This window comes from Micromonospora sp. NBC_01740, from assembly GCF_035920365.1.
Classification (GTDB): Bacteria; Actinomycetota; Actinomycetes; order Mycobacteriales; family Micromonosporaceae; genus Micromonospora; species Micromonospora reichwaldensis.
On record NZ_CP109150.1, the window covers coordinates 6683641 to 6741106 of the forward strand.

Below are 57466 nucleotides of genomic sequence, written 5' to 3' on the forward strand. Positions count from 1 at the left end.
GTGAGCCTGGCTCAGCCGGCCGCGAGCCGGTCCAGCGCCACGAGCGTCTCCTCCGGGCCGAGGGCCGCGTCCAGCAGCCAGCCGGTGAGCTGCTCGTAGCGGTCCACGTCGGCGGCCGTCACCAGCCGCACGTCGGTGGTCAGCGCCTCCAGCATCACGGTGCGCGGGTCGGCCGGGTCGGGGAACGAGTAGCAGGAGTACGGCGTGAGCGGCTGCGCCCCGCCCCGCGCGGCGACGCCCCGGGGCAGCAGCCGGATCGTCACGTGCGGCAGGGTGGCCAGCTCGACCAGGTGCCCCACCTGCTCCCGCCACACCTGTGGCGGGGTGTCGCCGGCGTCGCAGGCCGCCTCGGCGAGCAGCGCCGTGTAGCGGGGCGGGTCCGTCCGCCGCAGCACCTCGTGGCGCAGCCCCCGGGCGCGCACGTCGGCCTCCACGTCGAGGGCCGGGTCGAGCAGCCGGCCGGCAGCGATCCGCAGCCGGGCGTACGCCGGGGTCTGGAGCAGCCCCGGCACGACGGCGGGCTGCCAGTCCACGATGCTCGCCGCGCCCGCCTCCAGTTCGGCGTAGGTGCGCTGCCGCTCGCCCATCTCCCCCAGCGCCTTCCACCAGCCCCGGCTGGTCGCGGCGTCGCGGGCGATGACGATGAGCGCGTCGCGCTGCGGCGGCGGCACCTCGTAGACGTCGAGCAGGTCGAGCACGTCGGCCAGGTCCGGCCGGCTCTGCCCCAGCTCGATGCGGGACAGCTTCGAGGTGGAGGCCCAACCCAGCCGGTCGCAGACCTGTTCCAGGGTCAGCGCCTCCCGCCGGCGCAGCTGACGCAACTCGGCGCCCAACCGGGCGCGACGAATGACCGGACTCGTTGGCAACGGCATCCCCAGCCTCCCCACCGAGGGAGAGTAGGGCAGGACGATCACTCAGCGCAATAGCTTGCTCGCGTACCGCAATCAGAGGCCAGGTCGTCGTGGGTCGGCCCGCCCCGCCGACCGGGTCAGGCGGGGCCCGGGCCGCTCACTTCACCCCGGCGGCGTCCATGCCGCGCAGCTCCTTCTTGAGGTCGGCGACCTCGTCGCGGATCCGGGCGGCCAGCTCGAACTGGAGCTCCCGGGCCGCGGCCAGCATCTGGTCGCTGAGCTCCTGGATGAGCTGGGCCAGCTCGGCCCGGGCCATCCCCTCCCGCGCGGGCCCGGCGCCGCCGGTACGGGCGCGGCTGCGGGTCTCCTTGACCGGCGCCTTGCCCCGGGAGAGCTGCCGTACGGCTCCGCCGACGCGGCTGTTCTCGGTGTCCTCCGCCTCGCGGTAGATGTCGTCGAGAATGTCGTGGATCTTCTTGCGCAGCGGCTCGGGACTGATGCCGTGCGCCTCGTTGTGCGCGATCTGCTTGTCCCGCCGCCGGTTGGTCTCCCCGATTGCCTCGGCCATCGACGGAGTGATCTTGTCGGCGTACATGTGCACCTGACCGGAGACGTTGCGCGCCGCCCGGCCGATGGTCTGGATCAACGACCGGCCGCTGCGCAGGAAGCCCTCCTTGTCGGCGTCGAGGATGGCGACCAGCGACACCTCCGGCAGGTCGAGACCCTCCCGGAGCAGGTTGATGCCGACCAGCACGTCGTAGTCGCCCTTGCGCAGCTCCCGCAGCAGCTCCACGCGGCGCAGCGTGTCGACCTCGGAGTGCAGGTAGCGCACCCGGATGCCGTTCTCCAGGAGGTAGTCGGACAGGTCCTCGGCCATCTTCTTGGTCAGCGTGGTGACCAGCACCCGCTCGTCGCGCTCGGTGCGCAGCTTGATCTCGTGCATGAGGTCGTCGATCTGGCCCTTGGTGGGCTTGACCACTACCTCCGGGTCGATCAGACCGGTGGGCCGGATCACCTGCTCGACGAACTCGCCCTGCGCCTGCTCCAGCTCCCACGGGCCCGGCGTCGCCGAGAGGAAGACCATCTGGCCCACCCGCTCCAGGAACTCGTCGAAGCGCAGCGGCCGGTTGTCGGCGGCGCTGGGCAGCCGGAAGCCGTGGTCGATCAGCATCCGCTTGCGGGACGCGTCGCCCTCGTACATGCCGCCGATCTGCGGGATGGTCACGTGCGACTCGTCGACGACCGTCAGGAAGTCGTCGGGGAAGTAGTCGAGCAGGCAGTGCGGCGGACTGCCCGGCAGCCGGCCGTCCATGTGCATCGAGTAGTTCTCGATGCCGGAGCAGAACCCGACCTGGCGCATCATCTCGATGTCGTAGGTGGTGCGCATCCGCAGCCGCTGCGCCTCCAGCAGCTTGCCCTGCCGCTCCAGCTCGGCCAGCCGATCGGCCAGCTCGGCCTCGATGTCGCGGATCGCCCGCTCCATCCGCTCCGGCCCGGCCGCGTAGTGGGTGGCCGGGAAGATCACCAGCCCGTCGACCTCCTTGACCACGTCGCCGGTGAGCGGGTTGAGGTAGTAGAGCTTCTCCACCTCGTCGCCGAAGAGCTCGATCCGCACGGCCAGCTCCTCGTAGGCCGGGATGATCTCCAGCGTGTCGCCGCGGACCCGGAAGGTGCCCCGGTTGAAGGCCATGTCGTTGCGCGTGTACTGGATGTCGACCAGCCGGCGCAGCAGCTGGTCACGGTCCAGCTCCTGCCCGACCGCGACCCGCACCGCGCGGTCGAGGTATTCCTCCGGGGTGCCCAGCCCGTAGATCGCCGAGACGGTGGCCACCACGATCACGTCACGGCGGGTGAGCAGCGACATGGTCGCCGAGTGCCGCAGCCGCTCGACCTCCTCGTTGATCGAGGAGTCCTTCTCGATGTAGGTGTCGGTCTGCGGGATGTAGGCCTCGGGCTGGTAGTAGTCGTAGTAGGAGACGAAGTATTCGACCGCGTTGTGCGGCAGCAGCTCGCTGAACTCCTTGGCCAGCTGCGCGCAGAGCGTCTTGTTGGGCGCCAGCACCAGCGTGGGCCGCTGCACCCGCTCGATCAGCCACGCGGTGGTGGCGCTCTTGCCGGTGCCGGTCGCGCCGAGCAGCACGGTGTTGCGGTCGCCGCGTCGGACCCGACGCTCCAGGTCGTCGATGGCCGCCGGCTGGTCGCCGGCCGGCTGGAACTCGCTGATGACCTGGAAGCGGCCGTCGAGCCGGGGAATGTCGAGCGCCATGACCCCAACGGTACGCCGGGGGTCCGACACCGCGGCGCGACTACGCCCGGTCCGTGATCGGCTTCGATATTCGCATTGTGTGGCGCATCTCACCGGACTACGCTCTCCACGTAGGCCGCTCGCGGCGGCCGACCGGGCAGGTGGCCAGGCCGTCACGGCCGGCCCGCCCCCGGCACAGGGGTCGCAGCACCCGGCACTCCCGGCGTGCGCACCCGACGTGGTCGCGCGTGAGGCGCTGACCGGCCGCCGCGAGCGCCCCTGCTCGTCACCCCACGGGGGTGAATCCCGTTCAACCTCCCGTGGAGACCTCCGCCGCCCGTTCCGGCCCGCCTGACCCGCCGCAGGGCCCGCCGACGCACGACGACGCGCACACCGGCGGCATCCCACGGGTGGTGACCGGCCGCCGGCGCACCGTCCTGCTGGTGCTCGCGGCCGTGGCCGTGCTCTCCGCCGCCGCGCTGGTCGTGGGGCTGGCGAGCTGGGCGCCAGAGGAGCCGGAGCAGCCGAGGGCGCTGACGGGCGACGAGCGCGAGCGACTGGCCGCGATGCGGGTCACCAACTACCGGGACCTGCGGGCCGGGGTACGCGTGACCGCGGGCACCGGCGCGGCGCGTACCGAACTGGTCGGCTGGGTCGACTGGTCCCGGCCGCTGGTCTACCTCGACGTCGGCGGGCCCGGCGCGGGCGCCGAGCGCGGGCTGCTCCAGGCCACCCCGACGGTGGTCCTGCTGCGCCCCGACCCGACGGCGGTGCCGACCCCCGCGCCGCCCCCGCTGGTGCCGCCGGCGGACCGCTGGCGGCTGCACGACCCGCCCGCCGGGCAGGGGCTGGCCGCCGTGCTCGACCTGCTCTTCCGCCTCGCCTCCGACCGCCCGGAGCCGCCGGCCGACGCCACGCGCCGGATCGGTGGGGCCACGGTCGGGGCCACCCCGGTCGACATCCTCCAGGCACCGCCGCCCGACCCCGGCGTCCCGCCCCCGGACCGGCTCCCCCGCTACTGGCTCGACCACGACGCGCGGCTGCACCGGCTGGAGACCGGGCTGGCCGGCGTCGGCCCGGTGACCGTGCAGCTGAACCGGACCGACCGGCCCACGCTGCGGCCGGTCGACGCCCTCGGCGGCCGTCCCGGGCAGCCCCGCGCCCTCACCGCCGTCGAGCGGGGCCGGCTGGACCGGTTGCCCGCCCGGCTGCGCGCCCGTGGCGGCGCCGCCGTGACCCTGACCGCGCCCGTCGCCGCCGCCACGAACCTGCGCGGAGCCGGCTGGGTGAGCTGGAGCGGGCGGGTTGCGTACCTCACCGTCGCCGACCTCGGCGTGCCGGAGCGCCGGACGCTGCTGCGCGTCGACGGCGCCGGCGTGCGCCGGGCGGAGGTGCCGGCCGCGACGGTCCCGGGCACCGTGGAATCGCCCGGCCGGCCGCCGCTGCCGCCGCCCGCCCGGGGCTGGGGGGCCGACCCGCGGCGCGCGGGCGACCTGGGCCTGCTGCTCGACGCCGCGCTGCGGGCCGCCCGGTCGCCCGGCGGGCGGGGCGCCGCCCTGCGGGTGCGCGGCGACACCGTCGCCGGGAAGACCGTCGACGTGGTCGAGCTGCGCACGTCCCGAGGGCTGCTGCGCTACTGGATCGACCGGTCCGGCGCGCTGCGCCGCCTGGAGCTGCGCACCCGCACCGGCGCCTGGGCCCAGCTCGACCTGACCCCCACCACGGTGCCCCGGCTCGTCCCACCGCCCCGGCCCCCGGCCGGGGGCCGCTGACCGGTCAGGGACGCCAGCCGGTCTGCGCCGCCCACTGCTCGGCGCGCAGGTGCTCCTCGTCGAACCACGGGTCCTTCGCGGTGGTCCAGGCGGCGCTGTCCGGGGCGGAGGCCGCCAGCTCCCGCTTCAGCGCCAGATAGGCCGACCGCTGGTCCGGGTCGGCACGCAGGTGGTCGCGCATCAGCAGCGCGTACCGCCAGCCGGGCGCGTTGGCCGGGCGGACGTGCAGGTGCACGGGGCGGCCTGGGTCGGCGCTGCCGTGCAGCCGCTTCTCCCACCGGCCGCTGCCGGGCGGGCGGGGGTCGTCCCACCACTCGCCGGGCAGGCGCGGGAAGCCCGCCTCCGCGAGCCGTTCGGCCAGCGGTCCGTCCGCGTCGGCGAGGGTCGGGACGGTGAGCTGGATGTCGATCACGTCCCTGGCGGCGAGCCCCGGGACCGCGGTCGAGCCGATGTGGTCGATACGCAGGTCGGCGGGGGCGAGCGCGTGCCGGATCCGGGCGGCCAGCCGCGCGTACTGCTGCGGCCAGGTCGGGTCGGCCTCCATCAGGACGACGTGCTCCGAGGGGGCCGCCCGCCGCTCGCGCAGGTTCGCCTCGTAGGGCCGCAGCCGCTCGCGCCACAGCGCGTCGACGGCCGCGTGCAGGTCGTCGAGGCTGCCGTCGTTGGTCAGCAGCACGTCCGCCGCGCCCCGCCGCCGGGCGTCGTCGGCCTGCGCGGCGATCCGCCGCTCGGCCTCCGCCCGGTCCATCCCCCGGTCGCGGGCCAGCCGCGCCAACCGGGTGGCCACCTCCGTCTGCACCACGACCACCAGGTGGTACGTGGGCGCGAGCCCCACCTCCACCAGCAGCGGCACGTCGTTGACCACGATCGCGTCGGGTGCCGCCGCGGCGGCCAGTTCGGCGGCCCGGGCCCGTACGCGGGGATGGGTGATCGCCTCCAGCCGGCGGCGCGCCGTCTCGTCGGCGAACACCAGCGCGCCCAGCGCCGCCCGGTCGAGGGCGCCCTCGGCGTCGAGGATCCGCTCGGAGAAGGCCGCGACGATCTCGGCCAGCCCTTCCGTGCCCGGCGCGACCACCTCCCGGGCCACCCGGTCGGAGTCGATCAGCACCGCGCCGCACTCGGTCAGTCGCCTCGCCACGGCGCTCTTGCCGGACCCGATTCCTCCGGTCAGTCCCACCTTCAGCACGACGTCAGTCAACCGGATCACCACCGCGCTGCCGGCACCGGGGGCACCCCGGACCGGTCCCTCTGGAGCCGTATCCTAGTACTAGGATAGGCGCGTGGAGTTGACCACCGCCGAGCTGACCGTGCTAGGCCTGCTCATCGAACGACCCCGGCACGGCTACGGCCTGGAGCAGGTGATCGCGCGACGCGGCATCCGTCAGTGGTCCGACGTCGGGTTCTCCTCGATCTACTACCTGCTCGCCAAGCTGGACAAGCGCGGCCTGGTCCACGTTCCCGAGGCTCCCGCCGCCCCGAAGTCCCGCCACGTGTTCCACGCCACCGCCGAGGGCCGGGCGGCCGCGGCGCGCACCGCGCTGGCGCTCATCGAGCAACCGCAGCCGGTCCGGCACCCGCTTCTCGTCGGCATCGCCAACCTGCCCCTGCTCTCCGACCGGGAGTACGCGCAGGCGCTGCGCACCCGGCTGGCGGGGGTCGAGGCCCGCATCGAGTCGCTCCGGTCGGCGCAGCAGGCGCAGGCCCCCCTCCCGCACCCGGCGCGGGAGGTCTTCTCGTACTCGCTGAGCCTCCTGGAGGCGGAAAGGCAGTGGCTCGCCGCCCGAGCCCAGGTGCCTGATGACTGACAAGACCGACTTCAAGAAGACGCTCGACGCCTATCAGGCCGGGCGCGGCCAGTTCCGGATCGTGGACGTGCCCGACACGCGGTACCTCATGGTCGACGGCCACGGCGACCCGAACGGCGCACCGGCGTTCACCGGTGCCATCGAGGCCCTCTACCCGGTGGCCTACAAGCTGAAGTTCGCCAGCAGGCGAGACCTCGGCCGGGACTACGTCGTCCCGCCCCTGGAGGGCCTGTGGTGGGCCGAGGACATGGACTCGTTCACCGCCCGGCGCGACAAGGCGCGGTGGGACTGGACGCTGATGATCATGGTGCCGGACTGGATCGGCCAGGACCTGTTCACCGCCGCCGTCGAGCAGGCCGGGGCCAGGAACCGCCCGTCACGTCTCGACGACGTCCGCCTGGCGACACTGTCCGAGGGGCGGTGCGTGCAGACGCTGCACGTCGGTTCCTTCGACGACGAGGCCGAGGTGCTGGCGCGGTTGCACGGTGAGTTCGTCCCGGGCAACGGGCTGCGGATGGTGGGCAGACACCACGAGATCTACCTCAGCGACTTCCGCCGGGTCGCGCCCGAGCGGCAACGCACCATCCTGAGGCAACCGGTCGCCGCCGCATCGGGTGCGTAGGGCGGCGAGGGCGCGGCGGTGGCGGGCGACGGCGGGCGGCTGCGGAAAGACGGGAGCCCCGCCCCCGGCGATCTCGCGATCGCGGGGACGGGGCCCGTCGTCGTTCAGCGGGTCACTTGCCGCCGGCGAGCTTCTCCCGCAGAGCGGCGAGCGCCTCGTCGGTGGCCAGGGTGCCGGCCGGCTCCTCGGCCTGACGGCTCGGGGCCGCGCTGGTCGAGGTGGTGGTGCCACCACCGGTGACGGGCGGGGCCGGGTTGGCAGCCGCCTCGGCGTCGGCGGCCCGGGAGGTCTGCACCTGCTTGGTGTGGGCCTCCCAGCGCTGACGCGCCTCGGCGTACTGGTTCTCCCAGGTCTCGCGCTGCTTGTCGTACCCCTCGAGCCACTCGCCCGTCTCCGGGTCGAAGCCCTCCGGGTAGATGTAGTTGCCCTCGGTGTCGTACGTCGCGGCCATGCCGTAGAGGGTCGGGTCGAAGTGCTCCTCGCCCTCGACGAAGCCCTCGTTGGCCTGCTTGAGCGACAGCGAGATCCGGCGGCGCTCCAGGTCGATGTCGATGACCTTGACCATGACCTCGGAGCCGACCTGGACGACCTGCTCCGGGATCTCCACGTGGCGCTCGGCCAGCTCGGAGATGTGGACCAGGCCCTCGATGCCGTCGTCCACCCGGACGAAGGCGCCGAACGGCACCAGCTTGGTGACCTTACCCGGCACGATCTGCTGGATCGCGTGGGTGCGGGCGAACTGACGCCACGGGTCCTCCTGCGTCGCCTTCAGCGACAGCGAGACCCGCTCGCGGTCCAGGTCGACGTCCAGGACCTCGACCTCGACCTCCTGGCCCACCTCGACGACCTCGGACGGGTGGTCGATGTGCTTCCAGGACAGCTCGGAGACGTGCACGAGGCCGTCCACGCCGCCCAGGTCGACGAACGCGCCGAAGTTGACGATCGAGGACACGACGCCCTTGCGGACCTGGCCCTTCTGCAGCTTGTTGAGGAACTCGGTGCGCACCTCGGACTGCGTCTGCTCCAGCCAGGCCCGGCGGGACAGGACCACGTTGTTGCGGTTCTTGTCCAGCTCGATGATCTTGGCTTCGAGCTCGCGCCCGACGTACGGCTGCAGGTCGCGCACCCGACGCATCTCGACCAGGGAGGCGGGCAGGAAGCCCCGCAGCCCGATGTCGAGGATGAGGCCGCCCTTGACCACCTCGATGACCGAGCCGCGGACGACCCCGTCCTCGTCCTTGATCTTCTCGATGGTGCCCCAGGCCCGCTCGTACTGCGCCCGCTTCTTGGAGAGGATCAGACGACCCTCCTTGTCCTCCTTCTGGAGGACCAGGGCCTCGATGTGGTCACCAACCGAAACGACCTCGGCCGGGTCCACGTCGTGCTTGATCGACAACTCCCGAGAGGGGATGACACCCTCGGTCTTGTAGCCGATGTCGAGCAGGACCTCGTCCCGATCGACCTTGACGACGGTGCCTTCGACAATGTCGCCGTCGTTGAAGTACTTGATGGTCTCGTCGATCGCGGCGAGGAAAGCCTCCTCGGAACCGAGATCGTCGTGGGTGACCCGGGTGGCGCTCGAGGGGGCCTCGATGCTGCTCGTCATGTGGGCGGTTGCTCCGGTCGGATGGTGTGTCACAGCAGGCTGGTGTGTCGCGGTGACCTGTTCGCGCCAGCGGATCCGTCGCCGGGCACACCGAAAGATCATCGCGTGAGATCATGGATGTGGCTCCGCCAGTGGTCCCGGAGACCGCGCACCTGCTCCCTGCCGAGGCACACGATCCGCGAGCGCATCATCTAGCCTACCCGCTGCATTACCACAGCGTGCAAGCCCTCCCGTCCTCTCGCCGCCTCGTCAGCTGCGAAAGCGGAGATATCGGCAGGAAGGCGCCGCAGGTGTCGCGTCCGTCACAGGGGCATCACCGGTGAACGGTAGCGCCGGGCGCCGTACCCCGCACTCCGGGGGTCGCCCGGCGCACGGCGCGCGCGGGGCTAGCGTGGGCGGGTGGATGACGACAGCCGGGTGACCCGGCGCCGGGTCGGCAACGCCGAGGCCCGCCGGGCGAACCGCCGCTGGTGGGACGCCGACGCCGACGACTACCAGGCCGAGCACGGCCGTTTCCTCGGTGACCTGGACTTCGTCTGGTGTCCGGAGGGCGTGCGGGAGGCCGACGTACGGCTGCTGGGCGACCTGGCCGGCCGGCGGGTGCTGGAACTCGGCAGCGGGGCCGCCGCCGCCGCGCGGTGGCTCGCCACCCAGGGGGCCCGGCCGGTCGCCCTGGACCTCTCCGCCGGCATGCTGCGGCACGCCGCGCTGGCGGCCGGACGCACCGGCGTACGCGTGCCGCTGGTGCAGGCCGACGCGCTGGCGCTGCCCTTCGCCGACGCCGCGTTCGACACCGCCTGCACGGCGTTCGGGGCGGTCCCGTTCGTGGCCGACTCGGCGGCGGTCATGCGCGAGGTGTTCCGGGTGCTGCGCCCCGGCGGCCGGTGGGTGTTCTCGGTGACCCACCCGATGCGGTGGATCTTCCTCGACGACCCCGGCGAGGGCGGGCTGACCGCCGTGCACTCGTACTTCGACCGCTCCCCCTACGTGGAGCAGGACGAGGCCGGTGACGCCACCTACGTCGAGCAGCACCGCACGCTCGGCGACCGGATCCGCGAGCTCGTGGGCGCCGGGTTCCGCCTGCTCGACCTCGTGGAACCGGAGTGGCCCGAGGGGCACGAGGGGATCTGGGGGCAGTGGAGCCCGCTGCGCGGCCGCCTCTTCCCCGGCACCGCCATCTTCGTCGCGCAGAAGCCCGCCGGCTGACCGGCACGCGCCCCGCCCGGAGCGCGCCCGGCCGGGGCCGTCGTTTCGGGGCATCGACGCCGGGTACCCGCGTCGCATGGCCGAGCAGAGCGAGTTCCGCAGCGGTGACCACGTCTCCTGGGCCAGCCACAGCGGCCGGGCGTACGGCGTGGTCAAGGAGAAGATCACCGAACGGACGCACGTACGCGGGCACGCCGTGAACGCGTCGCCGGACGACCCGCAGTACCGGATCCGCAACGACGACTCGGGGCGGGACGTCGCACACCGTCCGGAGGTGCTGCGCCATGAGCAGGGCTGACGAGGGCCGGGACACCTACCGGGAGTTCACCGAGGCGGTGAACATGAAGCCGGCCGAGCTGTCGACGTGGCTGGAGACCGACGAGTCGAAGCAGGTCGGCTGGCACAAGGGTGGGCGCTCCGGCGGCGGCGAGTCGGTCGGGCACGAGTCGGGCCGCAAGATCATCGAGCTGCTGCGGCGCAAGCGTGCCGAGCTCTCCGAGGGCGACTACCGGCACATGCGCAAGGTCGTCGGCTACGTCCGCCGGCACATGGCGCAGCGCCCCTCCGGCGACGTCCGCGACACGAAGTGGCGCTGGTCCCTGATGAACTGGGGCCACGACCCACTGAAGCGCTGAGCCCGTCCGCTTGACCCTGCCACTGACGGCAGGGTCCGACGATCCGCACCATGAGTCGAGCGCAACGCAGGATCGTCGTCGTCACCGGTGCGGGCACCGGGATCGGGCGGGCCACGGCCCGTGAGTTCAGCGCCCAGGGGGCGTACGTCGTCGCGGTGGGACGACGGGCCGCGCCACTGGCGGAGACCGCCGCCGGCCACCCCGGCATCGAACCGCTGGTCGCCGACGTCACCGCTCCCGGCGCCGCGGAGCTGATCGTCGGCACCGCCACGCAGCGGCACGGCCGCCTCGACGTGCTGGTCAACAACGCGGGCGTGGCCGGCGGCGGTCCGCTCGGTTCGCTCGCCCCCGAGACCGTCGAGCGACACCTGGCGACGAACCTGGTGGCGCCGCTCCTGCTCACCCAGGCGGCGGTGCCGGCGCTGACCGACAGCCGGGGCGTCGTCGTCAACGTCACCACGTCGGTCGGGTCGCGGGCCTGGCCGGGCAGCTCGCTGTACGCGGCCGGGAAGTCCGCCCTGGACTCGCTGACCCGCAGCTGGGCGGTGGAGCTCGCGCCGTCCGGGATCAGGGTGGTGGCGGTGGCGCCCGGCGCCGTCGACACCCCGATCGGCGCGCACCAGAGGCTGACGCCGCAGCAGCAGGCCGACGTCCGCCGCTGGCAGGTGGAGCGGACGCCGCTGGGACGCATCGGGCGTCCCGAGGAGGTGGCGTGGGCGATCCTGCGCCTCGCCGACCCGGCGGCCGGCTTCGTCACCGGCGTCGTACTGCCGGTCGACGGTGGCGCCGTGATCGCGTGACGGCGTCGCCCGCCGCACTGGTAGAACGGTGCCCGGAGGTACGGACCATGCTGATCGGCGAGCTGGCGGAGGCCACCGGCACCACCCCACGCGCGCTGCGGCACTACGAGCGGCACGGGCTGCTCGACTCCCGGCGGGCCCACAACGGCTACCGGATCTACGACGAGCGGTCGGTGGGCCGCGTGCGCAACATCCGTCACCTGCTGGCCGCCGGCCTGACGCTGGACGACGTGCGGACGTTCCTGCCCTGCCTGGACGGGGACGTGGCCGCCGCCCCGCCCGCGCCGGCCGGTGTCCGGGTCGCCCTGGACCGCCTCGCGGTGCTCGACGCCCGCATCGCGGCGCAGACGGCGGCACGCGACCGGCTGGCGGCGGCCCTGCGCGCGGCGGGCACGGCCGTCCCAGAAGTCTGACGACGACGCGGACCCGCCGCCCCTGCCCCGACCCACGGCCGTCCCGCACCGTTCGACGGCGGCGCGGGTCCTGCCGCCCTCCCCGGGCAGGGCCCGTGCCGGCGCGCGGCGGGCGGCGCCCGTCAGTGGTCGGCGCTGTTCCAGTCCCGGCCCTCGCCGACGGAGACCTCCAGCGGCACCGACAGCGGGTGCGCCCCGCCCATCTCCCGCCGCACCAGCGCCTCCAGGGTCTCCCGTTCGCCCGGGGCGACCTCGAAGACCAGCTCGTCGTGCACCTGGAGCAGCATCCGCGAGCGCAGGCCCGCCTCGCGCAGCGCCGTGTCGACGTGCAGCATGGCGACCTTGATGATGTCGGCCGCCGAACCCTGGATGGGAGCGTTGAGCGCCATCCGCTCCGCCATCTCCCGGCGCTGCCGGTTGTCGCTGACCAGGTCGGGCAGGTAGCGGCGGCGGCCCAGGATGGTGGAGGTGTAACCGTCGTGCCGGGCGCGGGCGACGACCTCCTGGAGGTAGTCGCGCACGCCCCCGAAACCGGCGAAGTAGTTCTCCATCAGCCCGCGCGCCTCCTCGGCGGTGATCCCGAGCTGCTGGGAGAGGCCGAACGCGCTCAGCCCGTACGCCAGGCCGTAGTTCATTGCCTTGATCTTGCGCCGCTGGTCGGCGGTGACCTCGCCGACCGGCACCTCGAAGACCGACGAGGCGGTGGCGGCGTGGAAGTCGGCACCGGAGTTGAACGCCTCGATGAGCGCGTCGTCCGACGACAGGTGCGCCATGATCCGCATCTCGATCTGGCTGTAGTCGGCGGTGAGCAGGCAGTCGTAGCCCTCCCCCACCACGAAGGCGCGCCGGATGCGGCGGCCCTCCTCGGTGCGGATCGGGATGTTCTGCAGGTTGGGCTCGGTCGAGGAGAGCCGCCCCGTGGCCGCCACCGTCTGGTTGAACGTGGTGTGGATGCGGCCGTCGTCGGAGACCGACTTGAGCAGCCCGTCGACGGTCGTCTTGAGCTTCGCCACGTCCCGGTGGCGCAGCAGGTGGGCCAGCACCGGGTGCGGGTTCTGCGCGTGCAGCCACTGGAGGGCGTCGGCGTCGGTGGTGTAGCCGGTCTTGATCTTCTTGGTCTTGGGCAGGCCCAGCTCGCCGAAGAGGATCTCCTGCAACTGCTTCGGCGAGCCGAGGTTGAACTCCCGGCCGACCGACTCGTAGGCCCCCTGGGCGGCGGCCTTCACCTCGGCGGCGAAGTGCGCCTCCAACTCGGAGAGATAGTGCGTGTCGGCGGCGATGCCGGTGCGTTCCATGTCGGCGAGCACCCGCATCAGCGGCAGCTCCACCCCGGCCATCAGCCGCGCCGACTGCTCGCCGTCGCGGGACAGCTCGGCGTCGATCGCGTCGGCCAGGTCGAGGGTGGCGCGGGCCTGGAGCATGAGGTTCTGCTCCGCCTCGCCGTCGTTGCCGAGCCCCTCCAGGGTGAGCTGGCCGGTCTCCGGGGCGTCGACCCGCAGCTCGCGGTGCAGGTAGCGCAGGGCCAGGTCGGTCAGGTCGTAGGAGCGCTGGTCGGGGCGGGCCAGGTAGGCCGCGATCTGGGTGTCGCGGAGGATGCCCTCCAGGTGCCAGCCGTGCGCGGCGAACGCCAGCACCGCCGGCTTGCTGTCGTGCAGCACCTTGGGCCGCCCGGCGTCGGCCAGCCAGGCCGCCAGGGCCGCCTCGTCGGTCGGCTCCAGGGTGGCGGGATCGCACCAGGCCGCCGCACCGCCGGCGGTGGCCAGCGCCAGCCCGGTCACCGAGGCGGTGTGCCGACGGTTGGGACCCGTGTCGAGCTTCGCCGCCACGCCCACCGGGGTGTCGGCCGGCGCGTGCGTCTCCAGCCACCCGGCGAGCGCCCCGGGCTCGGTGAGCACCTCGCCGGTCAGGTCGAACCCGGACTCGGCCTCCGGCTCCACCGCCTCCAGGTACTGGTAGAGCCGGTCGCGCAGGATGCGGAACTCGAGGGTGTCGAAGACCTGGTGGACGGCCTCGCGGTCCCACCCCTCCCACCGCGCGTCCTCGGGGCGCAGCGGCAGTTCCAGGTCGGAGACGAGACAGTTGATCTCGTAGTTGCGGATCACGTCGGCGAGCCGCTCGCGCAGGCTGTCGCCGGCCTTTCCCTTGATCTCGTCGGCCCGCGCGACGACCCCGTCGACCCCGCCGTACGTGTTGATCCACTTCGCGGCGGTCTTCGGCCCGACCCCGGGCACGCCGGGCAGGTTGTCGCTGGTCTCGCCGACCAGGGCGGCCAGGTCGCGGTAGCGCTCCGGGGGGACGCCGTACTTCGCCTCGATCGCCGCCGGGTCCATCCGGGCCAGGTCCGAGACGCCCTTGCGCGGGTAGAGCACCGTGATCTGGTCGCCGACGAGCTGGAACGCGTCCCGGTCGCCGCTGCTGATCAGGACCGACATGCCCTGGTCGCGGGCCTGGCAGGCGAGGGTGGCGATGATGTCGTCGGCCTCGAAGCCCTCCTTCTCCACCACCGGGATGCGCAGCGCCGCGAGGACCTCCTTGACCAGGCTCACCTGGCCCTTGAAGTCGGTCGGGGTCTCGCTGCGGCCGGCCTTGTACTCCGCGTACTTCTCGGTGCGGAAAGAGCGGCGGGAGACGTCGAAGGCGACCACGATGTGCGTCGGCTGCTCGTCGCGCAGCACGTTGATCAGCATGGACGTGAAGCCGTAGACCGCGTTGGTCGGCTGCCCCGTCGTGGTGGAGAAGTTCTCCACCGGCAGGGCGAAGAACGCCCGGTATGCCATGGAATGTCCGTCGACGAGAAGCAGGCGCGGCGTCGTAGCTGTCACGGCAGCGACTCTAGCCGCCCGCCCCGACACTCCGGGACACCGGCACGGACGCCGGCGCGGCCCGAGGCGGACACCGGCACGGACGCCGGCACGGCCCGGGGTGGGCCGCGCCGGCGTACCGCTCAGAGCACCTTGGCCAGGAACGCCTTCGTCCGGTCGTGCCGGGGGTTGGCGATCACCTCGCGGGGCACGCCGGACTCGACCACGACGCCGCCGTCCATGAAGACCAGCGAGTCGCCGACCTCGCGGGCGAAGCCGATCTCGTGGGTCACCACGATCATCGTCATGCCGTCGCGCGCCAGGTCCTTCATCACGTCGAGCACCTCGCCGACCAGCTCCGGGTCGAGCGCGCTGGTGGGCTCGTCGAAGAGCATCAGCTTCGGCTGCATCGCCAGCGCCCGGGCGATCGCCACCCGCTGCTGCTGGCCGCCGGAGAGCTGGCTCGGGTAGTTGCCGAGCTTGTCGCCCAGCCCCACCCGCTCCAGCAGCGCGGCGGCCCGGTCCCGGGCGGTGGCCTTCTTCTCGCGGCCCACCTGCACCGGCGCCTCGGCGACGTTCTCCAGGGCGGTCATGTGCGGGAAGAGGTTGAACCGCTGGAACACCATGCCGATCGCGCGGCGCTGGGCGGCGACGTCCTTCTCCCGCATCTCGTGCAGCTTGCCGCCGCGCTCGCGGTAGCCGATCAGGTCGCCGTCCACCCAGATGCGGCCGGCGTTGATCTTCTCCAGGTGGTTGATGCAGCGCAGGAACGTCGACTTGCCGGAGCCGGAGGGGCCCAGCAGGCAGCACACCTCGCCGCTGCGGACCTCCAGGTCGATGCCCTTGAGCACCTCGATCGCCCCGAACGACTTGTGCACCTGCTCGGCCCGGACCATCGGCCCGGACTCCACCGCCAGTCCGCCGGTCTGCGCCGGCACCGTCAGCTCGGTCATGCGCCGTCCGCCTTCCCGGTCGTGCCGCCGCTCTCCGCCGCGATCCCCCGCAGCTTGGTCTTCGCCCGCGCGCTGCGCCCGACGCCCTTGGAGAAGTGCCGCTCCAGGTAGTACTGCCCGACCAGCAGCACGCTGGTCAGCAGCAGGTACCAGATGGTCGCCGCCACCAGCATCGGGACGACCTGGTAGGTACGGCTGCTCACGGCCCTGAGCTGGAAGAACAGCTCCATGGAGACCGGCACGAAGGCGACCAGCGAGGTGTCCTTGAGCATGGCGATGGTCTCGTTGCCGGTCGGCGGGACGATCACCCGCATGGCCTGCGGCAGCACGATCCGGCGCAGGATCTGCCCCCGGCGCAGGCCGAGCGCCTGCGCGGCCTCCGTCTGCCCCTCGTCGACCGACTGGATGCCGGCCCGGACGATCTCCGCCATGTAGGCGGCCTCGGAGAGGCCCAGCGCCAGCATGCCGGCCACGAACCCGGTGAGGATGTCCACCGCCGAGAAGCCGAACAGCCGCGCCTCGAAGTCGTCGACCCCGAACAGGGCGCCGATCTGCCGGTCGAAGGGCAGGCCGAACTCGATGCGCGCCCAGAGGATGCCCAGGTTCCCGAAGAGGATCGCCAGCACCAGCCGGGGCACCGCCCGGAAGAACCAGGTGTACGCCCACGCGACGCCGCGCAGGATCGGGTTCTCCGACAGCCGCATGATGGCGATGACGACGCCCAGCCCGATGCCGATCAGCATGGCGGTCACCAGCAGCGCGAGGCTGCCGCGCACCCCCTCCATGATCGGCGGGCGGAACATCTCGTCGACCATGAACGACCAGTTGAACGCCTTGTTCGTCACCAGCAGGTGCACGAACATGGCCACCAGCACCCCGATCACGGCGACGGCGACCCACCGCCCGGGATGCCGCACGGGCACGGCGCGGATGGGTTCCGGCCGTGCCCGTTCGGGTGTGTCAGTCTCGACAGACATCGTCAGCTGGTCGGGTTCAGCGCCGGGGTCGTGATGGCGCCGCCCTCGACGCCCCACTTCTTCAGCGCGCCCTCGTACGAGCCGTCGGCGATGACCGCCGCGACGGCCTCCTTCAGCACCTCGGCGAACGCGGCCTGGTCCTTCTTCACCGCGTAGCCGTACGGGGCCGACTCGTAGATGTCGCCGAGCAGTTCCAGCTGGCCGTTGCTCTGCTTCACCGCGTACGCACCGACCGGGGAGTCGGCCAGCATGGCGTCGTCCTTGCCGCTGACCACGGCGGCGGTGGCGTCGCTCTGCGCCTGGTACTGGTCGATGGTGATGGCCGGCTTGCCGGCGTCGGTGCACTTCTTCGACCGGGCGGTGATGTCGTCGAGCTGCACGGTGCCGACCTGCACGGCGATCTTCTTGCCGCAGGCGTTCTCGGTGTCGACCTTGGCCGGGTTGCCGGCCTTGGTCGCCCACTGGGTGCCGGCCGAGTAGTAGCTGACCATGTTGACGGTCTTCATCCGGTCGGCGTTGATGGTGAACGAGGAGACGCCGACCTCGTACTTGCCCGAGTCGACGCCCGGCAGGATCGCGTCGAACGGCGCCGACTCGTACTCGGCCTTCAGGCCGAGCTTCTGCGCGACCGCGTTGAACAGCTCGATGTCGAAGCCGACGACCGTCTTGCCGTCGGCGTCGAGGAACTCCGCCGGGGCGTACGTCGAGTCGGTGCCGACCTTGATCACGCCGTCGGCCTTGATGGCGTCGGGCACCTTCGCGGCCAGCGCCGAGTCGGCGGCGGCGGTGACGCTGGGGCCGGCGCCGGGCTGCTCGGTGCTCTCCTTCTCGCCGCAGCCGGCCAGCGAGAGGGCGAGCAGGGCGGCGCCGGTGACGCCGAGGGCGGCCCGGCGGCCACCACTGATGCGGAACATGGGGTACTCCTTGCGATGAGGGGTGACGGCCGGTCAGGCCACGCCGAGGTAGGCCTCTTTGACCGCCGGGTCGTGCAGCAGCTCGGCGCCGGTGCCGCTCTTGACGATCCGGCCGGTCTCCAGCACGTACGCCCGGTGGGCCCGGGCCAGCGCCTGCTGGGCGTTCTGCTCGACCAGCAGGACGGTGGTGCCCTGTTGGTTGATCTCGACGATGATGTCGAAGATCTGCTGGATCAGCATCGGTGCCAGACCCATCGAGGGCTCGTCGAGCAGCAGCAGCTTCGGCCGGCTCATCAGCGCCCGCCCGACGGCCAGCATCTGCTGCTCGCCGCCGGAGAGGGTGCCGCCCTGCTGCCTGCGCCGCTCGGCCAGGCGCGGGAAGAGCCCCAGCACCCGGTCGAGGTCCTGGGCGATGCCGGCCCGGTCGCGCCGGGTGTACGCGCCCATGTCGAGGTTCTCCAGCACCGTCATGCCTGGGAAGATCCCGCGGCCCTCGGGCGCCTGGCACAGCCCCCGCCGGACCCGCAGGTCCGCCCGGAGCTTGGTGATGTCCTCACCGTCGAACCGGATGCTGCCGCTGGCGACCGGCCGGATCCCGGAGATCGCCCGCATCGTGGTCGACTTGCCGGCGCCGTTGGCGCCGATCAGGGCGACGATCTCGCCCTCGTCCACCGTCAGGCTGATGCCGTGCAGCGCCTGGATCCGCCCGTAGAGCAGGCTCACATCGTCGATCTCAAGCAGCATCGTCCGGCACCCCCAGGTACGCCGCGATCACCTTCGGGTTCTCCCGCACCTCGGCGGGCAGCCCCTCGGCGATCTTCTTTCCGAACTCCAGCACCACGATCCGGTCGGTGACCCCCATGACCAGGCGCATGTCGTGCTCGATGAGCAGCACGGTCACGCCGGTGTCCCGGATCTGCCGGATGAGCTGGAGCAGTTCCTCCTTCTCCGCCGGGTTGAAGCCGGCGGCCGGCTCGTCCAGGCAGAGCAGCACCGGGTCGGTGGCCAGCGCGCGGGCGATCTCCAGCCGCCGCTGCTCGCCGTAGGAGAGGTTGCGGGCGAACTCGTGCATCCGCTTGCGGATGCCGACGAACTCCAGCAGGCGCTCGGCCTTCTCCCGGCTCGCGCGCTCCTCCTTCCAGTACCGCGGCAGGCGGAACAGCGCGGAGATGACGCTCGTCTTGTTGTGCGCGTCCGCGCCCACCAGGACGTTCTCCAGCGCCGTCATCTCCGGGAAGAGGCGGATGTTCTGGAACGTCCGCGCCATGCCCATCTTGGTGATCTGGTGCCGCTTCTTGCCGCTGACCTTCTGGCCGCGGAACCGGATCTGCCCCTCGGTGGGCTGGTAGATGCCGGTCATGGCGTTGAAGCAGGTGGTCTTGCCGGCGCCGTTCGGGCCGATCAGACCGAGGATCTCGCCCTTGTAGAGGGTGAAGTCCACCTCGTTCAGGGCGACCACGCCGCCGAAGCGCAGCGTGACCTTGTCGACCTCCAGCAGCGGCTCCCGGGTGGGCACCGCCTCCACGGCCGGCGCGCCGGCCTGCGCCGGAACGACCGGCGTCTGCTCGGTGTCACTCACCGACGGTCACCTCCTTGCGACGATCCTTGAACTCCGCCGCACGTCGTCGGTTGGGGATCAGACCCTCCGGCCGGAAGATCATCATGACCACCAGCACCAGGCCGAAGAACAGGAACCGGTACTCGTACAGCTCGACGCCCAGCAGCTCGATGCCACGGAACCGCTCGATCATGTACGCCACCAGGCCACCGCCGACGATCGCGCCGACGATGTTGCCCGAGCCGCCGAAGATGACCGCGGCCAGGATGATGATCGAGTTCAGCAGCTCGAAGTTCTGCGAGTTGACGAAGTTCTGCTTGCCCGCGAAGAGCGCGCCGGCGAGGCCCGCGATCGCGGCGCCCGCGGCGAACGCCCACAGCTTGAACTTGAACGTCGGCACGCCCATGAGCTGCGCCGCGTCCTCGTCCTCCCGGATGGAGATCCAGGCGCGCCCGACCCGGCTGTGGGTCAGGTTCCGCACCCCGATGACCACCAGGATGATCAGCGTGAGCACCAGCCAGTAGTACGGCCGTGCGTCGAGCACGCCGAAGACCGGCTTGCCGTCGGCGAACTCGCCCGGCGGGTGCGGGATCTGGTTGAAGCCCCGCTGCCCCCGGAGGAACTCCGAGCTGACCGCGCCGATGCGGATCATCTCGGCGAAGCCGAGCGTCACCAGCGCCAGGTAGTCGCCGCGCAGCCGCAGGGTCGGCGTACCGAGCATCACGCCGGAGACCATCGTCAGGGCGATCGCCACCGGCACCGCCAGCAGCCACGGCCAGAGCGTCTTGAGGTTGCTGCTCGGCGAGGTCAGCACCGCCACGGTGTACGCGCCCACGGCGAAGAAGCCGAAGTAGCCGAGGTCGAGCAGGCCGGCGAAGCCGACCACGATGTTCAGACCGACGGCCAGCAGCACGTAGATCGAGACGGTGAACATCACCTGGGTGAAGTTCGCACCGGGGGTCGGGATCGGCCCGAGGTACTGGTAGAACTCCTTGTTCGGCAGCGCGTAGAAGAACACGATCACCGCGGCCAGCAGCGCCCAGCGCACCCAGCGCGGCGCCCCGCGCCACCGTTCCCCGGCCGCCTCGCGGCCGGAGCGCACCTTCTCCAGAACGGTCGTCATGCCCGTGCCCTCCCCAGCGACTCACCCAGCAGACCGGTCGGCCGGAACATCAGCAGCACCACCAGCAGCGCGAACGCGGCGAAGTCCTTCCACTCGCTGCCGAACAGACCGGAGGCGTAGTTCTCGATCAAGCCCAACAGCAGGCCGCCGAGCAGCGCGCCGCGCAGGTTGCCGATGCCGCCGAGCACCGCGGCGGTGAATGCCTTCAGGCCGAGCAGGAAGCCGACGCTGTAGGTGAGGGTCTGGATCCGTACGTCGTAGAGCAGACCGGCGACGCCGGCCATGCTGCCGCCGGCGATGAAGACGATCAGGATGATCCGGTCCTTGTTCACGCCCATCAGCGCGGCGGTGTTGGCGTCCTGGGCGACCGCCCGGATGCCGCGACCGACCCGGCTGCGGTTGATGAACAGGTCCAGCCCGATCATCATCACCAGCGCGGCGCCGAGGGTGAGCAGCTGCACCCCATCGATCGGCACGCCGAAGATGTGGAAGAGCGGATCCTGGCTGACCAGGATCGGGGCGCCCTCCGGGCGACGGCGGGTCCAGATGCCGAACGCCTCGGAGATGGCGATCGAGGCGCCGATCGCGGTGATCAGGAAGGCCAGCGGCGGCGCGTTGCGCTTACGCAGCGGCCGGTACGCCACCCGCTCGATCACGGTGGCCGTGCCGGCGGAGGCGATCGCCGCGACGATCATCGCCACCAGCAGGTAGAACATGATCGACCCGATGCCGCTGACCTGCGAGTTCTGGTCGAGCCCGAAGCCGTTCCAGGTCCAGATCGCCGCGAACGCGCCGGCGATGAAGACCTCGGAGTGGGCGAAGTTGATGAGTCTCAACACGCCGTAGACCAGCGTGTAGCCGAGTGCGACCAGGGCGTAGATCGCACCCTGCGTCAGGCCGGTCGTCGTGTATGTCCCGAAGTTGGAGAACAGGTCGTCGAAGTTCAATGAAGGGACGCTCCATCAGGGTCTGGAGAGAAAAGTGGGGCGCGGCCGGGAGCACAGCTCCCGGCCGCGCCCGCGATCACCACTCAATCGCCGTTGCAGCGACCGACGTCAGGACTTGGGGATCTCCTGGTCCGGAACGACCTTGCCGTCCTTGACCTTGAAGGCCCAGACCTTGACCTGCGCCGGGTCGAGCTCGCCGCCCTCGACGAACTTGTAGCTCGCCGCGACGCCCTCGCCGCTGTAGCCCTTCACGAACTCCAGCAGGCCCTCACGGCTGGTCTTGCCCGCCTTGATGCCGGCCAGCAGGATGTTCGCCGCGTCGTAGGCCGTGTCGCTGTAGGTGCCCGGGTCGGTGCCGTTGAGCGCCTTGTACTCCTCGATGAAGGTGCCACGCGCCTCAGCGGCCGGCTGGCACGGGCAGGTGAGGATGGTGCCCTCGGCCGCCGCCGCACCCGCGGAGGTGATGTACGCGGCGTCGTTCACGCCGTCGCCGGCGATCAGCGGAGCGGTGACCCCGGCAGCGGTGAGCTGCTTGCGGATCAGGCCGGCCTCCTGGTAGTAGCCGCCGTAGAAGACCGCCTTGACGTTGGCGGCCTTGACCTTGGTGACCACGGCCGAGAACTCGACCTGCTTGCCGTCGCCCTGGACCTTGTCCGAGCCGACGACCGCGGGGCCGAGCAGCTTCTTGACCTCGTCGGCCAGGCCGGCGCCGTACGCGGACTGGTCGTCGATGACGTAGACCTTGTCGGCCTTCAGCACGTTCTTGATGTAGTTGCCGGCACCCGGGCCCTGGCTCAGGTCGTTGCCGACCGCGCGGAAGAAGGTCTTCCAGTTCTGCTTCGCGAGCGTCGGGTTGGTGGCCGACGGGGTGATGGTCACCAGACCGGCCTCGTTGAAGAGCGGACCGGCGGCCTCCGACTCACCCGAGTAGGCCGGGCCGACGATGCCGAGGATCTTGGTGTCGTCGATGGCCTTCTGGGCCAGCTGCGGGGCCTGGTCCGGGCTGCCCTGCGAGTCCAGGGGAACCAGCTCGACCTTGCAGTCGGCGTTCTCCTTGTTGTACTTGTCGACCGCCAGCTTGACGCCGTTGTTCTCGTTGATGCCGAGCGCCGCCGACGGGCCGGTCAGCGCGCCGAAGAACGCGATCTTGTTGCCGCAGGCGTCGCCACCGGACGCCGCGTCGTCGCTACTGGAGCATGCCGTGCCGCCGGCGACGAGCGCCAGCATGGCGACCCCACCGATAACGCGCGCGAGCTTCTGCCTCAAGGCCCGAACCCTCCTCCGTCCAATGGTCCGAACCACCCGCTGCCGATTGGCCCTTGCGGGGGCGGACGAACCAGACCGTCGTCGCCGGTCTGGGGCCGGACGCTATCCCACCTTTGAGCTGTGACGAAAGCCCCAGGGGAGCGGGTTGACCGAACCGTTACACGGCGTGGCGGGTTCGAAACGATCGCTGTAAGAACCGTCGGCGGCAAAAGGCCTTCGCCTTCGTTTCATCGGTAACGGGTCGAACTTCGTCCACCCTTTACCGATCTATGGTCGGTAACCCGACTGACCAGGCACGGGACGCCTCCCCGTCGTCAGACACCAACACCAGTCGATCACCCTGCGACGCGACCGCCACGGCCGTGTTCCCACCATCCGGCACCGGGGCCGGCATGGTCATCAGTCGCCACGAATCCCCCGCATCGGCGGAAAGCCACAGTCCGTGACCACCGCCGTCCCCCGTCACCGCGACCAGCTCCCGCCCGGCCGGCACCAGGGCGTCGACCGAGGACACCCCCGGACCGGCCGCGCCGAACCCGCCGGCCCGCCGCCACTCGTCGCCCGCCAGCCGCCAGGTCGCGAACCCATCGCGCACCGGGCCGACGGCCACCACCGCACCGTCGACCGAGGCCACCCGCTGCGCCTGGCCCCGCCCGTCCGGCACCGGCAGCGCCATCCGCCGCCAGGACCGCCCGTCGGCCGAACTCCAGGCCAGGGGCGTCAGCGCCGTCGCGCCGGGCGGCAGCACCGCGCCCACCACCCACCAGCCCGCCGGCACGGCCACCGCGTCGTACGCGACCGTGCGGCCCCGCCCGTCACCGGCGAGTTCCGCGACGCCCTCCCGGATCGTGAAGCGCTCGCCGTCCGACGACGTCCAGACCGCCGCCCCGTCGACCCGCGCCCCCGCGATCAGCCACCCGGCCGGGCCCGCCGCCAGCCGCGCCACGCTCACCGCGCGCGGGCCGGCGTACAGCTCGAAGGGCGCCGACGCCTCCCGGAGCTGCCCGCCCGGCGACTGCGACCAGGTGCCCGTGCGCGGGTTGCCGTGCGCGCCGCCGTTCTTCGCCCCGAGCGCCGCCAGCCGGCCGTCGCGGCACGCGGCCGCGTAGAGCACGTGCTGACGGCCGTAGTGGCTCGACGGCGACATCGGCAGCGCCGTCCACGACACGCCGTCGGTGCTGCGCCAGGCCGCCGGCCGGGTCTCCCCCGCCGCGTCGGCCAGCCCGCCGACCACGTACCACGTGCCGGCGCAGGCCACGGCGTCGCGCAGCAGCGGCCGGCCGGGGGCGCCCGGCGGCGCCGGCAGGGTCAGCGGCTGCCACCGCGGGCGCAGCGGCTCGTCGGCGGGCTCCGCCGGGGCACGGGCGCAGCCGGCCGGCAGCAGCGCGAGGACACCGAGCACCGCCACCAGCCGCCGGGTCCGCATGGATCAGATGCTATCGATCAACCGGCCCTGCGAGGAGCCCCCGGAGCGCTCCCCGGCGTGTCGCGTCGCCCCGGCGGCACCTCAGGACGCGGGCTGGGCGACCTCGCCGCCGGCGGTCTCGGCGAGGATCCGCTCGGCGACCTCCTTCATGGTCATCCGGTGGTCCATCGCCGTGCGCTGGATCCACTTGAACGCCTGCGGCTCGGTCATCCCGTACGTCGTCATCAGCGCGCCCTTGGCGCGCTCGACCGTCTTGCGGATCTCCAGCCGGTCGGTCAGCCCCGCGACCTCCGCCTCCAGGGCGGCGATCTCCGAGTAGCGCGACAGCGCGATCTCCACCGCCGGCACCAGGTCGCTCTTCTGGAAGGGCTTCACGAGGTACGCCATCGCGCCGGCCGCCCGCGCCCGCTCCACCAGGTCACGCTGGCTGAACGCGGTCAGGATGATCACCGGGGCGATCCGGGCGCCCGCGATCCGCTCGGCGGCGGCCAGCCCGTCCATGATCGGCATCTTGATGTCGAGGATGACCAGATCCGGCTTGAGCTCCTCGGCGAGCCGGACGGCGGTCTCGCCGTCACCGGCCTCCCCGACGACCTCGTAGCCCTCCTCGACGAGCATCTCGGCCAGGTCCAGCCGGATCAGCGCCTCGTCCTCGGCGATCAGAACGCGCCTGCGCTCGACGTCCGTCTGCATCTCGGCCACGAGCCACTCCCACCAGTCTGTGCTCGACACCCGCGATGCCGGGTGTCGCCGCCCTTAGCGTAGTGGGTAACCTATGTGGCGCCGCCACAGCGTTGGGCGACGACGTCCCCGTATTCCAATGGCAGAGAAGCGGAGCTCAAACCTCCGACAGTGTGGGTTCGAATCCCACCGGGGACACCGGAACTGTCGTACGGGCGTACGAGACTCGTCCTGTGCACGCACCGGAGATACGCGCCCGAGCCCTCAGAGTCCACCTGGGCGGCGCAACCATCGCCGAGGCTGCCCGGGTCGTCGGTCTTTCCTACCGGACTGTCTGGGAGTGGTGCCGCGAGCGGCCGCAACCGCTGGTTCGAAGCACGGCAGAGCGCTGTTTCCGCTGCCGTCGCGACGACGGATATCCGACAAACCCATCGGCCTACAGCTACCTGCTGGGCCTCTACCTGGGTGACGGGCACCTGGTCACTAGCTCGCGGGTGCCGGTCTTGAGGATTTCCTGCGGCGACGCGTGGCCCGGGTTGATCGACGCCTGCGACTCCGCTATGCGCGCGGTGCTGGCCAACAAGGTCCAGCGGGTTCCACAACAGGGCTGCGTGAACGTGCAGAGTTACGGCAAGCACTGGCCGTGCCTGTTCCCGCAGCACGGTCCCGGCAAGAAGCACGAGCGTCAGATCACCCTCGCCGACTGGCAGAAGAGGATCGTCACCGCCCATCCCGGGCCTTTCCTGCGGGGTTTGTTCCACTCCGACGGCTGCCGGTTCAGCAACCGGGTGACGACGCGCGGCAGGAGCTACGTCTACCCGCGCTACATGTTCGTCAACGAGTCGGCCGACATCATGGGGCTCTGCCAGTGGGCACTGGACCTGCTCGGCATCGCCTGGCGGATGAACCGCCGCAACTCCCTCTCCGTGGCGCGCCGGGACGCCGTCGCCGCCCTCGACCACCACGTCGGCCCGAAGTCCTGACCGTGCCGCCCGGTCGGCTCCCACGGGTGGAACGCCACGGGTGTCACCTGGGCCCGTTGGCACCCGTGGCGTTCCACTCCCGTGCGCCACGACGCCCGCGGCGGGGCGACTCGCGGCAACGGGGCGACCGACTCGCGGCAGTGAGGGCGGGCGACGGCGTTGGTCCGGCCAGCCGAATTCAGCGAGGGCCGGCCGACGACGTCGGTCCGGCCAGCCGAGTACAGCGGAGGCCGGCCGACGGCGTCGATGCGGGTCAGCCGAGTTCAGCGAGGACCGGCCGACGGCGTCGATGCGGGTCAGCCGAGTTCGGCGAGGGCCTGGGCCAGGTCGGCGCGCAGGTCCTCCGCGTCCTCCAGGCCCACCGAGACGCGCAGCAGGCCCCCGCACGGCTTGGCCTCCCCCTCGACGGGGCGGTGGGTCAGCGAGGCCGGGTGCTGGATGAGGGTGTCGACGCCGCCCAGCGAGACCGCGTGGGTGATCAGCCGGCAGGCGTTCGCGACGGCGGCCGCGGCGGGGGCGCCGCCGCGTACCTCGAAGGCGAGGAGGCTGCCGGGGCCGTTCATCTGCCGTCCGACGAGCCCGGCGGGGTCGTGCAGCGACGGGTGGTGCACCTGCGCGACGGCGGGGTGGGCGGCGAGCCAGGCGGCGAGCTTCTCGGCGCCGGCCTGCTGGGCACGCACCCGCACCGGCAGGGTCTGCAGGCCGCGGTGCAGCAGGTACGCGCCGAGGGGGTGCAGGATCGCGCCGGTGAGCGCGCGGACCTGGCGCAGCCGGGCGGCCCAGTCGGCGTCGCAGGCGACCACGCCGGCGAGGACGTCGCCGTGCCCGCCGATGCTCTTGGTGGCGCTGTGCAGCACGAGCGTGGCGCCGTGCCGGGTGGGTTGCTGGAGCACGGGGGTGGCGACGGTGTTGTCGACGAGCAGCGGCACGTCGCCGGCGGCGCGGGCGAGGGCGGCGATGTCGACCAGGTCGAGGGTGGGGTTGGCCGGGGTCTCGGCGATCACCAGGGCGGTGTCGGGGCGGACGGCGGCGGCGACCTCGTCGGGGCGGGCCCAGGTGACGGTGGTGCCGAGCAGGCCGGTGGCGAGCACGTGGTCGGTGCCGCCGTAGAGGGGGCGGACGGCGACGAGGTGCCGCCTGCCGTCCCGGGTGGCGGCGAGCAGGGTGGCGGTGAGGGCGGCCATGCCGCTGGCGAAGGCGACGGCGTCGGTGGTGTCCTCGAGGTCGGCGAGGGCGGTCTCGAAGCGGGCCACGGTGGGGTTCCACAGGCGCTGGTAGACGGCGCTGCCACCGGCGGGGAGGGTGCCTCCGGTGGCGAGGGCCTCGTACGCGTCGCCGCCGGCGTCGACGGACGGCAGCGGGTTGGTGGTGGAGAAGTCGATCGGCGGCACGTGGACGCCGAGTGCGGCGAGGTCGTCGCGGCCGGCGTGCACGGCTCTGGTGTCCACGGTCGTCATGCTGGAAGGATCGAACATAGCGCCAACAGGCGGCAATAGTTCCGAACATGATTCGGTAATTGCCCTTGGAGGCGCGGGCTGGTTCGATGGATGATGCCTCCATGCCCCTTGCTACGAATGATGTGCGGCGGTTCGCCGACCTGGACGACACCGACCGGGCGATCCTGTCGGAGCTGGCCGCCGACGGCCGCCTGCCGAACAACGCCCTCGCCGAGCGGGTCGGGGTGGCCCCCTCGACGTGCCTGACCCGCACCCGCGCCCTGCGGGAGCGCGGGGCGATCCGCGGGTTCCACGCGGAGGTCGATCCGGCGGCGGTGGGGCTGCCGTTGCAGGCGCTGGTGTCGGTACGGCTGACCGCGCACGAGCGGGCGGCGGTGGACGCGTTCCGGGCCCGGTCGGTGCGGCTGCCGGGGGTGGTGGCGGTGTTCCACGTGGCGGGCGCGGAGGACTACGTGCTGCACGTGCGGGCGGCCTCGGCGGACGCCCTGCGGGACTTCGTGCTGGACCACCTGGCCGTGGACCCGGCGGTGCAGCACACCCAGACGAGCCTGATCTTCGAGCAGGCCCGCGGCATGGGCTGAGCGCGCTGCGGGCCCGCGACGGGCGCGTGAGCCGGATCGCCCCGGGGAACAAACCCGAGGTGGGGCGGGTTGGCCACCCTTGTGATCAACGTACCGCTGTCTGTTCTCGATCTTGCCCCGGTCGCGGCTGGCGCCACTGCCGGCGCGGCGCTGCGGCACACCACCGAGCTGGCCCGGCGCACGGAGGAACTCGGGTACCGCCGGTTCTGGGTGGCCGAGCACCACAACATGCCGGCGATCGCGAGTTCCGCGCCGGCGGTGCTGCTCGCGCACCTGGCGGCGCACACATCGACGATCCGGCTCGGCTCCGGCGGGGTGATGCTGCCCAACCACGCGCCGCTGGTGGTGGCCGAGCAGTTCGGCACCCTCGAAGCGCTGCACCCGGGCCGCATCGACCTGGGCATCGGCCGGGCCCCCGGCACCGACCAGGTGACCGCGCTGGCGCTGCGCCGGACGATGGAGGGGCTGTCGGCGGAGGGCTTCCCCCGGGAGCTGTCGGACCTGATGAACTACTTCAGCGGGGAGCGGCCGGGACCGATCACCGCCACCCCGGGCCTCGGCGAGCAGCCGGCGGTCTGGCTGCTCGGCTCCAGCGGGTTCAGCGCCCAGCTGGCCGGGCTGCTGGGTCTGCCGTTCTCCTTCGCGCACCACTTCAGCGCGCAGAACACGGTGCCCGCGCTGGCGCTGTACCGGCAGCACTTCCGGCCGTCGAAGTGGCTGGAGAAGCCGTACGCGATGGTGGCCGTCAACGCGGTCTGCGCGGACACCGACGAGCGGGCGGAGTGGCTGGCGGGGCCGGCGGCGCTGTCGTTCCTGCGGCTGCGCTCGGGGCGGCCCGAGCCCCTGTCGACGCCGGACGAGGCGGCGGCGTACCCGTACACGGAGGCCGAGCGCGAGTTCGTGCGGCAGCGCCGCGACGGGCAGGCGACGGGCTCCCCCGAGACGGTACGGCGGCAGCTCGGGGAGCTGCTGGCGCGCACCGGCGCGGACGAGCTGATGCTGACCACGCTGGTGTACGACGTGGCCGACCGGGTGCGCTCGTACGAGCTGATCGCCGAGCACGTGGCCGGTGGCCTGCGCCGCGAGGGCTGAAACACGATCTTCACGTCGGCGTCACCGGGGCGACGCGCGGCCCGCCTAGTTTTGACCTCGGTGGTGGTACGGCATTCCCGGTCGGGACGGGTCGGGGATGCCGCGGTGTGGGGCACCGGGCCGGAGCTGTGCGGATTCCGCGGCTGCGGCCCGGTGCCTTTTCCGTTCTGCGACCGGCCGACCGTGCGCCCCGGGGGCGCCGCCGCCGACCGGTCGTCGGGTCACCGCAGGTAGACGTTGGGCGTGGGCGGGGCGGCCATGCCGTCGCCGAGGAAGAAGCCCGGGTGCGGGGGCTGGTTGTAGGCGGTGTTCTGCCAGGCGACCGCCACCCGGTACTGCGGGTCGTGCATGAGCGTGTGGATCCGGGTGTTGGTGGGCGTGGGCGTGCTGTAGATGCGCAGGGCCCGGCTGTCGGTGGTGCGCCAGACGACCTCCTCCCGCCAGTCGCCGAACAGGTCGGCGGAGAGCGCCGGGGTGGACTTGGTGCCGTTGTTCGCCGCCACGCCGCTGGCGGTCAGCAGGCGGGTGTCGCCACCGGTGCCGTACTTGTCGATGCGGGTGCCGTCGAGCAGTTCCCGGACGGGGTCGCCGTCCCACCAGGCGAGGAAGTTCGCCGAGGACGGCCGGCGCCCGACGACGGCCCCGGTGGCGCTGTAGAGGTCGCCCATGTGGGTGCCGGCGCCCCAGAACTCGGCGCCGGGGCTGCCGGCGTGGATGTCGGCGGCGACGCCCCGGCCGGGGCCCTCGACTCCCCCGTTGTTCGGCCGCTGCCAGAAGACCTGACCGGTACGGGCGTCGTGCAGGTCGGCCGCCGGCTGGTTGCCGGACTCGTGGATGGTGAAGACCTCCAGGCCGGCGCGGGCGGGCAGGAGGTCGCCGACGTGCAGGGCGTCGCCGTGGCCGAAGCCGGTGGCGTACATCAGGCGGCCGTCGTCGTTGATGGTGGCCGACCCGTACACGATCTCCTGGCGGCCGTCGGCGTCGACGTCGGCGACGGAGAGGTTGTGGTTGCCCTGGCCGAAGGCAGCGCCGTTGCCCGAGGCGTTGGAGTCGAAGGTCCACCGCTTGCGCAGGGTGCCGTCGCGGAAGTCCCAGGCCGCCACGACCGCCCGCGTGTAGTAGCCGCGGGCCATCACCAGGGAGGGGCGCTGCCCGTCGAGGTAGGCGGTGGCGGCGAGGAAGCGGTCGACCCGGTTGCCGTAGTTGTCGCCCCAGGAGGAGACCGTGCCTCGCGGCGGGTCGTAGTTGACGGTGGAGAGGACCGCGCCGGTGCGGCCGTCGAACATGGTCAGGTACTCGGGGCCGGCGAGGACGTACCCGCTGGAGTTGCGGTGGTCGGCGGTGGCGGAGCCGATCACCTGGCCGGTGCCGGAGCGGGTGCCGTCGGCGGTCTTCATGGCCACCTCGGCGCGACCGTCGCCGTCGTAGTCGTACACCTGGAACTGGGTGTAGTGGGCCCCGGCGCGGATGTTGCGGCCCAGGTCGACGCGCCACAGCCGGGTGCCGGTGAGGGTGTACGCGTCGACGTACACGTTGCCGGTGTAGCCGGACTGGGAGTTGTCCTTGGCGTTGGACGGCTCCCACTTGACCACGAACTCGTAGTCCCCGTCGCCGTCGAGGTCGCCGACGGAGGCGTCGCTGGCGGAGTACGTGTAGCTCTCGCCGCTCGGCGTGCTCGCGCCCGCCGGCACCTGCAACGGCACGTCGAGGTAGCCGGCGGGGAACCGGAGCGCGGCTGCGGAGGCGGCCTGTTCGGTGCCGCCGACGACGGCGCGCACGGTGTAGGTCGCGTCGGCCGCCGCGCCGCTGTCGAGGTAGTTGGTCGCCCCGGTGATCGGGCTGCCGTTGACCCTGGTCGTGCCCCGGTAGAGGTTGAAGGCGACCCCGGTCGTCTCGGTGCCGAGCAGCCGCCAGGAGACCAGGTTGCCGCTGCCGGAGCGGACGCTGACCAATCCCCGGTCGAGGTCCTCCATCTGCACCGCCCCGGCCGGCGGCGGGGTGGTCGGCGGCGGCGTGGTGGGTGGCGGGGTCGTGGGCGGCGGCGTGCTCGGCGGCGGCGGGGTGGTCGGGCCGCCGGTGGGCGCGGCGCCGGTGCATGCGGTGCCGTTGAGGGCGAAGCCGGTCGGTGGCGGGTTGCTCCCCTCCCACGAGCCGTTGAAGCCGAAGGTGGCGCTGGCACCGGTGGCGAGCACCGCGTTGTGCTCGACGTTACGGGCGGTCACCTGCGCGCCGGACTGGTCGACGACGGCGTTCCACGCCTGGGTGACCCGCTGGCCGGCGGTGTGCGACCAGGTGAGGGTCCAGCCGTTCACCGGGTCGCCCAGGTTGGTGACGGTGACGTCGGCGCCGAAGCCGCCGGGCCACTGGTTGGTGATCCGGTGCTCGACGCGGCAGCCTGCGGCGGCAGCCGAGGCGGTGAGGGTCGGAAGCGTACCGGCGGCGAGAGCGGCCGCGGCGGCCGCGGCGAGCAACGCGACGCGGCGATGGGTGATGGGCATGGGGAGTGGCCTCCGGGGAGGTTGGGCGCGCGGCAACCGTCGCCGTCGGCCTGCCCGGGCCGGCGGGAGGAGACGCCGCGCTTGCGGCGGTGGTCCGACGCCGTCGGTACGGCGTCGGTGTCGACGCCGCCGCTCCGGTGTCGGGCGTCCCGGCGCCGGCACTGCGGCGTCGGTGCTCCGGCGGGCGGCGTCGAGGGGTGGCTCCGCGCACCTGCGATGCTAGGGCAAGCGCTTTCAGCGGACAATCCGTCTTCCCCCGCCCTTCTGGCCGCCCTGCTTCGGGCGTCCCCGTGGCGGGGGGCACCAGCCACTTCCCTTGCCCCCGGCCCGGATTCTTGATCGACTCAGGGCGTGGCTGAGCACATGACCCCGGACGAGTTCCGACGCGCCGGGCACGCCGTGGTGGACTGGATCGCCGACTACTGGGCGACGCTGGAGCGGCGTCCGGTGACCTCGCAGGACCCGCCCGGGACGGTGGCCGCCCGGCTGCCCGCCGGCCCGCCGGAGCACGGCGAGCCGGTGGAGGCCGTCCTGGCCGACCTGGACACCCTGATCACGCCGGGGCTGACGCACTGGCAGCACCCCGGGTTCTTCGGCTACTTCCCGGCCAACACCTCGGGGCCCAGCGTGCTCGGCGACATGGTCAGCGCCGGGCTGGGCGTGCAGGGGATGCTCTGGGCGACCGGGCCGGCGTGCACCGAACTGGAGACGGTGCTGCTGGACTGGCTCGCCGAACTGCTGGACCTGCCGAAGCGGTTCCGCTCCGGCTCCGGCGGCGGCGGGGTGATCCAGGACTCGGCGTCCTCGGCGACGCTGGTGGCGACCCTGGTCGCGCTGCACCGCGCCGGCGGCGGCCGGTGGCGTGAGGTCGGCGTCGACCGCCGCTACCGCGCCTACGCCTCCACCCAGGGCCACTCGTCCATCGAGAAGGCCGCCCGGATCGCCGGGCTGGGCGCCGACGGCGTACGGCCGGTCGAGGTCGACCCAGAGACGCAGGCGATGTCCCCGGCGGCGCTGCGCGCGGCGATCGAGGCGGACCTGGCGGCCGGCGTGGTCCCGGCGATCGTGGTCGCGACCGTCGGCACCACCTCCACGACCGCGATCGACCCGCTGCCGGAGATCGGCGCGATCTGCGCCGAGTACGGCGTCTTCCTGCACGTCGACGCCGCGTACGCGGGAGCGGCGGCGGTCTGCCCGGAGCTGCGGTTCGGGCACGCCGGCCTGGAGTACGCCGACTCGTACTGCTTCGACCCGCACAAGTGGCTGCTCACCGGCTTCGACTGCGACGCGTTCTGGGTGGCCGACACGGCGGAGCTGATCGAGGCGCTGAGCGTGCTGCCGGAGTACCTGCGCAACGCCGCCACCGAGTCCGGCGCGGTGATCGACTACCGGGACTGGCAGGTGCCGCTGGGCCGCCGGTTCCGGGCGCTGAAGCTCTGGTTCGTGCTGCGCTGGTACGGCGCCGAGGGGCTGCGCGCGCACATCCGCTCCGGCGTGTCGCTCGCCGCCCGGTTCGCCGACCGGGTCCGCGCCGACGACCGGTTCGCGCTGGTGGGGGCCCACCCGTACTCGCTGGTGTGCTTCCGGCTGGTGGCGGACGACGAGGTCAACGCGGAGCTGCTGGCCCGGGTCAACGCCACGGGCCGGGTGCACCTGACGCACACCCGGGTGAACGGCCGCTACACGCTGCGCCTGGCCGTCGGCTCCCCGCAGAGCACCGAGGTCCACGTCGACGAGGCGTGGACCCTCCTCACCGACGCCGCGACCGCCCTCCTCCCCCACTGACCGCCGCCCCGCCGCCGCGCCACCTGCACCGGCTGGCCCGGTTACGGCCGGTGGCGGCCGGTTGGCGGCGCTGGCCGATCGCGCTGTGGCACGGCTGCGCGGGTCGATCGCGCTGGCGGCGCGGATACGCGCTGGCCGGTCGCGCTGACGGCGCGGATGCGCGCTGGCCGGTCGCGCTGACGGCGCGGATACGCGCTGGCCGGTCGCGCTGACGGCGCGGATACGCGCTGGCCGGTCGCGCTGACGGCACGGCTGCGCCGGCCGTGCTGCGGGTGCGGCTGCCGCTGCGGCTGCGGTGCCGGTGCCGGTGCCGGTGCCGGTGTAGATCTTGGTAGGAATCGGCCCCTGGAGGGGCACGTTCCTACCAAGATCTACACGATGCGACGCGACGCGATGCAGGGCAGGGCGGGCGGCGCCGGGGCGGGGGTCAGCGGTTGTTGAGCGAGGGGACCGCCGCCGGAGTCGGGAGACGGTCCTCGGCCGGGGCAGCCGTCGCGGGGACAGCCGTCGGGAGACGTTCCCCGGCCAGGGCAGCCGCCGAGGCGACGGCCGCCGAGGGGACGTCTGCCGGGGAAGCGGTCGCCGGAGGGACGGTCGCCGGGCTCAGGGCGTCGGCCGCCAAGGCGGTCGCGGCGACGGCGCGCTGGCGGCGGGTGCGCAGCAGCGCCCGGACGGCCAGGGCCAGGGCGGCAGCCCAGGCGACGGCCAGCAGCGCGTAGACGGCCGGCCGGGCCGGGCCGCCGAGGTCGGCCGAGCGCATCAGCGTACGGGCGTTGGTCAGCACGATCACGCCGCCGATCGCCGCGCCGAGCAGTTGGGCGGGGACGATGCGCACCAGCCAGGCCGCGATGGGCGCGGCGATCAGGCCGCCGACGAGCAGCGCGGCGACCATGGGCAGCAGGAAGCCCTCGGAGCCGAGGCCGATCAGGAAGCCGAGGCTGGCGGCGCCGGCGACCACGAACTCGGACGTGTCCACCGAGCCGATCACCTTGCGCGGCTCCATCCGCCCGCTGACCAGCAGGGCCGGTGTGGCGACCGGGCCCCACCCGCCGCCGCCGGTGGCGTCGACGAAGCCGGCGACCAGGCCGAGCGGGCCGAGGAAGCGGCTGCGCAGCTGGCCGCCGCGCCGGTCGGTGCGCAGCGGCCGGGAGAAGCGCACCAGCAGGTACGCGCCGAGGGTGAACAGGATGCCGGCCATCCACGGGGCGGCCGACTCGGTGGAGATCGAGCTGAGGAAGGTCGCGCCAGCGAACGCGCCCACGGCTCCGGGGAAGGCGATCCGGCCGACCACCCGCCAGTCGACGTTGCCGAACCGCCAGTGCGACACCCCGGCGGCGAGCGTGGTGCCGATCTCGGCCAGGTGCACGGACGCCGACGCGGCGGCCGGCGCCACCCCGACGAGCAGCAGCAACGTGGAGGAGGTCAGCCCGTACGCCATGCCGAGGGCGCCGTCGACGAGTTGCGCGGCGAGCCCGACCAGCGCGAGGACCAGCAGCTTGCGCACGAGCGCCCCCTGACTTTTCGGTATCTCCTATCGACTTGGTCGACAATGCGGCACGGGGCGTGCCCCGGTCAAGCCTCCAACCGGTCAGTGAGACGACAGACGCCGCCCGGCGGCCCGGCCGTGGCGGCGACGAGCACGATCCCGAAGCGGGCAAGAAGTCAACGCGATCCGGAAGCGGTGCGGGTCAGGTCCAGGCGCGGGGGTCGGCGGCCAGCTCGACGACCCGGCCCGGCAGGGTGCCGCCGGCCACGTCGGCGACGGTGACCAGTTCCAGGATTTCGCGCTCGCTGGCCCGCAGGGCGATCCAGACCTCCTGGAGGGCCCGCGCCGCACCGTGGTAGCCGAGTTCCTCGGGCCGCTGCCCGCGTACGTGCGCGAGCGGGCCGTCGATCACCCGGATCACCTCGGCCAGCGAGATCTCCCCGGCCGGTCGGGCCAGCCAGTAGCCGCCCTCCGGGCCGCGCTGGGCCTGCACGATGCCGCCCCGGCGCAATTGCAGCAGGATGCTTTCCAGGAACTTCGGCGGGATCTCCTGGGCGCGGGCGATCTGGTCGGCGGTCACGGGCCGGCTTCGCCCGGGCCCGGCGTCGGCGGTCACCGAGGCGAGCTCGGCGACCGCGCGGAGGGCGTAGTCGACCCGGGCGGAGAGGCGCATGCGGCAAGGTTAGTCGCCTGACCGACCCGCCCGGACGATCACCCCTCGACCGATCGGCCGGTGGCGATGCGCGGGCGGCCTCGGAGACGCCGCTGGTGGCGAGCCCGACGGGTCGGGCCACGACGGTCGGACGGTCAGTCTCCGACGCGGCGCAGCAGCCCCTCCTGCACGGCGCTGGCGATGTGGTGCCCGTCGGTGGTGAACATGCGGCCGGTGGCGAGCCCCCGGGCGCCGGAGGCCGACGGGCTCCAGCAGTCGTAGAGGAACCACTCGTCGGCGCGGAACGGCCGGTGGAACCAGAGCGCGTGGTCGAGGCTGGCCCCGACCACGCCGCCCGGGCCCCAGACCTCGCCGTGCACGGAGAGCACCGAGTCGAGCAGCGTCAGGTCGGAGGCGTACGTGAGCGCGCAGGCGTGCAGCAGCGGATCCTCGGGCAGCTTGCCGTCGATGCGCATCCAGACCCGCTGGTGGGGGTCGGCGGGGCGGTCGCCGGGGCGTACCCAGCCGGGCTCGCCGACGTAGCGGACGTCGATCGGGCGCGGGATCTGCGCCCAGATGCCGAGCCGCTCCGGGTAGCGGGCGAGCCGGTCGGCCATCGTCGGGACCTCGTCCGGCGCCGGCACGTCGGGCGGGGTGGGGGCCTGGTGGTCCAGGCCCTCCTCCGTCCGCTGGAACGACGCCGACATGAAGAAGATCGGCTTGTCGTGCTGGAGCGCCACCGAGCGGCGCACCGAGAAGGAGCGGCCGTCGCGGACGTTCTCCACCTCGTACACGATCGGCTCGGCCGGGTCGCCCGGGCGGACGAAGTAGCCGTGCAGGGAGTGCACGAAGCGGGCCGGGTCGACGGTGCGTCCGGCGGCGACCAGCGCCTGGCCGGCGACCTGGCCGCCGTACACCCGCTGGGGACCGACCGGGGGGCTCATCCCCCGGAAGGTCATCCCGCCGGTGTGCTCCAGGTCGAGCACCTCCAGGAGCTGGTCGACCGCGGCCTGCCCGACCGCGACGTCCGCGTCGCTCACTGCAAGGCCCGCGCCGACGCCGCGTCGACCAGCGATCCGAGCTGGTGTACGCGCAGCGTGTTGGTCGAGCCGGGGGTGCCGGGCGGGCTGCCGGCGACGATCACCACGTAGTCGCCGGGGTTGGCCCGGTCGAGCCCGAGCAGCGCCTGGTCGACCTGGCGGAACATGTCGTCGGTGTGCTCGACGAACGGCATCAGGAACGTCTCCACGCCCCAGGAGAGGGCGAGCTGGTTGCGCACCTCGGGCACCGGGGTGAAGGCGAGCAGCGGCAGATCGCAGTGCAGCCGGGACAGCCGCCGCACGGTGTCGCCGGTCTGCGAGAAGGCGACCAGCGCCTTCGCGCCGATGGCCCGGGAGATCGAGGAGGCGGCGACGGTCAGCGCGCCACCGTGCGTACGGGGGTCGTGCTGGAGGCGCGGCACGCCGATCGAGCCGGACTCGGTGGTGGTGACGATCTTCGCCATGGTGCTGACGGTGAGCACCGGGTACTTGCCGACGCTGGTCTCGCCGGAGAGCATCACCGCGTCCGCGCCGTCGAGCACGGCGTTGGCGACGTCGGAGGCCTCGGCGCGGGTCGGCCGGGAGTTCTCGATCATGGAGTCGAGCATCTGGGTGGCCACGATGACCGGCTTGGCGTTCTCCCGGCAGAGCTGCACGGCACGCTTCTGCACCAGCGGCACCTGGTCCAGCGGCAGCTCCACGCCGAGGTCGCCGCGGGCGACCATGACGCCGTCGAAGGCCAGCACGATCTGCTCCAGGCAGTCGACCGCCTCGGGCTTCTCCACCTTGGCCAGCACCGGCCGGTGCACGCCCTCCTCGGCCATGATGCCGTGCACCAGCTTGATGTCGTCCGCCGAGCGGACGAAGGAGAGCGCGATCAGGTCGACGCCCAGGCCGAGGGCGAAACGCAGGTCCTCGGCGTCCTTCTCGGACATCGCCGGCACGCTGACCGCCACGTTCGGCAGCGAGACGCCCTTGTTGTTGGAGACCGGGCCGCCCTCGGTGACCAGGCAGCGGATGTCGTTGCCGGTGACGTCGGTGACCTCGACGGCGACCCGGCCGTCGTCGATCAGCAGCCGGTCGCCGGGCTTGACCTCCTGCGGAAGCTTGCGGTAGGTGCAGGAGACCCGCTCCTTGGTGCCGAGGATGTCGTCACCGGTGATGACGACCGAGTCGCCGGTGCGCCACTCGTGCGGGCCGTCGGCGAACCGGCCGAGCCGGATCTTCGGGCCCTGGAGGTCGGCGAGCACGGCCACCGGCCGTCCGGCCGCTTCCGCGGCCTCGCGGACCAGCCGGTACACCGCCTCGTGATCCTCGTGGCTCCCGTGGCTGAAGTTGAGTCTCGCCACGTTCATGCCGGCCTCGACGAGGCCCCGGATGCGCTCCGGCGACGAGGTGGCAGGACCAAGAGTGCAGACGATCTTCGCGCGGCGTGTCACGCCCATCAGGCTAGTCTCTCCTCCGGGTCTGGCTGTGGGCCGACCCCTTGCGGACTGCGGAACATTGTCCAACGACGCGCGTCACGCGCGCAGCCGGCGGGCGGAACCCACGCCGGAACGTTGAGGCGGCGGGCATCGGCGACCGCGCGCCGGGAATCGTACGCCCCCGGCGCTACCGGGCAGCCGGGTGCTCCCCGCCGTTCCGCCCGACGCCGCCACGGCCTCCCCCGCGCGCCCGCGCCGGATCCGCCGGCCGTCCCGGTCGGCTCCGCCCCGGGCCCGTAGGTCGACGGCGGGGCGCTGCGTTGGGGGCGGTGCTCGGGCTGCGGCGGCGCGGCAGGCCGGCGGTCTTCCGTACCGGGGGCTCAGCTCTGCGTCTTGACCAGCGGGAACTCCAGCGAGCCCTCCGGGCAGAGGAAGGTCAGCACGTCCACCCGGTAGAGCCCCGCCTGGACGGCCGGGTCGGCCTCCATCACGCTGCGTACGTCGTCCACGGAGCCGGTGCGTGCCAGGCCGAAGCCGATCGGCGGGTCCGGTTCGCGGGCCGGGCCGTCCACCGAGCCGGCAACCAGGATGATCCCCCGCCGTTGCAGGGCCTGCATGTGCGCGAGGTGCTCGGCCTGCAACCGCTGCACCGTCTCCGCCGGCAGCGCCCGCCCGGCCGCGCCGGGATACAGCACGATGCACTCGTACGTGTCGAGCGCGAAGTCGACCTGCGGCACTCCCGTCATGGCGTTCCCTCCCGCGTCGCGCCGCACGCGGCGACGTGCGCTCGGTCGACCGGCGGGGCGTACGCCCGTGGTCGACGTCGAGCCGGCACGGCCCAGCGTCGCACGGGCAGCCGGCCGGCACGGGCGCTCCGGGCAACTTCGTCCCCCGCCCGGCCCGGTTGTGGCAACGTCGCGCCGTGTCGTGGCGGGCCCGGGGGCACCCGGGACGCGCCGGCCACGTCCGGCCCTACGGCGGGTGATCCCGGTCTCGATCCGCCCCGGTGGTGGTGTGGGCGACGATCGTCGGGAAAGCCTCTCGGTGGTGGGATCGACCGCCGGAGACGGACGACAGGATGGGAATCCACGCATGACGAATGACGCCGGCAAGCAGCCCGCGAAGGCCTCGGGGACGTACCGGATCGGGGGCGACCTCCAGGTCGACCGGCTCGGCTACGGCGCGATGCAGCTCACCGGCCCCGGCGTGTGGGGCGACCCGAAGGACCCGGCCGAGGCCGTACGGGTGCTGCGCCGGGCGTACGAGCTGGGGGTGACGTTCATCGACACGGCCGACTCCTACGGGCCGTTCGTCAGCGAGCTGCTCATCCGGGATGCCCTGCACCCGTACGCCGACGACCTGGTCATCGCGACCAAGGCCGGCCTGACCCGCTCCGGCCCGGGCGACTGGCGTCCGGTGGGGCGCCCGGAGTACCTGCGCCAGCAGTGCGAGCTGAGCCTGCGGCACCTCGGCCTGGAGGCCATCGGGCTCTACCAGCTGCACCGGATCGACCCGCAGGTGCCGCTCGCCGACCAGCTCGGGGAGCTGGCGCTGCTCAAGCAGGAGGGCAAGATCCGGCACATCGGCCTGTCCGAGGTGACCGTCGAGCAGATCGAGGCGGCCCGCGCCGTCACCCCGATCGTCTCGGTGCAGAACCTCTACAACCTGGCGGACCGCAGCGCGGAGGCCGTCCTGGAGCACTGCGAGCGCCACGACCTCGCGTTCATCCCCTGGTTCCCGATCGCCACCGGCAACCTGGCCCGGCCGGGCGGCCCGCTGGACGCGATCAGCACCGGGCACGGCGCGACGCCCGCCCAGCTCGCGCTCGCCTGGCTGCTGCGCCGGTCACCGGTGATGCTGCCGATCCCGGGCACGTCGTCGGTGGCGCACCTGGAGGAGAACGTGGCCGCCGCCGAGGTGCAGCTGACCGACGACGAGTACGCGGCCCTCGCCAAGGCCGCCTGACGCGGGGCGGGGCGGGCGGCGCACGGCCGCCCGTCCCCGCCCGCTACAGGGCGAGGCAGTTGGGGCGGATCGCCTCCCCGCGCAGCGCCTGCCGGATCACCGTGTACGTGGTGCCGTCGAGCACCAGGCCGAGGTGCCCGACGACCCGCAGGGGGCACGCCGACTGGATCAGCACGTTGGTCGCTCCGTCGGCCAGTGTGGCGTTGTCGACGGGGCGCACCAGCTCGTCCTGGAGGGTGCGCACCGCCGTCCAGCGGACCGCGCCGGGGGTGTCGTCGCCCGCATTGAGGCCGGCGAGGAACGACGAGCCGATCGACATCTGCTGGCAGGCGACGATGCCGGCGCAGCTGCCCAGGCCGAGGAACTTCACGATGTTGGCCACGTACGTGCCGTACTGCGGGGTGCCGAGGCTGACGTAGCGGTCGACGCTGCTGGCCCCGCCCAGGCTCTTGATGAAGTACCGGGACACCAGGCCGCCCTCGGAGTGGGCGACGACGTCGACCTTGGCCGCGCCGGTCGACGCGCGGACCTGCCCGACGAAGCTGCTGAACGCGCGGGCCGAGGTGGGGATGTCGCCGAGCCCGAGGTTGGGCAGCTGGTAGACCCAGACCCGGTACCCGTCGACGCGCAGCCGGGAGGCCAGCGGCCCGTAGGCGGAGGCGATGCCGCTGAGGCCACCGACGACGATGACGGGGTTACCTGCCGCGGCGGCGGCAATCTCGGCGGCGGTGCTGGTGACGCCGTCCCCAACGGCGGAGGCGGAGGCGGCCGGGTCGGTGGCGCTCCGGTCGGTGCTGGCCGCGGGCCGGTCGGGGGCCGCGACAGCGGCCGTGGCGGGGGCGGCGAGCACGGCGGCGATCATGACGGCGAGGGCGGGGACGATCTTTCGGAGCAGCAAAGCTGCACCTCCCATGGAGGAACCCGGTGCAACCGGGCGGGACGGGGGTGGGGGTGGTTCCGATCGATCGTGGAGACGATGATGATGGCCGTAATCCACCATCGTCAATAACAAGTTACGGCCCGGTAACCCCTTGTCGCGCCGGGAGCACAAACCGGCAATCCCGGCGCCGTCCGTCCACGGCGGACGGTGCCCCACGTCGGGCCGAGCGCGGTGGCATGCTGTGACCCGTGCGCCCGACACCGCCCCGTGAAGAGCCGCTGCGGGTGATGCCGTGGTGGCTGGTGCTCGTCGGGCTGCTCCTCGCCGCGCTGCTCGGCTGGCTGGTGCTCGACTGGCTGCTCGGCGAGGCCGACCGCGCCGCCCAGCCGGACACCCGCGCGACGCTGCGCATCGACGCCATCCGCACCGGGCTGACCGTGGTCGCCGGCACCGGCGGCGGGCTCGCCCTGCTGCTGGCCGCCCGGCGACAGTGGATCGGCGAACGCGCCCAGCGGCACCAGGAGACCGTCGCCGCGCAGGACCAGGCGCACCGGGAACGGGTGCAGGCGCACGCGGAGGCGGTCGCCGAGGCCGGGCAGCACCACCAGGAGCGGCATGCCGAGGCGGCCGAGCACGACGCCGCCGAGCGCCGGCTGACCGAGCTGTACACGAGCGCCGTCGCACTGCTCGGCAACGACAACGCGGCCGTACGCCTGGGCGGCCTGCACGCCCTGGAGCGGCTCGGGCAGGACAATCCCGCCCAGCGGGAGACGATCGTGGCGGTGCTCTGCGCGTACCTGCGGATGCCGGCGCCGGAGGACGACGCGCGCGAGGCGGAGGTGCGCCGCACCGCCCAGCGGGTCCTGACCCGGCACCTGCGCGCGGACGACGACGCCTACTGGCCCGGGGTCAGGCTGGACCTGACCGGCGCCCGGCTCGACGGGTTCGACGCGACCGGCTGCACCCTGGACGACGCGGACCTCACCGGCGCGGTCTGCGCCGGCACCACCAGCCTGGTCGGCGCGACCGTACGCGGGCGGCTCTCCCTCGGCGCGACCTTCGCGGACCTGGCCTGCGACGACCTGCGCGGCGACGCCGAGATCGTCCTCGACCGCGCCCGGATCGCCGGCCGGGTCAGCTTCGACGGCGCCGACCTCGCCGGCGGGCTGTCGTGCCGGCACGCCACCGTCGCCCGGGCCTCCTTCCGGGGCGTCACCTTCCACCGGACGGCGAGCTTCGACGCGTCCCGATTCACGGACAGCGCGACCTTCCGCGAGGCGGTCTTCCTGAGCGGGGTCTCGATGGACCACGCCACCTTCACCGGCTACGCCGGGTTCCGGCAGACCCGCTTCGCGGACCTGGCCCTGTTCCGGTGGACCGAGTTCGGTGACCAGACCTGGTTCGAGCGGACCCGCTTCGAGGGAGCGGCGAACTTCGGTCGGGCCCGCTTCCACGGCCCGGTGACCTTCGACGGGGCGACGTTCGCCCGCCGTCCCCTGGTGGACCAGGCGCGGGCGACGGCCGCCGGCTCGCACGTCTGGCCCGAGGGCACGACCGTCGCCCCGCTGGACGATGACTGGCTGCTGCTCACGGACTCCTGACCGTCCCGGCGCGGGGCCCTCGCCGTCGCGGCGCGACCGCTAGGCTGGGCCGATGGGGGAAACCATTCAGGACAGTCCGGTGGAGTGGGTGGCCAGCCACGTGCAGCGCTACCTGGAGACCGACGGCGCCGACGGCGGAAAATTCCACGGCTACGACAGCCTGCTGCTCACCACCCGGGGGCGCCGGTCCGGCACGCTGCGGCGCACCGCGCTCATCTACGGCCGCGACGGCGACCGCTACCTGCTGGTGGCGTCGAACGGCGGCGCGGCGCGGCACCCGTACTGGTACCTCAACCTGTGCGCCGACCCGAAGGTGGAGGTGCAGGTCGGGGCCGAGAAGTTCCGGGGCACGGCGCGTACCGCCACCGCCGAGGAGCGGCCCCGGCTGTGGCAGGTCATGACCGAGGTCTTCCCGACGTACGCCCGCTACCAGAAGGAGACCGAGCGGGAGATCCCGGTGGTCGTCGTCGAACGGGCCTAATCGGCACCGGCCCGGCGCGCAGCTACGGCGGAGGCCCAGGTGATCCACGGCCTATAATGCTGCCCGTACCGCACGGACGGGGAGGGCGTCATGTCCACGGCTGAGCAGAACTCCAGGCTCCCGCTGTTCGCGATCGACGTTGGCATGCTCGTGGCCACCCTGCTCACCCTCGCCGGATATCTGATGCCCTGGTTCCGGCCGAGCAGCCGCGCCATCTGGTCCTTCTCCGGCTGGGCCTATGCGTCACTCAGCGACGGGGGTGGCTGGACCCTGCTCACCTTCGGTTGGCTGCTGCTGGCCGCCATGGCCGCGCTGTGGGCACGGCGCAGCGTGGTGGCGGCGATGACCGGGATGGTCGCTGCCGTGGGCACCCTGGTCACCGCTCTGTCGGTGGTGGCGGCGAGCTTCGCGGTGATCGGCGAACAGAGCTCGCTGGACCTGATGGCGCGACTGCCGTTCGACATCGGGCTGACGGTCCTGGCCATCGGCCTCGGGCTGCTCCTGGCCACCTCCTGCCGGGCGATCGTCCGGTGCCACCTGTTGAATGTCGCCGAGGACGCCTCCCCCGCTTCCCCGCTCTGAGGAACCTCAGTTCGCATCGGGGTTGCAGCGGCCGGGATCGCCAGTGAGGGCGACGAACTCCCGGCGGGTTGTCAGGCGCGGTCGGTGAGCTGGGCGACGAAAACCCGCCAGGCGGTCGGGGTGAAGACCAGCGCGGGACCAGCCGGGTCCTTCGAATCCCGTACGCCGACGACGCCGGGCAGATTGTCGGCAACCTCGACGCACACGCCGCCATTGGTGGACGAGCGAGACGACTTGCGCCACCGCGCGCCGGTCAGACTGTCCATGTCTTCGCCGCTTCCTTGAGCACGTCGATCGATTGCCTCAGCGGGAGGGCTTCGCCGTGGACAGCGTCCCACGCCAGCCCCAACCGAGCAATCGCGTCAGGCTGCCCGGTGGTCTGTGACTCCAACTGATGGTCTACGCAGCCCGCACGCGAGCCGTCGGGCAGGTCGGCCAGGATGAACGTTCCGGCCAGTCCTGTATAGACGCCAGCGGACAGCGGCACGACCTGCAACTGGACATGCGGCTGCTCGGCGCAGGTCAGCAGGTGCTCGAGCTGCTCGGCCATCACGTCGGGACCGCCGAACTCCCGCCGGACGACCATCTCGTCGAGCACCACGAAGAGCTGTGGGCTCGGCAGGCGGGCGAGCACAGCCTGCCGTTCCATCCGCGCCGCGACCCGCTGGCCCAACTCGGCAACCGGCGTCCGTGCCGCTCGGAAGGTCGCTCGCGCGTACGCCTCGGTCTGGAGAAGTCCCGGCACGAACGCGTGCTCGTACCAGCGTAGGGCGGTCGCCTCCCGCTCGATCTGTATCCACTCGCGCAGCCAGACCGGCGCGCCGTCGCCCTTGACCAGCTCGTTCCAGAGCGTCGCGAAGTATCCGCCGGTGTCCAGCGCCCCGTCGACGGCGGTCAGGTAGGGCAGGGTGGGTGGCTTCGTCCCGGTCTCGATCGCGCTCACCTGGGAGTCCGAGCAGAAGACCAGCTCACCGAGCTGCGCCTGGGTCAACCCGGCGGCCGACCGGCGTCGCCTCAGCTCACGAAGCAGGTACTCCGACGGCGAGATTCCCACGGCTTCCACACCCTTCCACGAATCTCCACACCGTTCTCCCCCGGCCCGAAACCGCACGCTACGTTCCGCGATCACGCGGTGACTGTTCCGAGCCTAGGGGGCGTTCGTCCAGGGTGGAAGGAGGACGGCGCGCCCGGCGGAATCGGCCCCCTCAGGACTCGGCGGGCGCACACGTCGCAGGGGCCCTGCCGAGCGCGCGTCCCGATTCCGACACCGATGGAGGGAGGCCCCGTGCCCGTGCCGAGGCCCGCGAATGCCGTACCGGCGTCGCGCTGGGCGACGCGCCCCGCCGCCGCGACGGCCAGCACCCGCGAGGACGGGACGCCTCGGGTCAGCCCTGGCGTGTACCTGCTGACGCGCGAGGCGTCGCCGCAGTTCGCGAAGCCGATCACGGTACGGGTGATCCGCGAGCGAACCGACCTCGTCACCTACCACGGCTGGGCGTGGGTCGAGGTGTACCAGCTCGACGCGCGCGGCCAGGCGATTGACCGCCGCGAGTTGTACGTGCGACCCGACGGGATGCGTCCCACGCAGGCGCCCTCGGCCGCGCGTTCACCCTCGGCGCAGCGGCGCGCTCCGGCCCGGCGGAGCGCGGGGACCAGCCGGTGAACACGCCCGTCCGCGACCACGTCCCGTCCCGCCCGACGTGGCGCTGCCGGGCCTGCGGGATCGCCTGGCCCTGTTCCCCGGCGAAGCTGCTTCTCCTCGCGAAGTACCGGGGCGACATGCCGGGGCTCATGGTCCACCTCGTGACGCTGCGCGAAGAAGCCGCCGCCGACCAGCTCGCGCAGCACTACCCCGGCGCGCAGTCGGCGGACCTGCACGGGCGCTTCACGGACTGGGTGCCGGCCCGCTCCCGCTGACCGCCGCGGGTCACCTACGCGGCGCGACAGCTTCCGGGATCTGCTGGTTCTGCCTATCCGACGCCGTCGGACCCGCACTGTCGGTCCGACTCGTTAGGCTCTCAGGCAGAACCTGCAGAGAGGGTGCCATCGGTGGCAACGGCGCATGACGTCGCAGCGGCGGTGCTGGGCGACCTCGGGGCCATGACGGCGATGAAGCTGGAGAAGCTCGTCTACTACTGCCAGGGATGGCACCTGGCGCGGACGGGCCACCCGCTTTTCCAGGAGCCGATCGAGGCATGGCGCGAAGGCCCGGTGGTCCCGCACCTCTACCGCCATCATCGCGGTCAACTGACCGTCACCGAGTGGCCGCTCGGCGAAGCATCCCGCCTGGCACCCGCCCAGGTCGACACGGTTCACTGGGTGACCGAGGCGTACGGCCGATTCTCCGCCGCTGAACTGTCGACGATGACGCACAACGAGCTTCCGTGGCGTGTCGCGCGTGGCGCGTTGCCCGAGTCCGCCCCCTCCACCGAGCAGGTCGACGTCGACCTCATGAGGGCGTACTACGCCCGGCAGGTGGCGAGCGTCGAGACAGCCGTGGTCCTCGCCTCCGCCAACGCCGCCCTCGAAGGAGCGGAGTTCGACGAGGACTGGCAGGACAGGCTTCGAGATGTCGCGTCCGGCGTCATCAGTGCCGACGATCTGATCGCTCAGGAGATCGCCCGGATCAGCAGTGAGCAGCGCTGATCCACTGCTGCCAACTCAGAGCTGCTGAACCGGTCCCGCCGTGCTCGCGGTCAGCGCATCACGCGGAACAGCAGCAGGAAGGCCACGTAGGCGACCGGCACGGCCGCGAAGCAGATCAGGAAGCCCAGGTGCACGTAGCGGGGCGGCGTGCCGGCGACCATGGCCGGTCGCCCCCATCGGCCGAGCACCAGGTAGCCGGCGAAGAAGGAGAGCGCGGGCAGACCCGCGCAGATCCACGCGCCGAGGGTGAAACCGTCGACCAGGCCGACGCCGGAGGCGAGCACCATGATCATCATGAGGATCGCGCCCACGGCCGCGCAGCCCGCGTAGACGGTGACCGACCGGGCCACCGGCGACCAGCCGGGCAGCAGCGCCGGTCGCTGCGCGAGCAGCTCGGTCTGCTGCCCGTGCCGGTCGGACTCGTCCGCGTAGCGTCGGGCCAGCTCCAGCTCGACGGTCGGGTCGACCTCCGCCGGGCGCGGGGCCGGCACCCCGCCCGCCGCCGGGCTCGCGGCCGTCGGCAGCGCCAGCCTCGTCTCCCCCACCCCGACCTGGGGGTGCGCCCCGACGCCCGGCCGCCCCGGCGCGCCGGCTGCGCTGGCGGGCTCCCCCTCCCCCGGCCCGACGCCGGCGAACGGGGCGCCACCTCGACCACCGTCGCCGGCCGAGGTGCCGGGCGCACCGGCGCCGGGAACGGCAGGGAACGTGGGTGCGGAATCGGGGACGCCGGCGGGCGGCCCTGCGCCGGGGACGGTGGAGGGCGTGGGTGCGGCGCCGGTGGGCACGCTGGACGCCGGGATGCCGATGGCCTGGCCGAGCTGGTCGAGGCGCTGCCCCTGGGCGGTGAGCCGGTGCTGGAGGTAGTCCGCGGCGGCGTGCAGGTTGCGGCGCCGGTCGGCGTCGGCGGCGGCACCGCGCTCGCCGGCCTGTCGCCGCTCGGCGAGTTGCCGGGCGAGCGCCGCGTACTCCTCGAAGGTGGACACCGCCTCAGTCCTCCCCGTCCGGGCCGTGCCCCTCGCGGGCGAACGGCACGATGAGCCGGGTGCGCTGGTCGTGCCGGTCGACCAGGAGCGCCCGGTCGGGCCGGGGCGCGTACGCGAGGTCGTGCACGCCGAGGTGCAGGCCCAGCTCGGCGCCGGGCACGTTCAGCGCGACCAGGCAGGCGACGTCGTCGCGGTTGTGGGCGCCGCCAAGGTCGTCGGCGAGGCGGCGCAGCCCCCGCCACCAGCCGAGCAGGTGCGTCCCCTGCCCCGGCCCCTGACGCAGCACGGCCCGCAGGTCGTCGTGGCCGGAGCGGAACGTGTCCGGGTCGGTGGCGGCGAGCAGCCCGCTGGCGGCGTCGACGCCGAAGACGACGAGATAGGTGCGGCTCGCGCCCGGCCCGGCCTCCCCCACCCCTTGCGCCGTCGTGGCGGGGCCGGCCGTTGCGCCTGGCGTCGACAGCGCGGCGGCGAGGGTGCCGAGGTGGCGGCGCAGGTCGGTCGCGTCGAGGCGGTCGACCGGGTGGCCGGCGGCGGCCAGGGTCGCGGCGGTGTCGTCGGCGGCTGACTCGGCGGCGGTGACCAGCGAGGCGAGCAGGAACCGGGCGTCGCCCGGAGCGTGCTGCCGGGCGAGACTCAGGGTGGCCGCGCGCAGCACCTCCGCGCCGGTGGCCGAGGTGCCGACCACGGCCAGGTGCCGGCCCGGGGTCGCGTCCATCATGAACAGCGCGGAGGTGCCCTCCACGTCGACCGTACGCCCGACCAGGGCCAGCGGGCGGCGCCCGCCCGGACGCAGCCCGGCGAAGGTCGGGTCGTCCTCGACGTGGGCGGCCTCGTAGCCCTTGAAGACCGACGGGGCGCGCGCGCCTGCCGCTCGGGCCTGCCACAGCTCGTGGCGCAGCCCGGCCAACTCCCCGGCGGCGGCGTGCGCGTCCGGGAAGCGGACGATCGTGTCGGCACCGACCGCGCCGGCCGCGGTGTTGAGCACGGCCGAGCCGACCGGCAGGGTCAGGGCGGACTCGTTCAGCGGGTCGAGCACCCCGCCGCCACCGGGCAGCGCCACCCGGAGCGCGAACTGGCCGAAGATCGCCTCGGCCCGGCCGTAGAGCGCCTCGACGCCGGTCATGCTCTGGCTGGCCAGCACCAGGTGCACGCCGTACGAGCGACCCTTGCGGGCCAGCTCCTCCAGCAGGTCGACCGACTCGCGGGCCAGCGCGTCGTTGCCGGTGAGAAGCACGTGGAACTCGTCGATCACCGCCACGATCCGGGGCACCGGGGTGTCGCGGGGCAGGTCGGCGAGCTTGGTGACGCCGTGCCGCTTGAGGACGGTGGCCCGCCGGGACAGCTCGCGGCGCAGCTCGCGCAGCACGGCGACGCCGTACTCCCGGTCGGACTCGATGCCGACCGCACGGGCGTGCGGCAGCCAGGACGGGTCGCGGGGGGTGGGGACGAACTCGGTGAAGCTCACCCCCTCCTTGAAGTCGAGCAGGTAGAGCCGGAGCTCGGCCGGCGAGTAGCGGGCGGCCAGCCCATAGAGGACGTCGAGCAGGAAGACGGTCTTGCCGGCGCCGGTGCGCCCGCCCACGAGCCAGTGCGGGGTGGCGTCGTCGAAGGCGACGGTGACCGGGTCGCGGCCCGCGCGGCCGACCACGGTGCGCAGCCCGTTGCCCGCCGACTCGGCCCACCGCCGCTCGGGCAGCAGCTCGGCGAAATCCACAGTGTCGCTGCGTCGGGCGGCGGCGCCGAGGTGCGCGGCGAGGGCGGCCACCGACGCCGCCGGCGGGTCGCCGTCGAGCAGCACGGGGGCGGCCAGTCCACTGCCGTCGTGGCTGAACGGGGCCCCCGGCGGGTCGCCGACGTGGGCGTACCGCTCGGTCAGCCGGATCGTGGTGGTGGCGCCGAGCTGCGGTGCCGGCTCCGCCGACGCGGCGGTGGGCCGGCCGGCGACCAGCACGCAGACCGCGGCGGCCGGGCCGGCGTGGGTGAGCGCGGCGAGCCGGGCCGCCTCGCGCGGCGGCGGCGCCGACGCGGCGACGACCAGCAGCAGCTCCTGGTCGGGGCGGTCGGCGTGCCGGGCGGCGCGGGCGTGCCGCTCGGCGGCGTCGAGCAGGGCGGCCACCTCGGCCTCGCCGGTGGCCGGCGGATCGAGCACGCCGGCGTCGATGAGCGGGCGCAGCGGCCCGAAGGTGGCGCCGAGCGCGGCGGTGTCGATGCCGGCGACCCGCACGCCGCCGGTCGGCGCGGTGGCGAGCAGCCGCAGCACGAGCGCCCGCAGCAGGCCGGCCACCCGGGGGTCGCGGGCGTCCGCGTCGACGGCGAGGTGGTGGCCGCCACCCAGCGGTACGAGGACGGGGAAGGCACCGTCCGGGGTGGACGCCTCGCCGACGCGGACGGGTACGGGGACCGCGGTCACGGGGGTGGCCCCGGGGGTCGGGGTGGCGAGCGCGCCGCCGAGTGCCGCGAGCCGGGTGACCAGTTCGGGTGCGCCGGCCGGGGCGGCCTGGGGCGCCTGCCCGGCGAGCGCCCGGCGGGCGGTGTCGAGGTGCGCCCGGGCCGCCCGGTGCGCCGCAACCGCCTGCCCGTACGCCGACGCGAGCCTGCCCACTTCCCGCTCCCGTCGCCGTCGCCCGCCTGGTCCCCAAGGACCCTAACGGACACCGGCGACACCCGGACAGTGGCGAGGCGGGCGCGTCGGACGAACACGCCGCCGCCGGCACTCCCTCTGACGCACGGGTAAGGAAGGGCACCTTCCGATACGAAAAACGACAGGAAGGTGCCCTTCCTTACCACGTGAACAGGGCGGTCAGCCGGTGACGGCGTTGAGGGCCGGCAGGTAGCCGTACCGGTAGCCGTCGGCGTCGGGGTGGTACGCCTCGATGACGCCGCTGACGTCGCGGATCCACGGGTCGGCCGCGCAGACCCCGTGCCCGGCGAAGTAGGGGCGGGTGTCGGCGAACGTGGCGCCGGCCGCGGCGGCCCGGCCGGAGATGACGGTGGCGAGCACGTCGGCGGCCTCGTTGAGGATGGTCCGCTTGTAGGTGCTCATCGCCAGCAGCCCGCAGGAGCCGGTCTCGAACAGCCGCGGGTAGCCGAGCACGATCAGCCGCGCGTTGGGCGCCCGGTTCCGGATGGCCGCGTAGGTGGCGTCCAGCCGGCCCGGCAGGGTGGTGGTGGCGAACGCCTTCGACTCGTTGACGGCGTTGGTGCAGCTCGACGTGCTGCCGAAGCGGCAGCTGGTGATCACGTCGGCGAAGCCGGCGTCGTTGCCGCCGATGGTGATGGTGACCAGGGTGGTGCTGGCGCTCAGGGAGCCGACCTGGTTGTTGATGACGTCGGAGGTGACGGCGCCGCCGCAGGCGGGGAACGTGAAGCTGGTGACCGCGTTGGCGGCGGCCCACAGCGGGGCGTACGACTTCTGGCTGCGCAGGCAGGTGGACGGTTCGTACGGGCCGGCGCCGACGCCGGAGGAGTAGGAGTCGCCGAGGGCCACGTAGTTGACGGCTGCGGCGGCCTGGGCGGTGCCGGGGGCGAGCAGCGCGCCGAGGGCGGCGGTGGACAGGGCGACCAGCGCGGCGAGGGCACGGGCCAGCGGGCGGTGGGGCATGAGGGGACCTCCACGGGACAGGGGGTGGTGGGCCCGGTGACCGCGCGCGTGGCCAGGGACGGGGGCTTGTTACCAGGCGGTAATGCTATCGAAACATTCAGATCAATGGAATGGGTCAGATCGGGCGACGGGACCGACATGTTCACGATCGTCGATTAGGTTGGCCGGTGCGTACACCCCGACGGAGGGAGTCCACCCCGTGCGACGCGCTCTCACGGCGGCCATCGCCGCCCTGACCGTCACCACCGCCGGCGGCCTGGTCGCCGGCACCCCCGGCCAGGCCGCCCCACCGGCCCTGGGCCGGCCCGTCCCCGCCGCCGCACCGCAACCCGGCGGCCCGGGACTGGGCGACAGCTACTTCCCCGACTACGGAAACGGCGGCTACGACGTCCAGCACTACGACGTCCGGCTGCGCTACGACCCGGCGACCGACCTGCTCACCGGCACCACCACGATCCTGGCCCGGGCCACCGAGGACCTGTCCCGGTTCAACCTGGACTTCCTGCTCGACGTCGAGTCGGTACGGGTCGACGGCTGGCAGGCCACGGCCACCCGCGAGGGCGTGCACGAGCTGGCGGTCACCCCGCGCCGCGCGATCACGGCCGGCAAGCAGCTCACCATCGTGGTGCGCTACTCGGGCGTGCCGTCGGAGACACTGGTCGGCGGCTACACCGGCTGGACCCGCACCGCCGACGGGGCGATGGTGGTCAACGAGCCGGAGTCGGCCTGGTGGTGGTTCCCCAGCAACGACCACCCGCAGGACAAGGCCACCTTCGACGTCTCCGTCTCGGTGCCGACCGGCGTCGAGGTGATCAGCAACGGCGTCCAGCCCCGCCCGCCGCTGGCCGAGGCGGGCAACCGCACCCGGTGGAGCTGGCGGACCACCTCACCCACCGCCACCTACCTGTCCTTCCTCGCCATCGGCCAGTACGACATCGTCACCGACACGGCGCCGAACGGGCAGCCGGTGGTCAACGCGTACAGCGCCGGCCTCGGCGAGCTGGGGCCGGCCGCGCGGGCCAGCATCGGGCGCACGGCCGAGGTCGTCGAGTGGTGCAGCGGGATCTTCGGGCCGTACCCCTTCGAGGCGCAGGGCGGCGTGGCCGGGCCCGTCGACGGCATCGGCTTCGCCCTGGAGACGCAGACCCGCCCGGTGTACGGGCCGGGCTTCTGGCGCCGGGGCGCCAACACCTACGTAGTGGTGCACGAGCAGGCCCACCAGTGGTTCGGCAACTCGGTCTCGCTGGCCGACTGGAGCGACATCTGGCTGAACGAGGGCTTCGCCTCGTACGCGGAGTGGCTCTGGTCGGAGGAGCAGGGCGAGGGCACCGCCCAGGAGCTGTTCGACTTCACGTACGCCAGCTACCCGGCCGACGACGGGTTCTGGCAGGTGCCGCCGGGCGCACCCGGGCCGGGCAGGATCTTCGACGCCGCCGTCTACGACCGGGGCGCGATGACGGTGCACCAGCTGCGGCTGGCCATCGGCGACGAGGCGTTCTTCGCACTCCTGCCGGCCTGGACGGCCGCGCACCGACACGGCAACGCCACCACCGCCCAGTTCCAGGCCCTGGCCGAACGGATCTCCGGTCTGGACCTGGACGACTTCTTCACCACCTGGCTACTCACCCCCGGTCGGCCGGACGTGCCCGGCGCCGCCCGCAAGGCCGGCCCGCCGGCCGAACCGAAGTCCTGGACCAAGCTCCGCGAGTCGCACCAGCTCCTGACCCGCTGAGCGGGTGCGGGTGCCCGCTGACTCACGGGCGGGTACCCGCGCCCGGTGCGCCAGAGGCGGACCGTGCACGCGCCGGGCGGGATGCCTCCGTCGGCCACGTCGATGGCGGCGCGCACGATGCGGTCCACGGACAGGTCGGTCGACGCTGTCGAGGTGATGTCGTAGACGATTCACCCGCCGTCCACGGGACGGACGCCACCCGCCGTCCACGCGACGGACGCCGACCAACCCCGAGCGGCGCCCACCCAGGGTGTGCACGGCGTTGCCGAAGCCCTGATCCGTCTACGAACATCAGCTCGACAGCGCGGACACCGGACAACCGGCAGGGCGCCGAGCGCCGGCAAGGCCGGCGACAAGCCCGTCCGAGACGGGCCCGTCCGAGACGGGCCCGCCCAAGACAGGCCCGCCCAAGACAGGCCCGCCCGAGACAGGCCGCTGGAACAGGTCTCTTCGGGACAGGCCCGCCCGGGACAAGCCGGGATCACCGGTCAGCGCGCGGCCAGGGGTTGGCGGGCCGGATCCACCGGGGCCGGCAGGGTGCCCGTCCCGCCCAGGTGGGCGTGGATGGCGGCGGCCGCGGCGCGGCCCTCGGCGATCGCCCAGACGATCAGCGAGGCGCCCCGGTGCATGTCGCCGGCGACGAAGACGCCGTCGGTGCCGGTCTGCCAGTCGGACCGGGCGTCGATCGCGCCACGGGCGTTGCGGCCGACCCCGAGCTGGTCGAGCAGCGGCTGCTCCTCGGTGCCCTCGAAGCCGATCGCCAGCAGCACCAGGTCGGCCGGCAACTCCCGCTCCGAGCCGGGCACCGGGGTGACGATGCGCCGCCCGTCGCGCTTCTCCACGGTCACCTCGGCGATCCGTACCGCCCGCACCTGGCCGGTGCCGTCGTCGACGAACTCCTGGACCGCGACGGCGAAGACCCGCTCGCCGCCCTCCTCGTGCGCCGGGTAGCTGCGCAGCAGCCACGGCCACGTGGGCCACGGGTCCCGGGCCTCGTCGCGCGCCTGCGGCGGCTGCGGGTAGAGGTCCAACTGGTGTACGCCGGCCGCGCCCTGGCGGTGCGCCACGCCCAGGCAGTCCGCCGCCGTGTCGCCGCCACCGATGATCACGATGTGCTTCCCGGCCGCGTCGATCGGGTTGCCGTCGGGCAGCACCGCCGTGTCGGGCCGGCCGCCCGCCGCCGCGGCGACCACCCGGTTGGCCGCGACGAGGTGGTCCATCGCCTGGTGTACGCCGCGCAGCCCGCGCCCCGGCGTCTCGGGGGTGTCCCGGCCCCGCAGCGCGCCGCAGGCGAGCAGCACGGCGTCGTGCTCGGCGCGCAACTGCTCGGCGGTGACGTCCACGCCGACGTTCACCCCGGTGCGGAAGCGCACGCCCTCGGCGGTGAGCTGGGCCAGCCGGCGGTCGATGTGGACCTTCTCCAGCTTGAAGTCGGGGATGCCGTACCGCAGGAGGCCGCCGATCGCGTCGTCGCGCTCGTACACCGTGACGGCGTGACCGGCGCGGGCGAGCTGCTGCGCGGCGGCGAGGCCGGCGGGCCCGGAGCCGACCACGGCGACCGAGCGGCCCGTCGGCGCCGGGGCCGGGCGCGGCAGCAGGCCGCCCCGGACGACGGCCGCGTCGGCGATCTCCACCTCGACCTGCTTGATGGTGACCGGCTGCCCGCCACCGATGCCGAGCACGCAGGCCGCCTCGCAGGGCGCCGGGCAGAGCCGGCCGGTGAACTCGGGGAAGTTGTTGGTGGCGTGCAGCGAGTCCACCGCGGCGTCCCAGTTGCCCGTGCGGACCAGGTCGTTCCAGTCCGGGATGCGGTTGCCCAGCGGGCAGCCGTCGTGGCAGAACGGGATGCCGCAGTCCATGCAGCGGGTGGCCTGCTCGCGGATGAGCTCCTCGCCTGCCGGCGGGTACACCTCGCGCCAGTCGCTGATCCGCACCGGCACCGGGCGGCGCGCGGGCAGCCGCCGGTCGTAGCGCAGGAAACCGTTCGGGTCAGGCACGAGCCACCTCCTGGACCGTCACCCGCGGGGCGGGCAGGGTCGGAACAGACGAAGCGGAGGGCGCCGACTGCGCAGCTGGGGCGGCATTCACCGCGAGTGCGCTCATCACCGCGTCGTCGACGTCGCGGCCGGCGGCTTCGGCGGCCCGCATGATCTCCAGCACCCGGCGGTAGTCCCGGGGCACCACGGCGGTGAACTCCGCCACCGCTTCCGGCCAGCGCTTGAGCAGCCCCTCGGCGACCGCCGAGTCGGTCTCGGCGAAGTGCCGCTGCACCAGCTCGTGCAGCACCGCCTGCTCCTCCCCGGACAGCGGCGCCAGGTCGACCAGCTCCGCGTTGACCCGGCGGCGGTCCAGCCGGTGCACGAAGGCCATGCCGCCGGACATGCCGGCGGCGAAGTTGCGGCCGGTCGGGCCCAGCACCACCACGGTCCCACCGGTCATGTACTCGCAACCGTGGTCACCGACGCCCTCGACGACGGTCACCGCGCCCGAGTTGCGTACGGCGAACCGCTCCCCCACCCGTCCGCGCAGGAACAGCTCGCCCGCGGTGGCCCCGTAGAGGATGGTGTTGCCGGCGATGGTCTGGTCCTCGGCCCGCTGCCCCGGCTCGGCCTCGCCGTCGAGGAAGGGGGCGGCGGCGTCCGGCCGCACGACGAGCCGACCGCCGGAGAGGCCCTTGCCCACGTAGTCGTTGGCGTCGCCGTGCAGCCGGAGGGTCACCCCGCCCGGCAGGAACGCGCCGAACGACTGGCCGGCGGTGCCGCGCAGCGTGAACTCGATCGTGTCGGCGGGCAGGCCGGCCCCGCCGAAGCGGCGGGTCACCTCGCCGCCGAGCATCGCGCCGACGCTGCGGTGCTCGTTGCGCACCGCCACCTCCACCCGCACCGGCGTACCGTCGGCCAGCGCCGGCCCGGCCAGGGCGATCAGCTCGTTGTCCAGCGCCAGCTCCAGCCCGTGGTCCTGGGCCCGTACGCCCCGGCGCGCGGCCCCGGCCGGCAGCTCCGGCAGGTGCAGCACGGGGGCCAGGTCCAGCCCGCCGGCCTTCCAGTGCGCGATCGCCGGGGCGACGTCGAGCAGCTCGGCCTGCCCGATGGCCTCCTCGATCGACCGCAGGCCCAGCTCGGCCAGGTAGCCGCGGACCTCCTCGGCGAGGAACAGGAAGAAGTTCTCCACGAACTCCGGCCGGCCGGTGAAGCGTTCCCGCAGCACCGGGTTCTGGGTGGCGATGCCGACCGGGCAGGTGTCGAGGTGGCAGACGCGCATCATGACGCAGCCCTCGACGATCAGCGGCGCGGTGGCGAAGCCGAACTCCTCGGCGCCGAGCAGCGCCGCCACCAGCACGTCGCGGCCGGTCTTGAGCTGCCCGTCGACCTGCACGGTGACCCGGTCGCGCAGCTTGTTGAGCAGCAGCGTCTGCTGCGCCTCGGCCAGCCCCAGCTCCCACGGGGTGCCGGCGTGCTTGAGCGAGTTCAGCGGGGACGCGCCGGTGCCGCCGTCGTGGCCGGAGATCAGGATGACGTCGGCCTTGAGCTTGGCCACGCCCGCCGCGACGGTGCCGACGCCGACCTCGCTGACGAGCTTGACGTGCACCCGGGCGGACGGGTTGACGCACTTCAGGTCGTGGACGAGCTGCGCGAGGTCCTCGATGGAGTAGATGTCGTGGTGCGGGGGCGGGGAGATCAGGCCGACGCCCGGCGTGGCGTGCCGGGTACGGGCGATCCACGGCCAGACCTTGTTGCCGGGCAGCTGCCCGCCCTCGCCGGGCTTGGCGCCCTGCGCCATCTTGATCTGGAGATCGTCGGCGTTGACCAGGTATTCGCTGGTCACCCCGAACCGGCCGCTGGCGATCTGCTTCACGGCGGAGCGGCGGGCCGGGTCGTGCAGCCGCTCGACGTCCTCGCCGCCCTCGCCGGTGTTGGACTTGCCGCCGAGGCGGTTCATCGCGATCGCGAGGGTCTCGTGCGCCTCCGCCGAGATCGACCCGTACGACATGGCGCCGGTGGCGAACCGCTTGACGATCTCGGTGGCCGGTTCGACCTCGTCGAGCGGCACCGGGGGCCGCACGCCCGTACGCAGGGTGAACAGCCCGCGCAGCGAGCCGGCCGCCGCGGCCAGCTCGTCGACCTTGGCCGTGTACTGGCGGAAGACGTCGTACTGGCGGCTGCGGGTGGCGTGCTGGAGCAGGAAGACCGTCTCCGGGTTGAACAGGTGCAGCTCGCCCTCGCGGCGCCACTGGTACTCGCCGCCGACCTCCAGCCGGTCCGACGCCACGGCGCCCGGCGGCGGCCAGGCCACGGCGTGCCGGGCGGCGACCTCGGCGTGGATGCCGTCGAGCCCGATCCCGCCGATCTTGCTCGGGGTGCCCCGGAAGTAGCGCTGGACCAGCTTGGCGTCCAGCCCGACGGCCTCGAAGACCTGCGCCCCGCAGTACGACGACACCGTCGAGATGCCCATCTTGGACATGATCTTCAGGACGCCCTTGCCGAGGCCCTTGACGTAGTTGCGGACCGCCTTGGCCGGATCCGTGCCGACCAGCACCCCGGTGGAGATCATGTCCTCCACCGACTCGAACGCCAGGTACGGGTTCACCGCCGCCGCGCCGTAGCCGATCAGCACCGCCGCGTGGTGCACCTCGCGGCAGTCGCCGGACTCGACGATCAACGCCACCTGGGTGCGGGTCTGCTCGCGCACGAGGTGCTGGTGCACGGCGGCGGTGAGCAGCAGCGACGGGATGGGGGCGAGGTCGGCGTTGGAGTCCCGGTCCGACAGCACCAGGATGCGTACGCCGTCCTCGATGGCCTCGGAGACGTGCCGGCAGATCTCCGTCAGCCGGGCCTTGATCCCGGCGCCGCCCTCCCGGACCCGGTAGAGCCCGGAGACCCGCACCGCCTTGAAGCCGGGCAGGTCGCCGTCCTCGTCGATGGAGAGGATCTTCGCCAGCTCGTCGTTGTCGATCACCGGGTACGGCAGCACGATCTGCCGGCAGCTCGCCGGGCCCGGGTCGAGCAGGTTGCCCTCCGGCCCGATGGTGGACGCCAGGCTTGTCACCAACTCCTCGCGGATGGCGTCCAGCGGCGGGTTGGTGACCTGCGCGAAGAGCTGGTGGAAGTAGTCGTAGAGCAGCCGCGGCCGGGTGGAGAGCGGGGCGATCGGGGTGTCGGTGCCCATCGAGCCGAGCGGCTCGGCGCCCGTACGCGCCATCGGCGCGAGCAGGATCTTCAGCTCCTCCTCGCTGTAGCCGAAGGTCTGCTGGCGGCGGCGTACCGAGTCGTGGGTGTAGACGGTGTGCCGGCGCGGGGGCAGGTCGGTCAGCTCGATCAGGCCGGCGTGCAGCCAGTCGGCGTACGGCTGCTCGGCCGCCAGCTCCGCCTTGATCTCCTCGTCGTGCACGATGCGGC

The 57466-nt window shown here is 73.1% G+C and carries 51 protein-coding genes and 1 tRNA gene (2 of these 52 running past the window's edge); 22 read left to right on the forward strand and 30 right to left on the reverse strand.

The window, feature by feature from the left end; all coding sequences use genetic code 11:
- A protein-coding gene (locus tag OG989_RS28990; protein ID WP_327029071.1) for an SDR family oxidoreductase crosses the window boundary here: on the forward strand, positions 1-4 show its 3' portion. It extends 755 nt beyond the left edge of the window; 4 of the gene's 759 nt are visible here — the last part of the coding sequence; its start codon lies beyond the left edge, outside the window; its stop codon occupies positions 2-4.
- A 7-nt stretch (positions 5-11) separates the two neighbouring features.
- On the opposite strand, the gene OG989_RS28995 is transcribed toward OG989_RS28990, so the two are convergent.
- Entirely contained in the window at positions 12-872 is an 861-nt protein-coding gene (locus OG989_RS28995) for a helix-turn-helix domain-containing protein (protein WP_151457368.1), read from the reverse strand.
- A 136-nt stretch (positions 873-1008) separates the two neighbouring features.
- Complete coding sequence (gene uvrB, locus OG989_RS29000) at positions 1009-3117, reverse strand: excinuclease ABC subunit UvrB (protein ID WP_327029072.1); 2109 nt, start codon at positions 3115-3117, stop codon at positions 1009-1011.
- A 299-nt stretch (positions 3118-3416) separates the two neighbouring features.
- On the opposite strand from uvrB, the gene OG989_RS29005 reads away from it, so the two are divergent.
- A complete protein-coding gene (locus OG989_RS29005) occupies positions 3417-4868 on the forward strand; it encodes a hypothetical protein (RefSeq protein WP_327029073.1) in 1452 nt (483 codons plus the stop codon).
- Positions 4869-4872: 4 nt separating this feature from the next.
- Here the strand turns inward: OG989_RS29005 and coaE are convergent, their stop codons facing one another.
- Complete coding sequence (gene coaE, locus OG989_RS29010; protein WP_327031255.1) at positions 4873-6054, reverse strand: dephospho-CoA kinase; 1182 nt, start codon at positions 6052-6054, stop codon at positions 4873-4875.
- 94 nt (positions 6055-6148) lie between these two features.
- On the opposite strand from coaE, the gene OG989_RS29015 reads away from it, so the two are divergent.
- Positions 6149-6673, forward strand: coding sequence for a PadR family transcriptional regulator (locus tag OG989_RS29015; protein ID WP_327029074.1), 525 nt, complete (start codon positions 6149-6151; stop codon positions 6671-6673).
- Positions 6666-7295 carry a GyrI-like domain-containing protein gene (locus tag OG989_RS29020; RefSeq protein ID WP_327029075.1) on the forward strand — a complete coding sequence of 210 codons (630 nt, stop codon included), beginning with the start codon at positions 6666-6668 and terminating at the stop codon, positions 7293-7295. Before OG989_RS29015 ends, OG989_RS29020 begins: the two co-directional genes overlap by 8 nt.
- 112 nt (positions 7296-7407) lie before the next feature.
- On the opposite strand, the gene rpsA is transcribed toward OG989_RS29020, so the two are convergent.
- Positions 7408-9003: a 30S ribosomal protein S1 gene (rpsA, locus tag OG989_RS29025; protein ID WP_151455503.1), complete on the reverse strand. Its 1596-nt coding sequence runs from the start codon at positions 9001-9003 to the stop codon at positions 7408-7410.
- Between the two features lie 297 nt (positions 9004-9300).
- Here rpsA and OG989_RS29030 point away from each other — a divergent pair, with 297 nt between their 5' ends.
- The 5 genes from OG989_RS29030 (at position 9301) to OG989_RS29050 (ending at position 11955) form a co-directional block, all read left to right on the forward strand.
- Positions 9301-10107, forward strand: coding sequence for a class I SAM-dependent methyltransferase (locus OG989_RS29030; RefSeq protein WP_327029076.1), 807 nt, complete (start codon positions 9301-9303; stop codon positions 10105-10107).
- 76 nt (positions 10108-10183) lie between these two features.
- Complete coding sequence (locus OG989_RS29035; RefSeq protein ID WP_311413586.1) at positions 10184-10405, forward strand: DUF2945 domain-containing protein; 222 nt, start codon at positions 10184-10186, stop codon at positions 10403-10405.
- On the forward strand, positions 10392-10742 hold the full coding sequence (locus tag OG989_RS29040) for a DUF3140 domain-containing protein (protein WP_311413587.1): 351 nt from the start codon (positions 10392-10394) through the stop codon (positions 10740-10742). The genes OG989_RS29035 and OG989_RS29040 overlap by 14 nt, the downstream gene beginning before the upstream one ends.
- Before the next feature lie 50 nt (positions 10743-10792).
- A complete protein-coding gene (locus OG989_RS29045; RefSeq protein WP_151455506.1) occupies positions 10793-11542 on the forward strand; it encodes an SDR family NAD(P)-dependent oxidoreductase in 750 nt (249 codons plus the stop codon).
- Between the two features lie 47 nt (positions 11543-11589).
- A complete protein-coding gene (locus tag OG989_RS29050) occupies positions 11590-11955 on the forward strand; it encodes a MerR family transcriptional regulator (RefSeq protein ID WP_151455507.1) in 366 nt (121 codons plus the stop codon).
- A 122-nt stretch (positions 11956-12077) separates the two neighbouring features.
- Here the strand turns inward: OG989_RS29050 and polA are convergent, their stop codons facing one another.
- From polA to OG989_RS29105, 11 genes are all read right to left on the reverse strand, one after another.
- Complete coding sequence (gene polA, locus OG989_RS29055; protein WP_327029077.1) at positions 12078-14777, reverse strand: DNA polymerase I; 2700 nt, start codon at positions 14775-14777, stop codon at positions 12078-12080.
- A 122-nt stretch (positions 14778-14899) separates the two neighbouring features.
- Positions 14900-15709 carry an amino acid ABC transporter ATP-binding protein gene (locus OG989_RS29060; RefSeq protein WP_327029078.1) on the reverse strand — a complete coding sequence of 270 codons (810 nt, stop codon included), beginning with the start codon at positions 15707-15709 and terminating at the stop codon, positions 14900-14902.
- Positions 15706-16686, reverse strand: a complete 981-nt coding sequence (locus tag OG989_RS29065) for an amino acid ABC transporter permease (protein ID WP_327029079.1) — start codon at positions 16684-16686, stop codon at positions 15706-15708. The genes OG989_RS29060 and OG989_RS29065 overlap by 4 nt, the downstream gene beginning before the upstream one ends.
- Before the next feature lie 2 nt (positions 16687-16688).
- Complete coding sequence (locus OG989_RS29070) at positions 16689-17600, reverse strand: ABC transporter substrate-binding protein (protein WP_327029080.1); 912 nt, start codon at positions 17598-17600, stop codon at positions 16689-16691.
- 33 nt (positions 17601-17633) lie between these two features.
- Positions 17634-18344, reverse strand: coding sequence for an ABC transporter ATP-binding protein (locus OG989_RS29075; RefSeq protein ID WP_101411744.1), 711 nt, complete (start codon positions 18342-18344; stop codon positions 17634-17636).
- On the reverse strand, positions 18334-19179 hold the full coding sequence (locus tag OG989_RS29080) for an ABC transporter ATP-binding protein (RefSeq protein ID WP_132236445.1): 846 nt from the start codon (positions 19177-19179) through the stop codon (positions 18334-18336). Before OG989_RS29080 ends, OG989_RS29075 begins: the two co-directional genes overlap by 11 nt.
- On the reverse strand, positions 19172-20281 hold the full coding sequence (locus OG989_RS29085; protein ID WP_151455512.1) for a branched-chain amino acid ABC transporter permease: 1110 nt from the start codon (positions 20279-20281) through the stop codon (positions 19172-19174). The genes OG989_RS29080 and OG989_RS29085 overlap by 8 nt, the downstream gene beginning before the upstream one ends.
- Positions 20278-21228 (reverse strand): branched-chain amino acid ABC transporter permease, encoded by a 951-nt coding sequence (locus tag OG989_RS29090; protein ID WP_327029081.1) that lies wholly within the window; start codon positions 21226-21228, stop codon positions 20278-20280. Before OG989_RS29090 ends, OG989_RS29085 begins: the two co-directional genes overlap by 4 nt.
- Positions 21229-21336: 108 nt before the next feature.
- On the reverse strand, positions 21337-22494 hold the full coding sequence (locus tag OG989_RS29095; RefSeq protein WP_151455513.1) for a branched-chain amino acid ABC transporter substrate-binding protein: 1158 nt from the start codon (positions 22492-22494) through the stop codon (positions 21337-21339).
- A 259-nt stretch (positions 22495-22753) separates the two neighbouring features.
- A complete protein-coding gene (locus tag OG989_RS29100; protein ID WP_327029082.1) occupies positions 22754-23920 on the reverse strand; it encodes a hypothetical protein in 1167 nt (388 codons plus the stop codon).
- A gap of 81 nt (positions 23921-24001) precedes the next feature.
- Entirely contained in the window at positions 24002-24622 is a 621-nt protein-coding gene (locus OG989_RS29105) for an ANTAR domain-containing response regulator (RefSeq protein ID WP_151457121.1), read from the reverse strand.
- 104 nt (positions 24623-24726) lie between these two features.
- Between OG989_RS29105 and OG989_RS29110 the strand changes: the two genes are divergently transcribed.
- Together OG989_RS29110 and OG989_RS29115 are read left to right on the forward strand one after the other, a co-directional pair.
- Positions 24727-24799 (forward strand) — tRNA-Leu (locus OG989_RS29110).
- Positions 24800-25095: 296 nt separating this feature from the next.
- Entirely contained in the window at positions 25096-25584 is a 489-nt protein-coding gene (locus OG989_RS29115; RefSeq protein ID WP_327029083.1) for a hypothetical protein, read from the forward strand.
- 296 nt (positions 25585-25880) lie between these two features.
- Here OG989_RS29115 and OG989_RS29120 read toward each other — a convergent pair whose 3' ends face one another.
- Positions 25881-27059, reverse strand: a complete 1179-nt coding sequence (locus OG989_RS29120; protein ID WP_327029084.1) for a trans-sulfuration enzyme family protein — start codon at positions 27057-27059, stop codon at positions 25881-25883.
- Positions 27060-27142: 83 nt separating this feature from the next.
- On the opposite strand from OG989_RS29120, the gene OG989_RS29125 reads away from it, so the two are divergent.
- Positions 27143-27622 carry an Lrp/AsnC family transcriptional regulator gene (locus OG989_RS29125; RefSeq protein WP_132236429.1) on the forward strand — a complete coding sequence of 160 codons (480 nt, stop codon included), beginning with the start codon at positions 27143-27145 and terminating at the stop codon, positions 27620-27622.
- 81 nt (positions 27623-27703) lie between these two features.
- Positions 27704-28714, forward strand: a complete 1011-nt coding sequence (locus tag OG989_RS29130) for an LLM class flavin-dependent oxidoreductase (protein ID WP_192581569.1) — start codon at positions 27704-27706, stop codon at positions 28712-28714.
- Between the two features lie 221 nt (positions 28715-28935).
- On the opposite strand, the gene OG989_RS29135 is transcribed toward OG989_RS29130, so the two are convergent.
- A complete protein-coding gene (locus OG989_RS29135) occupies positions 28936-31212 on the reverse strand; it encodes a rhamnogalacturonan lyase family protein (RefSeq protein ID WP_327029085.1) in 2277 nt (758 codons plus the stop codon).
- A 351-nt stretch (positions 31213-31563) separates the two neighbouring features.
- On the opposite strand from OG989_RS29135, the gene OG989_RS29140 reads away from it, so the two are divergent.
- Complete coding sequence (locus OG989_RS29140; RefSeq protein ID WP_327029086.1) at positions 31564-32997, forward strand: pyridoxal-dependent decarboxylase; 1434 nt, start codon at positions 31564-31566, stop codon at positions 32995-32997.
- 427 nt (positions 32998-33424) lie between these two features.
- On the opposite strand, the gene OG989_RS29145 is transcribed toward OG989_RS29140, so the two are convergent.
- The 5 genes from OG989_RS29145 to OG989_RS29165 form a co-directional block, all read right to left on the reverse strand.
- Complete coding sequence (locus OG989_RS29145; protein ID WP_327029087.1) at positions 33425-34501, reverse strand: sulfite exporter TauE/SafE family protein; 1077 nt, start codon at positions 34499-34501, stop codon at positions 33425-33427.
- Positions 34502-34685: 184 nt separating this feature from the next.
- On the reverse strand, positions 34686-35156 hold the full coding sequence (locus OG989_RS29150; RefSeq protein WP_311413602.1) for an RrF2 family transcriptional regulator: 471 nt from the start codon (positions 35154-35156) through the stop codon (positions 34686-34688).
- A gap of 134 nt (positions 35157-35290) precedes the next feature.
- Complete coding sequence (locus OG989_RS29155) at positions 35291-36175, reverse strand: acyl-CoA thioesterase (protein ID WP_151456959.1); 885 nt, start codon at positions 36173-36175, stop codon at positions 35291-35293.
- Positions 36172-37620: a pyruvate kinase gene (pyk, locus tag OG989_RS29160; protein WP_151456958.1), complete on the reverse strand. Its 1449-nt coding sequence runs from the start codon at positions 37618-37620 to the stop codon at positions 36172-36174. The genes OG989_RS29155 and pyk overlap by 4 nt, the downstream gene beginning before the upstream one ends.
- Positions 37621-37979: 359 nt before the next feature.
- Positions 37980-38345, reverse strand: a complete 366-nt coding sequence (locus OG989_RS29165) for a YciI family protein (protein ID WP_151456957.1) — start codon at positions 38343-38345, stop codon at positions 37980-37982.
- 346 nt (positions 38346-38691) lie between these two features.
- On the opposite strand from OG989_RS29165, the gene OG989_RS29170 reads away from it, so the two are divergent.
- Complete coding sequence (locus OG989_RS29170) at positions 38692-39564, forward strand: aldo/keto reductase (RefSeq protein WP_327029088.1); 873 nt, start codon at positions 38692-38694, stop codon at positions 39562-39564.
- 43 nt (positions 39565-39607) lie between these two features.
- On the opposite strand, the gene OG989_RS29175 is transcribed toward OG989_RS29170, so the two are convergent.
- The gene (locus OG989_RS29175; RefSeq protein WP_327029089.1) at positions 39608-40462 is read right to left on the reverse strand and encodes an alpha/beta fold hydrolase; all 855 of its coding nucleotides are present in this window, start codon (positions 40460-40462) and stop codon (positions 39608-39610) included.
- A gap of 230 nt (positions 40463-40692) precedes the next feature.
- On the opposite strand from OG989_RS29175, the gene OG989_RS29180 reads away from it, so the two are divergent.
- The 3 genes from OG989_RS29180 to OG989_RS29190 all read left to right on the forward strand — a co-directional run bounded on the left by OG989_RS29180 (position 40693) and on the right by OG989_RS29190 (position 43108).
- A complete protein-coding gene (locus OG989_RS29180) occupies positions 40693-42045 on the forward strand; it encodes a pentapeptide repeat-containing protein (protein WP_192581599.1) in 1353 nt (450 codons plus the stop codon).
- A gap of 52 nt (positions 42046-42097) precedes the next feature.
- Positions 42098-42526 carry a nitroreductase family deazaflavin-dependent oxidoreductase gene (locus OG989_RS29185; RefSeq protein WP_327029091.1) on the forward strand — a complete coding sequence of 143 codons (429 nt, stop codon included), beginning with the start codon at positions 42098-42100 and terminating at the stop codon, positions 42524-42526.
- A gap of 90 nt (positions 42527-42616) precedes the next feature.
- On the forward strand, positions 42617-43108 hold the full coding sequence (locus OG989_RS29190; RefSeq protein WP_327029092.1) for a hypothetical protein: 492 nt from the start codon (positions 42617-42619) through the stop codon (positions 43106-43108).
- Between the two features lie 71 nt (positions 43109-43179).
- Here OG989_RS29190 and OG989_RS29195 read toward each other — a convergent pair whose 3' ends face one another.
- Positions 43180-43374 carry a DUF397 domain-containing protein gene (locus tag OG989_RS29195; RefSeq protein WP_151457394.1) on the reverse strand — a complete coding sequence of 65 codons (195 nt, stop codon included), beginning with the start codon at positions 43372-43374 and terminating at the stop codon, positions 43180-43182.
- Complete coding sequence (locus OG989_RS29200) at positions 43362-44171, reverse strand: helix-turn-helix domain-containing protein (RefSeq protein WP_425856048.1); 810 nt, start codon at positions 44169-44171, stop codon at positions 43362-43364. Before OG989_RS29200 ends, OG989_RS29195 begins: the two co-directional genes overlap by 13 nt.
- 222 nt (positions 44172-44393) lie before the next feature.
- Between OG989_RS29200 and OG989_RS29205 the strand changes: the two genes are divergently transcribed.
- From OG989_RS29205 to OG989_RS29215, 3 genes are all read left to right on the forward strand, one after another.
- On the forward strand, positions 44394-44771 hold the full coding sequence (locus tag OG989_RS29205; protein ID WP_225852511.1) for a hypothetical protein: 378 nt from the start codon (positions 44394-44396) through the stop codon (positions 44769-44771).
- Complete coding sequence (locus OG989_RS29210) at positions 44768-45025, forward strand: flavin reductase (RefSeq protein WP_151457392.1); 258 nt, start codon at positions 44768-44770, stop codon at positions 45023-45025. The genes OG989_RS29205 and OG989_RS29210 overlap by 4 nt, the downstream gene beginning before the upstream one ends.
- A gap of 132 nt (positions 45026-45157) precedes the next feature.
- Entirely contained in the window at positions 45158-45754 is a 597-nt protein-coding gene (locus OG989_RS29215) for a Panacea domain-containing protein (protein WP_151457391.1), read from the forward strand.
- Between the two features lie 50 nt (positions 45755-45804).
- Here OG989_RS29215 and OG989_RS29220 read toward each other — a convergent pair whose 3' ends face one another.
- The 3 genes from OG989_RS29220 to OG989_RS29230 form a co-directional block, all read right to left on the reverse strand.
- On the reverse strand, positions 45805-46737 hold the full coding sequence (locus OG989_RS29220) for a hypothetical protein (protein ID WP_327029094.1): 933 nt from the start codon (positions 46735-46737) through the stop codon (positions 45805-45807).
- A 4-nt stretch (positions 46738-46741) separates the two neighbouring features.
- On the reverse strand, positions 46742-49339 hold the full coding sequence (locus OG989_RS29225) for an FtsK/SpoIIIE domain-containing protein (RefSeq protein ID WP_327029095.1): 2598 nt from the start codon (positions 49337-49339) through the stop codon (positions 46742-46744).
- A gap of 198 nt (positions 49340-49537) precedes the next feature.
- Positions 49538-50338 (reverse strand): SGNH/GDSL hydrolase family protein, encoded by an 801-nt coding sequence (locus OG989_RS29230; RefSeq protein ID WP_327029096.1) that lies wholly within the window; start codon positions 50336-50338, stop codon positions 49538-49540.
- Between the two features lie 199 nt (positions 50339-50537).
- Here OG989_RS29230 and OG989_RS29235 point away from each other — a divergent pair, with 199 nt between their 5' ends.
- Positions 50538-52070 (forward strand): M1 family metallopeptidase, encoded by a 1533-nt coding sequence (locus OG989_RS29235; RefSeq protein WP_151456318.1) that lies wholly within the window; start codon positions 50538-50540, stop codon positions 52068-52070.
- 488 nt (positions 52071-52558) lie between these two features.
- On the opposite strand, the gene OG989_RS29240 is transcribed toward OG989_RS29235, so the two are convergent.
- Complete coding sequence (locus OG989_RS29240; protein ID WP_327029097.1) at positions 52559-54067, reverse strand: glutamate synthase subunit beta; 1509 nt, start codon at positions 54065-54067, stop codon at positions 52559-52561.
- On the reverse strand, positions 54060-57466 hold the 3' portion of the coding sequence (gene gltB, locus OG989_RS29245) for a glutamate synthase large subunit (RefSeq protein ID WP_327029098.1). Its footprint extends 1315 nt past the window's final position; 3407 of the gene's 4722 nt are visible here — the last part of the coding sequence; its start codon lies beyond the right edge, outside the window — the gene reads right to left on this strand; its stop codon occupies positions 54060-54062. Before gltB ends, OG989_RS29240 begins: the two co-directional genes overlap by 8 nt.

What these genes read in the sequence shown, in the direction of transcription:
- OG989_RS28995 (WP_151457368.1), bottom strand. Translation starts at nt 872, where the DNA reads ATGCCGTTGCCAACGAGTCCGGTCATTCGTCGCGCCCGGTTGGGCGCC.
- uvrB (WP_327029072.1), bottom strand. Translation starts at nt 3,117, where the DNA reads ATGGCGCTCGACATTCCCCGGCTCGACGGCCGCTTCCAGGTCATCAGC.
- OG989_RS29020 (WP_327029075.1), top strand. Translation starts at nt 6,666, where the DNA reads ATGACTGACAAGACCGACTTCAAGAAGACGCTCGACGCCTATCAGGCC.
- rpsA (WP_151455503.1), bottom strand. Translation starts at nt 9,003, where the DNA reads ATGATCTTTCGGTGTGCCCGGCGACGGATCCGCTGGCGCGAACAGGTC.
- OG989_RS29035 (WP_311413586.1), top strand. Translation starts at nt 10,184, where the DNA reads ATGGCCGAGCAGAGCGAGTTCCGCAGCGGTGACCACGTCTCCTGGGCC.
- OG989_RS29040 (WP_311413587.1), top strand. Translation starts at nt 10,392, where the DNA reads ATGAGCAGGGCTGACGAGGGCCGGGACACCTACCGGGAGTTCACCGAG.
- OG989_RS29045 (WP_151455506.1), top strand. Translation starts at nt 10,793, where the DNA reads ATGAGTCGAGCGCAACGCAGGATCGTCGTCGTCACCGGTGCGGGCACC.
- OG989_RS29050 (WP_151455507.1), top strand. Translation starts at nt 11,590, where the DNA reads ATGCTGATCGGCGAGCTGGCGGAGGCCACCGGCACCACCCCACGCGCG.
- OG989_RS29060 (WP_327029078.1), bottom strand. Translation starts at nt 15,709, where the DNA reads ATGACCGAGCTGACGGTGCCGGCGCAGACCGGCGGACTGGCGGTGGAG.
- OG989_RS29065 (WP_327029079.1), bottom strand. Translation starts at nt 16,686, where the DNA reads ATGTCTGTCGAGACTGACACACCCGAACGGGCACGGCCGGAACCCATC.
- OG989_RS29070 (WP_327029080.1), bottom strand. Translation starts at nt 17,600, where the DNA reads ATGTTCCGCATCAGTGGTGGCCGCCGGGCCGCCCTCGGCGTCACCGGC.
- OG989_RS29075 (WP_101411744.1), bottom strand. Translation starts at nt 18,344, where the DNA reads ATGCTGCTTGAGATCGACGATGTGAGCCTGCTCTACGGGCGGATCCAG.
- OG989_RS29085 (WP_151455512.1), bottom strand. Translation starts at nt 20,281, where the DNA reads ATGACGACCGTTCTGGAGAAGGTGCGCTCCGGCCGCGAGGCGGCCGGG.
- OG989_RS29100 (WP_327029082.1), bottom strand. Translation starts at nt 23,920, where the DNA reads ATGCGGACCCGGCGGCTGGTGGCGGTGCTCGGTGTCCTCGCGCTGCTG.
- OG989_RS29120 (WP_327029084.1), bottom strand. Translation starts at nt 27,059, where the DNA reads ATGTTCGATCCTTCCAGCATGACGACCGTGGACACCAGAGCCGTGCAC.
- OG989_RS29125 (WP_132236429.1), top strand. Translation starts at nt 27,143, where the DNA reads ATGCCCCTTGCTACGAATGATGTGCGGCGGTTCGCCGACCTGGACGAC.
- OG989_RS29135 (WP_327029085.1), bottom strand. Translation starts at nt 31,212, where the DNA reads ATGCCCATCACCCATCGCCGCGTCGCGTTGCTCGCCGCGGCCGCCGCG.
- OG989_RS29150 (WP_311413602.1), bottom strand. Translation starts at nt 35,156, where the DNA reads ATGCGCCTCTCCGCCCGGGTCGACTACGCCCTCCGCGCGGTCGCCGAG.
- pyk (WP_151456958.1), bottom strand. Translation starts at nt 37,620, where the DNA reads ATGGGCGTGACACGCCGCGCGAAGATCGTCTGCACTCTTGGTCCTGCC.
- OG989_RS29165 (WP_151456957.1), bottom strand. Translation starts at nt 38,345, where the DNA reads ATGACGGGAGTGCCGCAGGTCGACTTCGCGCTCGACACGTACGAGTGC.
- OG989_RS29170 (WP_327029088.1), top strand. Translation starts at nt 38,692, where the DNA reads ATGACGAATGACGCCGGCAAGCAGCCCGCGAAGGCCTCGGGGACGTAC.
- OG989_RS29185 (WP_327029091.1), top strand. Translation starts at nt 42,098, where the DNA reads ATGGGGGAAACCATTCAGGACAGTCCGGTGGAGTGGGTGGCCAGCCAC.
- OG989_RS29190 (WP_327029092.1), top strand. Translation starts at nt 42,617, where the DNA reads ATGTCCACGGCTGAGCAGAACTCCAGGCTCCCGCTGTTCGCGATCGAC.
- OG989_RS29195 (WP_151457394.1), bottom strand. Translation starts at nt 43,374, where the DNA reads ATGGACAGTCTGACCGGCGCGCGGTGGCGCAAGTCGTCTCGCTCGTCC.
- OG989_RS29230 (WP_327029096.1), bottom strand. Translation starts at nt 50,338, where the DNA reads ATGCCCCACCGCCCGCTGGCCCGTGCCCTCGCCGCGCTGGTCGCCCTG.